This is a genomic window from Criibacterium bergeronii, assembly GCF_001693775.2.
GTDB classification, from domain to species: domain Bacteria; phylum Bacillota; class Clostridia; order Peptostreptococcales; family Filifactoraceae; genus Peptoanaerobacter; species Peptoanaerobacter bergeronii.
The window spans coordinates 57,672-115,342 of record NZ_MBEW02000003.1 but is presented as its reverse complement, the minus strand read 5'-3'; the positions used below and the strand labels follow the sequence as shown (position 1 = coordinate 115,342).

Below are 57,671 nucleotides of genomic sequence, written 5' to 3'. Positions count from 1 at the left end.
TATCTAGAAAAGTGGCAGTAGATAAAGAGGAATTACTGGAGATAATAAAAGACATAAAAATCGGTTTGCCTAACCAGTTCAAACAGGCTGAATGGGTAAACAATGAAAAGCAGAAAATACTTGACGATGCACAAAAAGATGCTGACTCCTTGTTAGCGAGAACCCAAACATTTGTTGATGAAAAAGTGAAAGAAAGTGAAATCACTAAATTAGCTCAAGAAAATGCAAATAAAACCTTGCAATTGGCTAATGCAACAGCAGAAGAAATAAAAATAGGTGCAAAAGCTTATGCTATAGAAATGCTTGGTAAATTGCATTCAAATATAGAAAAGATTAACAAGGTAATAGAAGAAAATATTAAAGAACTGGAAGAGTATAACGGATAATAAAAAATTTAAAAAAATACTTAAAAATTTTTAAAATATTCCGATGTATGGAATGAATATTTGTATTTATTGTGCAAATTTTTACAAGGAGGTGGAATATGAAAATACAAGACGTATTGGAACGAAACGGCAATAATGATACTGCTGAACAAGCTGCTGTTATGCAAAGACATAATGAATTACTCAAAGAAATCAAAGAAAAGCAGATGCTAAAGGTAAGAAAAAAAGAGGCAGATGCTAAATCAGAAGAAAAACGTAATTTATTAGAAGAAGATGTAAACACATACACTCAGTCAGTCGAAAGAATTAAGGCGGCAGCCATAGCGGCTGCAGTTGCAAGAGGTCAAGATATCGCAAAGGCTCAAGAAGATTTTTTGATGAGTAAATACCCTGATATGCTAAGTGATGCCACCATAATTAAAAACAGACTTAATAACATCATAAAGCAAATTCAAGGCACTACTACAAAGGAAGATGCTGAAAAGCTATTACAAAATGTTGACGATAAAATCTTAAATATGCCTTATAAAGATGAGGCTCATACACTTTTCGATGAGGCAATAAAAATAATTAATGAAAAATAATTAAAAATAAAAGACGTTTTATGAATTATAGATACTCTACAATTCATAAAACGTCTTTTATTTTTGAGGTTTAAATTACACATAGATTGATATAATTTTTTCAGCTATTTTTAATCCATCAATAGCACTGCTTACTATACCACCGGCATAGCCACTGCCTTCACCTATTGGGTACATATTTTGAAGTGTTACAGAATTATAATTTTCAGGGTCTCTTACTATTCTAACCGGTGCTGAAGTTCTAGTTTCAGGTGCAGTAAGTATTGCATCACCATTAGCAAATATAGGAGCAACTTTTCCAAGTGAGTGCAAAGCTGCTTTCAATGACTCAGTAAGATTTTTTGGATATAGAATTGATAAATTTGTAAGTGTATATCCGATAGGGTAGGTAGGAGAAACTTTACCAAGCTCAGTTGACACATTGTCATTTAAAAAATCTGATAATTTTTGTACTGGAGCTTTGTATCCACCTCCGCCAAGTCTAAAAGCGTCACGCTCTATTTTTCTTTGGAAAGCAATTCCATCAAAAAGATTTGCGCCAAAATCTTTATCGTTTACATTGACAAGTAAGGCGGAATTTGAATTTTTACCGGCTCTTTTACTAAAACTCATACCATTTACTACTAGATGCTCTTTTATAGAAGAAGATGGCAAGACAAACCCACCCGGGCACATACAAAAGGTGTAGACGCTTTTATTTGTTTTTTCTACAGCATTTGTGAAAAAGTATTCTGCCGCCGGCAAATATTTATTATCAGCAGCGTTTTTGTATTGCATTAAATTTATATCGCTTTGTAGATGCTCAATCCTAAATCCTACAGCAAAAGGCTTTTGAGTAAGGGCTACATCGTGAGAGTGTAGCATTTTATAAATCTGTTCGCTACTATGTCCTGTCGCGAATACGACTATAGATACGTCAACTTTTTTGCCATTTAATACTACAGCTCTAATTTTTGAGTTTTCTACGATTATATCTTCAAGTTTTGTATTAAAGTAAACTTTTGCACCGTTTTCAATCATTTTCAGTCTCATATTTTTGACAATCTTAGTCAAAATGTCAGTGCCTATATGAGGTTTTTGGCTATATAATATTTCTTCTTTTGCACCAAATTTGTGAAATATTTCCAAAACCTCAAATCCTCTAGGGTCTTTGCTCCTGCTGGTTAGCTTGCCATCTGAAAATGTACCTGCTCCACCTTCACCAAATTGCACATTGGAGTTTTCATTTAATATGCCTGTTTTTATAAAAGTTTTTACATCAACAGCTCTTTTATCTACATCAGAGCCTTGCTCACATAAAATCACATCATATCCATAGCTAATAAGTTTATAAGCACAAAATAAACCTGCTGGACCCATTCCTACAACTAATATGGGGTTTTCTAATTTTTTGTCGCCTTTTTTTAGAGGGATTTTTGGTTCTTCATTAAAAACACTTATATCTTTGTCAGACAAAAGTTTTTTTGATAGGCTTTTTTCATCGACATTTACCAACAACTTATATACATAATGTATTTGTTCTTTTTTTCTTGCGTCTAAGGATTTTTTTAGGATTTTATATTCAAAATCCTTATTGGATTTTCTTAGCTTGTCATGTATTTTTTGTTGTAATACACTTTCGTCATCAGAAATTGGTAGTTTTATGTTATTTATTGTAATCATATTTTCTCGTTTCAATTTTTATATACTTTATACATGAAAAATGTTTGTTTTATCTTGTCATTCTTACTTATTATTACCTTATATTTATAAGTTAATTCATCAAAATTTTTATCTATTTGAATTTTAATGTCATATCCATCTTTTTTATAATAGGTTTCAAGGTCTGAAAATGTATTAGCGGTTTTTATTTTTTCAGATGCAAATGTCATTATTTTATAAATTTCGTCTTTTTCTACTACTGCTTGTGAATTGTTGTTTATTAGATTGAAGGTTTTAAATATCGGTACAGATAGTATAAGCAAGCAACTAAATGCGATTACTATATCTATTAAAATGTATCCTTTTTTCATATTCTACCTTAATAAGTAGGTAATACTGGTATTACCTTTGTTGTCTATAAATGCTGAATTTATGCTGACATTATTAATTTTTTTAGCTAAATCGTCAGTAAATAAACTGGACTCAAAAACGGTATTTGAACAAGTAAGCTGTACTAGCAATAAGTCGTCTTCGATGCTGGCAGTTTTTGAGATAACGGATATTTGATTTTTTAATATGGTATCATTAAAAATTTTATAGTTTTTTAATGGGTCTGATTTTACAGACACAACTTTTTTGTTACTAGTTGCATTGTTGATATCTTTTTGTAGCATCATATTTTTATATGTATACGGCAGGGTAATAAACAAAATATTTGCTAAAAATATGATTATTAGCAGGAATTCTTTTTTATCTATAGGTTTCATGGCAAACTCCATGTGTAGTAAAAATTTAATCTATGTATTCTAATGTCAAATATTTATCATCATATATATTTATTTTGTTTGGAGATGTTTTTAGTGTATTTGAAATTTCGGCTTGTATTTTTTTAATGTCATCAGATGGCACGATATTTATTTTAATGAGCATTTTATTTTCTTGTATGCTGACCTCTTCTACGTTAGATATATTTTTAAGAGCTTTGAGCCTATTAAAATATGAAAAGCCATTTTTTGTATCTTCTTTAGGCTCTTGAACCTGAGAGATTATTTTTTCATAGCTTTTTTCCATGGAAGAATTTTTTAGTAAAAGTGAGATATTATAAACCAATAATATAATTAAAATTAATATTATGTAAGTTTTTTTCATCTTTGCTCCAAAAATTTAAGAATAATATTTAGTTTATTTTATAAACCCCCAAAGGTAAATGTTCTTTGGGGGTTTATATTTTTTGTTTATTTATTCAAATCATAATTAGAAAATATATAGAACCCTTTTTTAAATGTATGGTTTATAGTACCCTCTCCAACTTTTAATTGGCAGTCATTCATCACATCAAATATAGTGCCATATTTAAGGTCTATGGTTAATATGGTTGTTTTTCTAACGATTAATACTGACACTTTTTTGTCTATATTATTTTCATCGTCAAAATATCTTGTAAAGAAGAAAACATCATCATTTAGATATTTGAATTTAATCTCTCCATCTACAAAAATTCGATTATTTTTTCTTAGTGAAATCAATTTTTTGTATAATTTTAAAATATCTTGGTTTATATTATTCCAAGGGAAGGCTCTCCTACTGTCAGGTGTCATTGCTCCTTGCTGACCTACCTCGTCTGCATAGTAAATGTGAGGTACACCGGCAAAGGTCATTTGCAATGCTAGAGCCGACTTAAAATTATCCATATCAAAATTAAGCATATTTATCAGTCTTGGCACATCGTGAGTGGAAAGAAGGTTCATATTTGCATAAAAAGCCTCTCTAGGATAATTTTCTTTTAACAATTTAAAGTTATCAGTTATCTGTTTGCCACTTATACTACAGTTTAAAAAGTCAATGACATTTGTCCTGAAAGGGTAACCCATTACAGAGTCAAGCTGTTTGCCCATAAAGTATTTTTTTCTTTGAGAATAGGCAATTTTATTTGAGGCATCTTCCCAAACCTCGCCGATTAGCACGCTGTCTTTATTGAAATATTTCATTGAGGATTTAAACTCTTCTACAAATTCTCCATCAAGCTCATCGACTACATCTAATCTCCAGCCATCTACACCAAGTTTCATCCAGTGTGATAATATTGAGTTTTCTTTGCCCATTACAAAATCTCTAAATGTTGGGTTCATGCTGTTTACTTTTGGTAAGGTGGTAAATCCCCACCAGCTTTCGTAGGTCTTTGGATAATCTTTAAAATAGTACCAAGAATAATACATAGAATTTTTATCATTTTGAGCAATTTTGAAATATTCGCTATCGTCACCGGTGTGATTAAAAACGCCATCAAGAATAACGTGCATATTTCTTTTTTTACATTCATCTAATAATCTTTTGAATGTAGGCTCATCCCCGAGCATAGTGTCTATTTTATGGTAATCTTGAGTATTATATTTATGATTAGATGTAGACTGAAAAATAGGGTTGAAATAGATTATATTTACTCCCAACAGCTCTAAATAATCCAATTTTTCTATGACACCTTGAAGATTTCCGCCGTAAAAATCATGTCTTACCAGCTCTTTTTCTTCATTAATTATATTCATAGGGAGGTCATCCCAAGTAGCATAAATAAAGCTATTTGGTTTGTAGTCGATAGGGTGCTTGTATGGATTATAAAATCTGTCAGGAAAAATTTGGTAAACTATGCCATTTTTGTACCAATCAGGTACTTTGTAGTCATCGTATACAGTTAGCTGAAAATCTTGTTCATAGCTGTTTTTCAGTAAATTGTGTTTACTTTTTACATTTATTTGAAAATGATAAAAATATAGAATTGCTCTGTCAGGGATAAATGTAATTTCATATCCTATTTTGTCATTTTTTTGTATACGGTTCATCCATATATACTTATAATCTCCATCATCCGACTTAATTACAAGATAAACCTCTGTGGCATCAGTCACTTCTACAAAGAAATACACCTCAGTATTGGTTTTAACAGCTCCGAAAGGATTTTTGTAGGTTAAATCATAAGAATTATAATACATTATTAATAGATGCCTTTCACATTCCAAATATCCTGTGCATATCTTTTGATAGTTTCATCAGAAGAAAATACACCAGCATTTGCTGTATTGATAAGAGATTTTTTATTCCAAGCTTTTCTTTCTCTATACATAGATTGAATTTGTAGAGATGCCTCGTGATAAGATTCAAAATCTCTTAGTACAAAAAATCTGTCGTTTTCTTTTAGTAAGGAGTCATATAAGTCTATACCGTCATATCCAAGCTTAGGTAAAAATCCATTTACAAGAGAGTCTACTACCATTTTTATATCAGGATTATTTTCATATAGCTCAGATGCGTTGTAGTTATGATTTTTTTGATAATCAAGCACTTCTTGCTTGTTAAGTCCGAAAATAACTATGTTATCATCGCCGACTTGGTCTCTTATTTCAATATTTGCACCATCAAGTGTGGCAAGGGTAATAGCACCATTTAGCATAAGTTTCATATTTGATGTACCTGATGCCTCCATTGTAGCGGTAGAAATCTGCTCACTTACATTTGCTGCCGGAATAATTTTTTCGGCTAAAGAAACATTGTAGTTTGGTACAAAAACTATTTTAATTCTATTTTTAACTCTTGGGTCAGAGTTGATATGAAAAGCTAGTGAATTAATTAATTTTATGACTTTTTTAGCTCTGTAATATGAAGATGCAGCTTTGCCACCGAATATATATGTGGTTGGGTGCATTTTGAAATTAGGGTCTGATATCACTTTGTGGTACATATACAAAATATTTAGAGCATTTAATAATTGTCTCTTGTACTCGTGAAATCTCTTTATTTGGACATCAAAAATAGATTTTGGGTCAATTATTATATTATATTTTTGTCTTACAAAATTAGCAAAGGCCTCTTTTTTGATATTTTTTACCACTTCGATTTTATCAAGCATTATGGGGTCATCAGTGTAATCGTTTAATTTTGCTAAATCAAGTGGATTTTTTCTCCAAGATTCCCCGATAGTATTATCTATCAATGACGCCAGCTCAGGATTTGCCGATTCAATCCATCTTCTATAGGAAACACCGTTTGTTTTATTGTTAAATCTTTCAGGATAGATATTGTATAAATCTTTCATTACTTCTGTTTTAAGTAACTCTGTGTGTAATTTGGCAACGCCATTTGTGGAATAGGACATAATTACAGCAAGGTTTGCCATTCTGACATAGCCTTCACTTATAATAGTTGTATTTTTAAGTGTTTCATGGTCTAAGTTGCTATATTTTTCTAAAAATCTTCTATCTAATTCTTCTATAATCATATAGATTCTAGGGAGGAGGTTCTTTAAAAAGTGAGCAGGCCATTTTTCTAAAGCCTCTTGCATTATTGTATGGTTTGTATAACTTATAGTGTGTTTAGTGATTTCAATTGCTTCATCCCATTCAAGATATTCTTCGTCCATAAGGATTCTCATTAATTCAGGTATACAAAGAGTCGGATGTGTATCGTTGATGTGGATAGCAACTTTATTAGGTATTTCCGATAGAGAAAGTTTAGTTTTCTTAAATTCAGAAATAATGCTTTGCAAACCGGCAGATACAAAGAAATACTCTTGTTTTAATCTTAATAGTTTACCTTCATCGGTTGAGTCATCAGGATATAGCACGTTTGTTATTTTTTTGGTTTCAGTTCTTTTCTCTTCCATTTTTGAGTATTCAATGGAATTGAGTTCACTGTCGTCCAAACTAAGCTCTGCTGACCAAAGTCTTAAAGTATTAACGGTCTTTGCGTCATTACCTATAAGTGGGATATCATATGGTACAGCGTGCACCATATCGTAATTTTCATGAATTGCTCTAGAGTCTTCGTCAAATCTCACAGTACCGCCATATTTTACAATCTGAGTACGATTTTCTTTACGGATTTCCCATGGATTGTCACCTCTTAGCCAGTCATCAGGCCATTCTATTTGATTGCCTTCGCTAAATCTTTGCTCGAACATACCATAATTATATCTAATGCCATTACCATTTACCGGCAAGCCTAGGCACGCACAAGAGTCCATAAAGCAAGCGGCTAATCTACCAAGCCCGCCATTTCCTAGACCCGGCTCTCTTTCAGACTCTATGACTTCGTCTATAGAAAAGTCAAAGTCTTTCAAAATAGACTCTACCATATCATATATATCCAATTTTATAAGGTTTTCTTTAAGTAATCTGCCTGTCATAAATTCCAAAGAAAAATAAAAAACCTGTTTACTCAATTCATTTCTTACGGTGTCCTTATGCTCAACCCATCTATCAGAAATAAGGTGTCTTATAGTTTTTGCTAGAGAGATGTAAACTTCTGTAGCGGAAACAGATTGTATAGATTGAGAATAGTCATTTTTAACTTGTTTGATTAGTTCTTCTTTAAATTGTTCTCTGTCAACTAACATAGAGTCCTCCAATTTATGATGAAATTATTAAACAATAAATACATATACTACATATTCTATTAGAAATAAGTAAAAAAATCAATTTATTTTTGCAATAATGACGAATAATAACATTTTCAAAAAAATTTTTCTTATTGTGATAATAAATTTACATGATATAACTAGATAAATTGGGGGTATAAAGTCTAAAAATTAAACAATAATCATTTGGAGGTTCTATGATAGAAATAAAAAGAGACGACAAGTTTATATATGGATGGGCACAGGCACAGGACGTAATTAAAGTCCATGAATTTATTACCAAAGAATACGAAAAACTCCATAATAAAGATGTTTTTTCAATAGATACTTATAATGAAATGTTTGATGCAGCTTGTAAAAGCGGCTCAATGCTTATGGCATTATCCGGTGATGAAATAGCTGCCATATGGTATGCACAAAAACCAAGTGATGAAAAAAATTATGCAAATGATGTAGATAAATTTGAGATTGATAAAAGTAAGGTAATTCATAACAACGCATCTTTTGTTGCAGAAAAATATAGAGGAAATAAACTGCAAAATAAAATGAGAGCCATGGTTACTGGATACTTAGAAGAACAGGGCTTTACTGTTTTTATGGGTACGGTATCACCACATAATATACATTCGTACAAAAATATTTTAGACTCAGGATATTATTTAGTAGCGTTCAAAATGAAATATAAATCTGCAGAAAATCCAAACGGTTTAGAAAGATATATAACATATAAGTCGATAGACAAACAACTTGAATTTAATGATAATGAAATAAAAATTAAAGGTGAAGATGTAATAAAAGCACAGGAGCTTTTTAATAACGGGTATATCGGCACATATGTTACTGATGATGATATGATTATATTCAAGCAATTAGCTTAATTTCTTTTATAAAAAGGTTTTGCACAATCTATATATTTATAGAAGTTGCAAAACTTTTTATTTGATATAAAAAATGAATTCAACTTATAGATAAATATTTTGTAAAAATACATCGAATTTGTATCAATTATTTTTAAATGGTATAATATAAACAAAACAAATTAAAAATCGGTTATTTATATATTGAGGTTAAAATGGATTTTAAAGTAGTATCGCCTTACAGTATGGCAGGAGACCAAGAGCAGGCTGTAAATGTAATGGCTGAGTCAATTAAATCAGGAAATAAATTTCAAACTCTACTAGGTGTTACAGGCTCAGGTAAAACTTTTACTATGGCAAATGTAATACAAAAAGTTAAAAAGCCTACTTTAGTTATCACACATAACAAGACATTAGCCGCTCAGCTTTACAGTGAATTTAAAGAATTTTTCCCTGAAAATGCTGTAGAATATTTTGTAAGCTATTACGATTATTATCAACCTGAGGCGTATGTACCGCACAGTGACACCTATATAGAAAAAGACTCTGCAATAAATGATGAGATAGATAAATTAAGACATAGTGCCACAGCGGCAATATTAGAAAGAAAAGATACAGTTATAATTGCATCAGTTTCATGTATATACGGTTTAGGTGACCCTGATGAATATTTTGGTATGATGGTTAGCCTTAGACCGAGGCAAAATAAAGACAGAGACGAAGTTATCAAGCAATTAATTGAAATACAATATGAAAGAAATGATGTAAACTATACTAGAGGCACATTTAGAGTAAGAGGGGATATTGTAGAAATTTTACCTGCCAACACTGATGAAAGAGGTATAAGGGTAGAATTTTTTGGTGATGAAATAGAACAGATTTCAGAAATAAATTATCTAACCGGTGATACAATCGGCATTAGAGACCATGTATCTATTTTCCCAGCATCTCACTATGTAACCAGCAAAGACAAGCTGGAAAGAGCCATAGCAGGCATTGAGCAGGAATTAAAAGACAGAATTAAATATTTTGAAGAGAACAATATGCTTTTAGAGGCTCAAAGAATAACTCAAAGGACAAAATATGATATAGAAATGCTAAAAGAAATTGGCACTTGTAAGGGTATAGAAAACTACTCAAGACATTTGACAGACAGGTTGCCCGGACAAAGACCATTTACATTGATTGACTTCTTTAAAAAGGATTTTTTAATCATAATGGACGAGTCTCACGTAATGTTACCACAATTGCACGCAATGTACGAAGGTGACAGGTCAAGAAAACAAACTCTAATAGACTATGGCTTTAGATTACCATCGGCTTATGACAACAGACCACTAAAATTTGAAGAGTTTGAAGATATAATAAATCAGGTGATGTTTGTTTCCGCAACCCCAGGTAAATATGAAATGGAGCATACCCAGCAGTTTGCAGAGCAAATTATAAGACCTACAGGATTGCTTGACCCAATAATTGAAATTAAACCAGTTGAAGGTCAGATTGATGATTTGATATCTCAAATAAATATTAGAGCAGAAAAAAATGAGAGAGTATTAGTCACTACATTAACCAAAAAAATGGCGGAAAAGCTCACGGATTATTTGGAAAATGCAGGTATTAAAGTAGCTTATCTTCACTCAGATGTAGAAACCTTGGATAGAATAAAAATTATAAGAGACCTACGAATGAAAAAGTACGATGTTTTAGTAGGTATAAATTTATTAAGAGAAGGGCTTGATTTACCTGAGGTTTCATTAGTAGCAATCATAGATGCGGATAAAGAAGGATTTTTGCGTTCACAGACTTCATTGATACAAACAATAGGTAGAGCCGCAAGAAATGAAAACGGCAGGGTAATAATGTACGCAGACAGAATTACAGACTCAATGAGAGCAGCTATAGATGAAACTAATAGACGTAGAGCTATCCAAGCTGAATTTAATAAACAGCATAACATTACACCTAAGACCGTTTACAAAGAAGTGAGAGACTTAATTGTAGCCACAAAGGTAGCTGAGGACTCTCCAAAATATCAGGTCAGAGACCTAATGAAAATAGAAGAACTGAAAAAGACTGTTATAGAGCTTACAGAAAAAATGTACGAATATTCAGAAAATCTTGAGTTTGAAAAAGCTGCTGATTTAAGAGACAAGATTAGAGAAATAGAGGCAAAAATTAAATAATTACGTTTAAAGCGAAATATGTTATAATATTATTCATTGTTATTTTAAATAATAATTATTTCATTATTAAGTGAATGTTTTATAAATGTAGATATTTTCTACGAAAGGGAAAAATGAACGACAAGATAATTATTAAGGGAGCTAGGGAAAATAATCTAAAAAATATTGACCTAGAAATACCTAGAGATAAATTCGTTGTATTTACAGGATTGTCAGGCTCAGGCAAATCCTCTTTAGCCTTTGATACAATTTATTCTGAAGGTCAAAGAAGATATGTGGAAAGCATTTCTGCTTATGCTAGACAATTTTTAGATAAAGTAGATAAACCGGATGTGGAATATATTGAAGGCTTGTCACCTGCAATCGCCATTGACCAAAAAACAACCTCAAACAATCCAAGGTCTACAGTAGGCACAGTCACAGAGATATATGATTATATGAGATTGCTATTTGCAAATGTAGGCACGCCACATTGTCCGATATGCGGCAAAGAAATATCAAAGCTAACAGTACAAGAAATAGTAGGTAAAATTTTAGACTATGAATTAGGCACAAAAATACAAGTTATTGCACCGGTGATTAGAGGTAAAAAAGGTAGCCATCAAAAAATTTTAGAAGGAATAAAAAAAGATGGCTACATGAGAATGAAAATAGATGGTGAGCAACATACTGTAGAAGAAAAAATAGAGCTTGAAAAGACAAAGAAACATGATATTTCAGTAATAATTGATAGGTTAGTCATAAAAGAAGGCTTGGAAAAAAGGCTTACCGACTCTGTAGAGACTGCTCTAAAATTAGGAGACGGACTTGTTGTAATAGATATTATTGGAGATAAAGAAATAACTTATTCAACAAAGCTGGCTTGTATTTACCATGATGTGGCTATACCTGATTTATCTGCGGCGATGTTTTCGTTTAACAATCCACTTGGAGCGTGCCCACATTGTAGTGGACTAGGTAGCGTTTATAAGGTTGAACCATCTCTAGTAGTTCCGAATGAAGATAAGACTTTGCGTGAAGGAGCCATAGAGGCGTGGGATACATCTGACTCTGATAAAGAAAGTGGCTATTATTTCAAATTATTACAAGCTTTTGCAAAGAAAAATAAAATATCTATGGATATACCATACAAGGATTTACCGGAGGATTTTAAAGACAAATTAATGAATGGCTCACAAGAGATTTTAGAATTCGACTTTGACAGCAGATTTGGCGGTAAAAGACAGCATAAGTCTAATTTTGAAGGCATATTGCCAAACCTTGAAAGAAGATATCGTAATTCATCATCAAACTTAGTCAAAGAAAAAATAGAAAAATATATAGTACAAATGCCTTGCCCATCTTGTCATGGAGCTAGATTAAATGATTTAATACTTGCCGTAACAGTGGGCGGTCAAAATATTTATCAAGTTACGCAAAAATCTATCGAAGATTTGCTTGACTATATGAAAAATTTAACTTTAACAAATAAACAACAAATCATAAGCAAAGAAATATTAAAAGAAATAAAAAATAGGGCGACCTTTTTGTCTAATGTAGGACTAGATTATCTAACTCTTTCTAGGACAGCGGGCACTTTATCCGGTGGTGAGTCACAAAGGATTAGATTAGCTAATCAAATAGGCTCAGCTTTAGTTGGAGTTTTGTATGTACTTGATGAGCCATCAATAGGCTTGCATCAAAAAGACAATGATATGTTGCTCCAAGCTCTTAGAAATTTAACAGATGCCGGGAATACTTTGATAGTAGTGGAGCATGACGAGGATACCATAAAGTCTGCCGATTATGTAGTAGATATTGGTCCTGGAGCAGGTGTTTACGGAGGAGAGATTGTTGCACAAGGCTCAGTTGAGGATTTAAAAAAATCACAAAGGTCAATTACAGGAGATTATTTAGCAGGAAGAAAAACTATAGAAGTACCTAAAAAAAGAAGAAAAATTGAAAATGGATTTATTTCTATAAAAAAAGCCTCAGAAAATAATTTAAAAGATATTGATGTAGATATACCTTTAGGCGTATTTACTTGTGTAACTGGGGTATCAGGTTCAGGTAAAAGTACCTTAGTAAATGAAGTATTATTTAAAGCAGCATCGAAAAAAATCTACAAGAGTAGAACAATACCCGGTAAGCATGAGCATATACTTGGTTTGGAAAAAATAGATAAGGTTGTAGACATCGACCAATCTCCAATAGGCAGAACACCAAGGTCAAATCCAGCCACATACACAGGAGTATTTGACAGCATAAGAGATGTATTTGCTACTATGCCGGAGGCAAAGGAAAGAGGATATAGTAAAGGACGATTTTCCTTTAATGTTAAAGGTGGAAGATGCGAAGCTTGCAAAGGTGACGGAATAATAAAGATTGAAATGCACTTTTTGCCTGATGTTTATGTGCCATGTGAAGTATGTAACGGTACAAGATTTAACAGCGAGACTTTAAAAGTAACTTACAAGGGTAAAAATATTTCAGATGTACTAAATATGGATGTCAAAACTGCTGTAGAATTTTTTGATGTGCATACAAAAATAAAAAGAAGACTTCAAAGATTAATGGACGTTGGACTATCCTACATCAAATTAGGTCAACCATCTACAGAATTATCAGGTGGAGAGGCACAAAGGGTAAAATTAGCCACTGAACTTTCCAAGGTTTCAACAGGCAATACTCTATATATACTTGATGAGCCAACTACAGGTCTGCATATGCACGATGTAAAGATGCTTATAAAAGTATTGCAAGAATTGACTGACTTAGGCAATACTGTTGTAGTTATAGAGCATAACCTTGATATGATAAAATCTTGTGATTATATAATAGACTTAGGACCTGAAGGAGGAGTAGGAGGAGGAGAAATTGTAGCAACAGGCACTCCTGAGGATGTAGCAAAGTCTAAAAAATCTTATACCGGAAAATATTTAAAACCTTTATTAAAAAAATAATGGAGAAAAAAATGAAAAGAAAATTATTAATTGCATTAACTTCAATTGCATTGATTTTTACTTTTGGATGCTCTAACAATGATAAAAAAACACAAACCTCCGATGAAAAAAGTAAAACAGAGGCAACTACTGAAAACAAAGAAACAGACGACAAGTCACAACAATCTGAAACTGAAAAAAATCAAGCTAAAGTAGAAAAATCTCCAATTTTTCAAGAAAACAACAATATAACAAACGAAAAGCAGAGTTTGGCTGGAATTTACTATAAGGAGGCTAATCCTATAGTTTTTTCTGATACAATTACAAATGATGATGTTAAAAGCTATTTACAAAAAAATAATAGTCCTATCATAAATCAAGTGACACAACCATTGACAATTTTTACAGAAAATGGGAAAATTGTTGATGTTAAAATTGCCCCAAGTATTACAGTAGATGGAAAATATGTGGGATTAGTAGATAATACTACAGCAGAATTTGAAACGGGACAAAAAACATTTAGATTAAATATAACCGATGAACAAATGAATACCTTGGAGAGTCTAAACGAAAATCAATTATTATCATTAAATATAGTAAGCCCTAAGGATAACTCCAACGCATTACTATATTCATTCACACAAAAATAAGAGGTAATAAATGTTTGAATTAGCTGAAATAGAATATTTACAAAGTTATATGATAAGGCTCTCAAGCTACGAAAATGAGCCAGTAATATCAAATTTTGACATAGACTCTGATGATGATATAACCTTGTCATTTATAGAAAAAACTATAACTAACTTAATGCTGTCTGATGAAATGAAATCAGGCTCATTTATCACTGATGATGAAAGATGCAGTAAAGCATACAAGCTTTTATTAGAATTATCAACAGATTTGCCAAAACTAAAAACTTGTGCTAATGAAATTGCCCAAGAATACTATACTTTAGTTGTAAATAACGACAAAGTAGCCTCAGGAGATTTGATAATTACTCTTTTTCAAATGGAAAGGAGTAATTATCTAGGTTTCTTTAAATACAACCACAAGAATATGTATGTGACAAATTTAATAAAAAACAAGGGAGCAAATAATATCAACATAGTAGAACTCACCTCCCTTATAACCAGTGAACGACACAAGGCTGACGAAGGCTTTATATTAAATCTGAACAACTTTGAAATGGCAATAATCGACAAAAAATATGAGATAAATTCTGAAAATCAGTGGATTTATAAAGACGTGCTTTTACTCCTAGAAACAGAGCATTCTCAAAAAGAAAAATTTGATATTTTTAACAAGGTTACAAAAAATATAGAAAAAAAATATCTTTTAGGCGATGTAGAAAAAACTGCCAGCTTGAAAAAGGCTGTAAAGGACGTAGTTGATGACGGTACAATCCTTATAGAAGAAGTAGTAAATCAAGCTTTTGACAAAACATCAGAAATGAATGAGCTATATAAAGATGCCCTAGGTAGAAGTGGCATAGAAATGACAGATAAAATTGAAGTAAAAGAAACAGTCTTAAAAAGTAAATTTGAAAGACAAAAAATAAAAACTGAAACGGGAATAGAAATAAATATACCTATCGACTATTATTCTGACGCATCTAAGGTAGAATTTTTACCAGATGAAGATGGAACAGTTTCAATATTAATAAAAAATATAAAAAATTTATCAATATAAAATAATAAATTTGAGCAGGAGTAAATCTTTGAGTAAGATAAAAAATACAAGAAATTTCAGCATAATTGCTCATATAGACCATGGCAAATCCACTTTAGCAGATAGACTTATTGAGCAAACAGGTACAGTGCAAAAACGTGACATGAAAGACCAACTTTTAGACAACATGGACTTAGAACGAGAAAGAGGAATAACAATAAAGCTCCAAACCATACATCTTACATACACCGCAAGAGATGGAGAAAAATATTTTTTAAACCTTATAGATACCCCAGGTCATGTCGATTTTAATTATGAAGTGTCTAGGAGTTTAGCGGCTTGTGAGGGTGCAGTTTTGGTAGTAGACGCATCTCAAGGCGTAGAGGCTCAGACTTTGGCAAATGTTTATTTAGCATTAGACCAAAATCTTGAAATATTACCGGTAATAAATAAAATTGACCTTCCAAGTGCAAATCCTCAAATGGTAAAAAAAGAAATTGAAGACGTAATAGGATTGGATACATCAGATGCACCATTGATTTCAGCAAAGAGTGGACTAAATATAGAGGATGTATTAGAAGGTATAGTTAAAAACGTACCAGCACCTAATGGTGATAGCAAAAAACCATTAAAAGCATTAATTTTCGACTCATACTATGACGCATACAAAGGCGTAATCTCCTATGTGAGAGTATTTGATGGTACAGTCAAAAAAGGCGACACCATTTTGATGATGAATACTAAGGCTAGCTTTGAAGTAACAGAGGTGGGTATAATATCTCCAACACACATAAGCGTAGATACTCTTGAGGCTGGGGACGTTGGATACATTGCAGCCTCAATAAAAGACATCAGGTCATCAAGGGTAGGAGATACAATAACTCTGCTTGAAAATCCTACTGACAATCCATTCCCCGGATATAAAAAGGTAACTCCAATGGTTTATTGCGGGGTTTATCCTGCTGAGGGTGAAAAATATGAGAACGTAAGAGATGCACTGGATAAACTTCAGGTAAATGATGCCTCTTTAGAATTTGAACCTGAGTCATCTATTGCCTTAGGCTTTGGGTTCAGATGTGGTTTCTTAGGTCTTTTACACATGGAAATTATCCAAGAAAGATTAGAAAGGGAGTTTGACCTAGATATTATTACTACAGCACCATCTGTAACATATAAGGTAAATAAAGTAGACGGAACGACTATTTATATACAAAATCCGGATAATCTACCACAACAAACAGAAATTTCCAGCATAGAAGAGCCTATAGTAAATGGTGATATAATTGTGCCAAAAGATTATGTAGGACAAGTAATGGAGCTTTGCCAAAATAAAAGAGGTACAATGAAAAATATGGAATATCTTGATGAAACAAGGGTGATTTTACATTATGATTTACCATTAAACGAAGTGATATATGACTTTTTTGATGCACTAAAATCCAGAACTAGAGGGTACGGGTCTATAGATTATGAGTTTAAAGAATTTGTAAAATCCGATTTAGTTAAGCTGGATATCTTAATCAATAAAGAAAAAGTTGATGCCCTTTCATTTATAGTACATGAGTCTGTAGCTGCCAGCAGAGGTAGACAAATGTGCGAAAAATTAAAAGGCGAAATCCCAAAACACCAGTTCCCGGTACCAATACAAGCTGCAGTAGGTGCGAAAATTGTTGCAAGAGAAACAATATCAGCCTATAGGAAAGATGTGCTTGCAAAATGCTATGGCGGTGACATCAGCAGAAAGAGAAAATTGCTTGAAAAGCAAAAAGAAGGAAAAAAACGTATGAGACAGATTGGGAATGTTGATATTCCGCAAAAAGCATTTATGTCAGTATTAAAATTAGACTCTGATTAAATAGATTAAAATGTTGAAAATTATTAGTTTTATTCAAATGGATTTAAGTTAAAAGTTTTATTTTCTTTACAAAGTATAAAAGGAATGGTATAATAACTTTGAATTTAAAAAAACTGAATTATTTAGGAGGATATTATGGCTTATAAAATTGATGATACTTGCATCAGCTGTGGACAATGTGAACCTGAATGCCCTGTAAACTGCATATCTGCTGGGGACTCTCAATACGTTATTGATGCTTCTGCATGTATAGATTGCGGTTCATGTTCAAGTGTCTGTCCAGTAGACGCACCTAAACCAGAATAATAATACTTATAATAAAAACCGATGTTAAAACGCATCGGTTTTTATTTTGTGTAAAAAATTTTTAATTAAAAAATTAGCTTTTGTAAATCATTGATATTAATTTTATATATGCTTTGTTTAAATTTTAGCAAATTTTCGATTTTTATTTTATAATTTTCAAAAATGTGATATAATAATCCATCATTATGTGAATTTGTGATTTATAGAGGTTTGATATGAATATAAAAATTGATACACAATTTCATAACTTCCAAGGTCCATCTAGCAATTATTATAATGCAATGGATAGGTTTGAAGATATTTTAAAATATAAAATGAATGGGCTAGATATCCCTCAGATAGAAACACAAACAAATGAAAACCCTGTGATTTTTGGTAGTAATGACTACAGTTCAAATAATCAAAGTCCAATTTTTGAAAATGATAGCTTAAATACTTATAATACTGAATTATCTACAAATAATTTGGCAGCCGCATCGCCATACGCCAATGTTTTTGGCAATTCACATATTTCATCATTTGATACTAACGATATTAGAAAAAAATCAAATGTTACAGCTGCACAAATTGATGAAAAATTACAAGGCACTCCATTAAATGGATTAGGCTCATATTTTAAAAGAGCTGAAGAAATTTATGGTGTTAACGCATTGATTTTGACTGCGATTGCTAAGCTTGAGTCCGGCAATGGCAATAGTGCTATTGCAAGAAACAAAAATAATTTATTTGGATTTGGTGCGTATGACAGGTCGCCATATGAAAGTGCAAGAAGTTATGCAACAAAGCAAGATAGTATTTATGACGTTGCAAAGCACCTTTCGACCAATTACCTTAGAGCAGGCGGGATGTATTTTAATGGGTACTCCTTAGATGGAGTAAATGTTAGATATTCAACTAATAAGAATTGGGCAAATTCAGTTTCTAGGATTGCAAATGAATTAGTAAATTAGAGATAAAATATTATTAAATAATTCATTTGTTTATGAATAGGAGTAGTGCCTTGAGAAAAACCAGGTCGCAGAGAATAAAAGAACATAGAGCTCAAAGAATACAAAGAGCCATAGATGTAATTGAAGGAAGAGATTATTTTAAGCCAAAAATGTCTAGGACATTTAAAATAATGTTTTTTATGCTTTCTGCAATTCTGATTTATATATTTATGAAATCTAGGTTTATAAATATCCCAAATATGGGTTTTAGTTTAAATGAGTATGAGACTAGATATGAACAATTTTTGATTGAAGAGTCTTATAATTTTATCTATGATAAAAATATAAGAGAGATTATACGAAACAATGATGAATATTCCATAGTACAAAACAGCACTAAGGAGTCCTCATCATTGATAGCGATGTATGGAAATAAAAAAATGGTTAGTAGACTTGCAGTAGTGGGTAAATTGACCAATAATAAAGCGGTTTTTTTTAAAGCTTTTGGAGAAAATGTTATATTTACTTATGCTACTGTTGGAAATATATCTTATGACAAAGCTTTACAAGACCTCCAAAAGATAGGGTTTATAGACGAGGATAAAAACTTTATTGATAAAAATCGTAATGTCAAGGTGAATTTTGACGATTTAACGATGATGTATTTTAAAAATAATGAAAATTATGTTTTGAACATTGAAAATAAAAATTAAGAAGGAGCTATAGAATTTGCCTGAATTATCAGTAAAACAAAGCGGTAGGCTTACTGGAGAGGTTCAGATTAGCGGAGCAAAAAATGCTGTTCTTCCTATAATTGCTGCTACACTTTTGGTTGACGGTATTAGTGTAATAAAGGGTGTTCCTAGGCTAAAGGATGTAGATGTAATATGTGAGTTGTTGACTTACCTAGGAGCTAAAATAAAATTTACAGACGATACACTTGAGATAGATGCTACTGAAATAACAACAATAGAAGCACCATATGAGCTGGTAAGTAAGATGAGAGCCTCATTTGTAGTAATGGGGCCACTGCTAGCAAGATTTAAAAGAACTACAATTTCAATGCCTGGGGGGTGTCCTATAGGTGCAAGACCGATTGATTTACACTTAAAAGGATTTAGAGCTCTAAATGCCAATGTAGACGTGGACCATGGATATATAGATGCCTCAGCTCTGAAATTGATTGGAGGAAAAGTTTATTTAGACTTTCCATCAGTTGGAGCAACAGAAAATATAATGATGGCTGCTGTACTTGCTGAAGGAAATACAGTTATAGAAAATGCTGCAGAAGAGCCTGAAATAGTTGACCTAGCAAATTTCTTAAACGAAATTGGCGGCAAGGTAAGAGGTGCTGGTACTAATACAATTAAAATTTCAGGAGTCGCATCTCTACATCCTGCAGAACATACTGTTATACCGGATAGGATAGAGGCTGGTACTTTTATGGTTGCCTCCGCTATGACTAGAGGAGATATAATAATTTCAAATGTAATTAGCGATCACTTGCGACCTGTAATAGCTAAGCTTTATGAGGTTGGCTGTAAAATTGACGAACAAAGTGATTTTATTAGGGTTGTTGGACCTGATGTAATAAGTGCTACTGATATAAAAACAATGCCACATCCAGGTTTTCCGACTGATATGCAGTCCATATTTATGGCTATGTTATGCAAAGCCAATGGGAGCTCAGTAGTTACAGAAACAGTTTTTGAAAATAGATTTATGCACGTTGCCGAACTTAAAAGAATGGGTGCTGACATAAAAATAGAAGGAAAATCTGCGGTTGTAACTGGTGTAGACCGAATGGAAGGTGCAAAAGTCAAGGCAACAGACTTGAGAGCAGGTGCATCTTTAATATTAGCAGGTCTTGTATCTAAGGGTGAGACTAGAATATCTGATATATATCATATCGAAAGAGGATATGTTGATGTAGTTCAAAAAATCACTTCCTTAGGAGGAATTATAGAGAAGATTGATTAATCTTTAATAGTTTTTATTTGCATTTATTTTGATTTAATTAAAAAGGGAGATTTAATAATGGGTATTTCACCTGATATAGGTATAGATTTAGGTACGTCATCAGTTTTAGTATATGTAAAAGGAAAGGGAATAGTTCTTCAAGAACCATCTGTAGTTGCCTTGGATACAAATACAGGAAAGGTGCTAAAAGTTGGCGAAGAAGCACAAAAAATGATAGGTAGAACCCCTGACCACATAAAGGCTGTCAGACCTTTAAAAGATGGAGTAATATCTGACTATGACATGACCGAAAAAATGTTAAAAAGCTTTTTACAAAAGGTTACCGGAGGAGTAGGGCTATTTAAGTTTTTTAAGCCTAAGATAATAGTTTGTGTACCATCAGGGGTAACAGAGGTAGAAAAAAGAGCTGTAAAAGATGCTACAAGTGTTGCCGGAGCAAGAGAAGTGTATTTAATAGAAGAACCTATTGCCGCAGCCATAGGAGCAGGCATAGATATATCACAACCTAGTGGTTCGATGATAGTAGATATAGGAGGAGGAACTGCTGATGTTGCTGTAATTTCATTAGGCAGTATAGTAGAAAGCACTTCTATAAAAATGGCTGGTGACAAATTTGATGAAGCTATTGGCAAATATATGAAAAAACAACATAATCTGTTAATAGGTGAGAGAACAGCCGAAGAAATAAAAATAAATATAGGCTCTGCATTTGAAAGAGAAAAAGATGTATTTATGGATGTTAGAGGCAGAAATCAGATAAATGGTTTACCTGAAACTGTAAAAATTTCTTCTGCAGAATCATTTGAGGCACTTAAAGAAAGTGTAATTCAAATTGCAGATGCAGTTCACTCTGTATTAGAAAGAACCCCACCTGAGCTTTCTGCCGACATATCCGATAAAGGTATACTAATGACAGGTGGAGGCTCTTTGCTATGGGGACTAGATAGACTAATTGAGGCTAGAACCGGTATAAAAGTATATATAGCAGAGGATGCAGTCTCTTGTGTTGCAAAGGGCACTGGAGAGTCTTTAAAAGAACTGGATACTCTTTCTAAAGCAGCAAGAAAAGAATAATTAAATAATAAATTATATTTGTCTAAATATACTATGGACTTGTGTTTTAAAATCTATAGTATATTTTGGCTTATATAAATCATTATTTAAAAAAATATAAAATAAATACACTTTTTACTAAAAAAACGTTGTATTTTGCCGATAAAATTACAAGGACAAATTTTATCTTGGAGGGGTAATGTTAAGAGGTATATATACTGCAGCCAATGCTATGAGCACAAAGCAAGATACTATTGAAACAATAACAAACAACATAGCTAATACTGATACAACTGCATATAAAAAGGATGAACATATAACTGAAGCCTTTTCTGAGAAATTACTTTATAAAAGGCAAGACAGCTTAGGATACATAAGAAACGTACCAAATAGAGTTAAAGTTAACAATACTAAGCTAAAGAGCGGTCAAACTCAAGTGAATATAGATATCACAAGAGGATATTTACAACTTGAAGATAGGAATGGTAAAGGATACTATAGGAGTGCGACCTTAGTTAAGGATGAACAAGGCTACTTGAGAACAGCATATAGAGAGTATAATTCTGACACTATTACAAAATTTGGTGCATATTTGTTGGATGAAAATGGAGAGAAAATCCAATTAAAGCAAGGTTCAGATGGCGAAATAGCAATTGATACAGCTGGCAATTTGACAGTTGGGAACAGAGCAATAGCAAAGGTTATTGTTCCGGAGGCTCGTAAATCAATTGGTACTATAAACTCCGGTACTATTACAGATAGAGTTATGACTAATTACAACCAAGGTGCACAAGAACTTACAGAAAATCCTATGCACATCTCTCTTGAGGGAGAAGGCTTTTTTAAAGTAAAATTAGCCGATACAGGACAGGTTAAGTATTCTCGTAGTGGTGCTTTCACAATGGATAAAGACAGAAATCTTACCGATTTTCTTGGAAACTATGTACTTTCTGTCTCCGGTAGACCAATACAACTTCCGGAGTACACAAAAGAAGTTGAGTTTAAGAAAAATGGTGGAGTATTTATTAAAAATGACCAAGGCTATTTGGAAGAAGTTGACATGATGGATATAGTAGACATCAGTAACAAAGAAGATATGCAAAAATATGGTCATTCTTATCTTCAAATGATTTCAGGCACTAAAGCGGATGAACTACCATTTCAAGGTAAAGTATTGCAAGGCTATTTAGAAAGGTCAAATGTAAACCCAATTGATGAAATGGTAAATATGATTGCGATGTATAGAGGGTTTGAAACAGACCAAAAGGTTATTAACACATATGACCAAATACTAGATAAGGCAGTTAATAATCTGGGACAGATACAGTAAAATATATTTTTAAATAAAAATGCTTTATATAATAAAAATCCAATATATTTCGGAGGTTTAAATGAGAGCTCTTTGGACGGCTGCTAGTGGAATGAAAGCACAACAAATGAACATGGATGTAGTAGCCAATAATATTTCAAACGTAAGTACAACAGGTTTTAAGGCTCAGAAAGCAGAGTTTAAGGATTTATTATATACTTATTCTCAGCCGGTAAGCAATAAAGTTGAAGAAGGTCAGCCGGTAAATCTTCAGGTTGGACATGGTGTAATGCCTGTTGCCACATCTAGAAAATTTATGACAGGTAATGCTGAAAATACTGGTAACCCTACAGATTTAGCAATTTCATATGGTATGGGATTTTTTGTAATAGAAAATCCTAATGACCCCGGCAATGCTGATAAAAGATTTTATACAAGAGATGGAAATTTTAAATTTTCAGTAGAAGACGACCTGCTTACTCTTGTGACTTCTCAAGGTGAAAGAGTGCTTACTACTGATGATGGATACATTCAGATGCCATCAAATGCAAAGGATTTTTCAGTTAGTCAAAGTGGCGTCGTAACAGCAAAAAGTGTTGAAGGGGAAACTTTACAGCTTGGGCAATTACAGACAGTAACATTTGCAAATCCGGAAGGCTTAAAGGCACTAGGAGACAACTTTTTTGTTACAACAGAAAATTCAGGTGCTCCAATAATGGAAGAAGATGGTACTAGAGAGACTACAATATTACAAAATTATTTGGAAAATTCTAACGTTCAGCTTGTCGATGAAATGGTTAGAATGATTGTGGCTCAAAGAGCATATGAAATAAATTCTAAATCAGTACAGACAGCAGACGATATGCTTAATACAGTTAATCAGTTAAAAAGATAGATATTGATACATTTTTTGTTATAAGGTGATTTATGGATATTTCTTCTACACAATATACACCAAATACAAATTCAAAAATTGAAAACCTTAAAGGCAGCGACTTGTCTGCAATGGACAAAAAGAAATTAAAAGAGGCAGCTGAGGGACTTGAGGCAGAATTTTTGAAAGTATTTTTAAAACAAAGTAAAAGTATAATAGAAAAACAAAGTGACGATAAGAATAAAGCTCCCGGCAAGGATATTATGACGGATTTTATGTTAGAAAGAATTGCTGAGGATATGGCAAAAAAATCTCCGCTTGGAATATCTAAAATGATAATCGAAGATGTTGAAAAAAAATACCAAAGTAAACAAGAAAAGTCCGATAATTCTTCTAAAACTTTATAAAAAAGGGGCTTTGTCAACTGTTGGGGGATAAAATCCTCAGCAAATATTTTAAAAAAACATTGCACATATACAAAAAATGTCCTAAAAATATTAATTTCCACAACTAACGAAAGGATATTGTATAGGTGCAAAATAATATTATAACAAAATTAATAGGAATAAAAGACATAAAAATAAAAAACGTAAAGGAAGAAGAGACAACACTACAAATATATATAGAATAATAAGGGATTTTAACATTTAAGCTACTTAAATGTTAAAATCCCTTTTTTTCTTATATAAATTGATTTTACAATATTTCAAATACTTGACATATTATTTGATTAAATATATTATACTTTATATACAGATTTAAAACTTGAGTCATTACATGGAGAACAGATGCAGTTATTCGGAGAATTTACATTATTTTTATCAATCATATTTATATATATAGGCTCTACTCGTTTAGAAAAGCTAAAAAGCCTGGTTAATTTTTTATTTTTTTTAGCTAATGCTTTTTTAGCTACTCTATCTATTAAGGTTTCTCTGGACTATTTATCTAATAATGTGGAAAAGATTATATCTAAAAATGTACTTATTACTTTAGTATATTTTGTTGTGGATATATTGTTAATCTATATTCTAATACTTTTATTTAAAAAATATAGAATTAAAGAAAAATTATACTATTTTAAAAGATTTGTACCTATAATTTTAGTTTCGCTGACTCTAATAGACATTTTTGCTGTAGCTTATGATAGAAACCTAGTAAAAATCTGGGATGTTTTTTATATTCATATAAGCTTATTTTTCTTTCTATTACCGATTTACTTAGTAATGAAATTAGTAGACGGCATTTTTGTATCTGATAAACTGAGAAATGATGTTTCGTTTGAGGTGTTTAATAAAATTGAAAGAGCTTTAGTAGCGGTTGATAAAGAGGACAATATAATTACAGCAAATAACCAATCAAAACATATTTTTCATGTAAATATAGGTGATAATTTAGATAAAGTATTTGAAAAAACAGAGTTTATTATGCCTGACTCAAAGAAAAATTATTTTGAAGTTAAAACTAAATTTGGAGATAAAAGCATACAAAACTTGATTATTTGTAGTAATCTTTTAGATACCTTCAATGAGCATATAGGAAAGGTTATAATCTATCCTTATCTAAACGAATACTACGAATTAAAAATTGAACAAAAAAATATGACTAAAAGGCTAGAAAAACTTATTAAAAAGAAATCTAGAAAATTATCTGATGCTAAGGTAAAATTAAAAAAGGAAATAGATACAACCGCAAATCTAGAGTATCAGATTCTTGATATATTTTGTTATGACGCACTAACAGGCTTATATAATAGGTCATACTTTCATCAAAAGGTTGAAAATATACTAAAGTACCGGCCTTATGACTATCATGCTGTATTTTTTATGGATTTGGATTCGTTTAAGGACATAAATGATTCTTTAGGATATGAGTATGGTGATGTGGTATTAAATGAAGTATCCAGTAGATTAATAAATCTTTTAAAAGATAAAGAGCCTACTATATCACGCTTTGGAGGTGATGATTTTGCTATACTGATTAGTGATTTAGATGGATTAGAAGTTGAAAATTTAGCTAACAAAATATTGAATAAACTGAAAGAACCAATTTTTATAGATAAGATTAAAATTTTTATAACAGTTTCAATTGGTATATCTTTATATCCGAATAATGGCAATGTATGTGAGGAATTATTTAAAAGTGCTGATATTGCATTATTTAAGGCAAAAGAGGCAGGTAAAAATAATTACAAATTTTTTGAAAATAGATTTAAACAGGAAAAATTACAAGAATATAATATTACAACGAATTTGTTAAATGCAATATCTAACAATGAATTGACACTGTTTTATCAACCACAAGTATCGCTAATATCTAATACTGTCAAGGTAACAGGCTTTGAGTCATTGATGAGGTGGAAAAAAGAGGGCTATTTTATAATGCCAAAAGATTTTATACCTGTTGCGGAGAAATCAAATTTGATAGTCCAAATGGGTAGCTGGGCGATAGCTGAGGCGTGTAAAAGGTGTGCTCAGTGGAATAGAGATTACGATGAAAATATTAGTGTATCCATTAATCTATCTTCTAATCAGCTTACTAATGCAATGCTTTATGATGAGGTATCAACTGCGCTTATAATTTCAGGAGTAAATCCTCAAAATATTGAATTTGAAATTACAGAAACGACCATAATAAAAAATATAAAAAATAGTATAAATACATTAAACTTACTTAAAGAATTAGGGGTTAAAATTTCTATTGATGATTTTGGTACAAAATACTCTACATTTAATTATATAAAACACTTGCCTATAGATAAAATAAAGATAGATATAAGCTTTGTACATGGTATAGGAATAAATAAAATGGATGAGGCAATAATTTTATCATTAATAAGATTAAGTGAAGGCTTAAATATTCAAATTATTGCTGAGGGAGTAGAAACACATGAACAATTGGAATTTTTGACGAAAAATGGTTGTGAAAATATACAAGGTAATTATTACTATAAACCTATGACGGAGCATGAAATTATAGTGCAAAACCTAATATAATAAAAATACTTGAAAAATATATAAAATTAATGTATTATTAGTGTTTGAATTAGATAAAATAAAAGGGGATATACATGGGATTTTTAGAAAATGTGTTTGCAAAAAAAGAAATCGGGAAACTTCAAAAAATTGTCAATTCAATAAATTCATTAGAAGATAGTATGATTAAGCTTTCTGATAAGGAATTAGTTGGCAAAACTGACGAATTCAAAAAAAGATTATCAGAAGGTCAAACTCTTGATGATTTACTCCCTGAGGCATTTGCAGTTTGTAGGGAAGCATCCAAGAGAGTGCTAAACATGAGACACTTTGACGTGCAATTAATGGGTGGTATCGTTTTACACCAAGGCAGAATAGCGGAAATGAAAACTGGGGAAGGTAAAACTTTAGTTGCAACTCTGCCTGTTTATTTGAATGCCTTGACAGGTAAAGGAGTTCACGTTATCACAGTAAATGACTACCTTGCAACAAGAGACATGGAGTGGATGTCAAGACTATATAATTTCTTAGGATTGACTACAGGCGTAATAGTTCATGATTTAAAAGACGAAGAGAGAAGACAAAACTATCTAGCAGATATAACTTACGGTACTAACAACGAATTTGGCTTTGACTACCTAAGAGATAACATGGTTACTTATAAAGAAAAAATGGTTCAAAGACCATTAAACTATGCCATAGTCGATGAGGTAGACTCAATATTAATAGACGAAGCAAGAACTCCGCTTATAATTTCAGGGCAAGGAGACAAGTCAACAACTCTTTATACTCAGGCAGATACATTTATAAAGACTTTAAAAGAAGAAGTCGACTATACAGTAGACGAAAAAGAAAACGCATCAGTTTTAACTGATGAAGGTCTAGAAAAAGCACAAAAATTCTTTGGTGTTGAAAATATGACAGACCTAGAAAACATGGAACTATACCACAACGTAAACCAAGCATTGAGAGCTAATACTCTTATGAAGTTGGATGTTGATTACGTTGTAAAAGATGGAGAAATAGTAATAGTTGACGAATTTACAGGAAGATTGATGTTTGGTAGAAGATACTCTGAGGGTCTACACCAAGCAATAGAGGCAAAGGAAGGCTTAGAAGTACAAAGAGAGTCTAAGACACTTGCTACTATTACATTCCAAAACTATTTTAGAATGTATAATAAAATCTCAGGTATGACAGGTACAGCAAAAACAGAAGAAGAAGAATTTAGAGCTATATATAAGATGGATGTTGTGCAGATACCTACAAACAGACCAATACAAAGAAAAGATTTAAATGACGTTGTGTATAAGACAGAAGAAGGGAAATTTGTAGCAGTAGTCAATGAAATAAAAGAAAGACACGCAACAGGTCAGCCAGTCTTAGTAGGTACGATTTCTATTGAAAACTCTGAAAAACTTTCTGACATTCTTAGACGCCAAGGCATCAAGCATGAGGTATTAAATGCTAAAAACCATAAAAAGGAAGCAGAAATAGTAGCTCAGGCAGGTAGATTTGGGCAAGTAACTATAGCAACAAACATGGCAGGACGTGGAACAGATATAATTCTTGGAGGGAATCCGGACTTTTTAGCAGATAAAGAAATGGCTAAGCTTGAGTACACACCGGAAATGATAAATAATGCAAAAAGCTTTGCACAAACTGACGACCCAGAGATATTAGATGCAAGAAAAAAATATCAAGAAATCCTAGCTCAAAAGAAAGAAGAACTTAAAGACGAAAATCAAAAGGTACTTGATGCAGGTGGTTTATGTATACTTGGTACGGAAAGACACGAGTCAAGACGTATAGACAACCAGCTTAGAGGTCGTGCAGGTAGACAAGGTGACCCAGGTGCATCTAAATTCTATATATCATTAGAAGACGACCTTATGAGATTATTTGGCTCTGAAAGAATGCAGGCAATGGTTGAAAAATTGGGTATGGATGACAGCGTACCAATTGAGGCTGGAATGCTAAGTAAATCTATTGAGTCAGCTCAAAAGAAAGTAGAAGGAAAGAACTTCTCCATAAGAAAAAGTGTCTTAGAATACGATGACGTAATGAACAAGCAAAGAGAAATCATTTACGGCGAAAGAAGAAGAGTATTAGAGGGCGAAAATATAAGAGACGAAATCATTCACATGACAGAAACTCAAATCAAGAAAATTCTTGATAACAACATAGGAGAAGGTCAGTCCTCTGAAGAATGGAACTTTGAAGAAATAAACGATAGAATAAAGAGATTATTAAAACTGGAAGACTACTATGTCTTTGCATCAGAAAAAGACATGGAAAAAGAAGATTTATATAATATTATAATAAAATATGCAAAAGAAAAATATCATGCCAAAGAGGAAAAAATTGGCGATGAAACTATGCGTGAAATTGAACGCATGATTATGCTACAAGTAGTTGATGCTAAGTGGATGGACCATATAGATGCAATGGACCAATTAAGAAAGGGTATAGGTCTAAGAGCTATAGGACAGGAAAATCCGGTTAGAGCATATCAAATTGAAGGCTTTGATATGTTTGATGCTATGGTAGACTCTATACAAGAAGATACAGTAACTTATGTATATGGTTTCGAAATACGTCCAATGGATGGTAATCAAATAGTAAGAAAATCTGTAGTGGACACAGACCATCTTAAATCAAATGTTACAGACGTTGATGTAGAAAAAGTAAAAACACCAATAAAAAAAGACGAAAAAGTGGGAAGAAATGACCCATGCCCATGTGGCAGCGGTAAAAAATATAAAAACTGTTGTGGGAGGTAAAATTGTTAGATATACAAAAACACACTAATGACATAAAAAGCATACAAGACACTATAAAAGAAATTAGTGTTTCTCTTTGACCCAGATAAACTAGAGCAAGAAGATAAAAATTATAAAAATAAAATTTCTGAGCCTGATTTTTGGAATAATTCTCAAAAGGCTCAGGAAATCTTAAAAGCATCAAAGCTGATAGAAAATAAACTTAACAAGTACAAAGAACTAAAAGCTGATTTAGAAGATGTGCAGGCACTTTTTGAACTGGCTGAAGAAGAAGACAGCCTTGAAAATGATTTAATTTTAGAAATAAAAAAATTAAAAACGAAGGCGGATGAATTTTCGGTAGAACTTCTTTTAAGTGAAAAATATGACTCCTATAATGCTATAATTTCTGTTCATGCTGGTACAGGTGGTATGGATGCTCAGGATTGGGCAGGAATTCTTCTTAGAATGTATACAAGATTTGCCTCTAGCATGAATTACAAAATGTATCAGCTAGACCTACAGCAAGACGATGAGTCCGGCATTAAATCGGCAACATTTCAAGTTGTAGGTGAAAATGCTTATGGCTACCTAAAATGTGAAAAAGGAGTTCATAGGTTAGTTAGAATATCTCCGTTTGACTCCTCAGGGAAAAGACATACTTCTTTTGCTTCTGTCGACGTTTTACCTGAGCTTGAAGAAGAAGACGACATCGTTATAAATCCAAAGGATTTAAAAATCGATACCTACAGAGCGTCCGGTGCAGGAGGACAACACGTCAATAAAACTGACTCCGCCATAAGGATAACACATCTTCCAACCGGAATAGTAGTTCAATGTCAAAATGAGCGTTCACAGTTTTCTAACAAAGATACGGCAATGAAAATGCTGAAAGCCAAACTTATAGAGCTTAAAGAGCTTGAGCATAAAGATAAAATAGAAGATTTACAAGGTGAATACTCTCAAATTGCATGGGGTTCTCAGATAAGGTCATATGTTTTTCAGCCGTATACTTTGGTAAAAGACCACCGGACTAATTATGAGGTTGGAAATATTACATCAGTTTTAGATGGAGATATAATGCCGTTTATAAACGCATACCTAGTTTTTACACACAAGTAGTTTGTAATTAGCTTGTTTTAAAGTTTTATTTTTGGTATAATTATAAAAAATAATTCAATAAGGATAAATTTTTATTTTTAGTCTCAGAGAGAGGGCGTATGGTGAAAGTCCTTACAAAAATATAAATTTTGCTACCTTATTTATTCTTATTCTAATAAAATAAGACGGTTATTACGTTATAATATTTTGAGGCTCTTTTGAGCGAATAAGGGTGGTACCACGATATATTCGTCCCTGATGTTTTATGACATCGGGGATTATTTTTATTTTAAGGAGTAATATTATATGTATATGAAGGCAAATGATATTAGAAAAAAATATTTGGAATTTTTCAAAAGTAAAGACCACTATGTCCAAGAAAGTTTTTCACTAGTGCCTAAGAATGACAAAAGCTTGCTATTAATTAATGCAGGTATGGCACCATTAAAAAATTACTTCTTGGGACTAGAAGAACCTCCGGCACACAGAATGACAACTTGTCAAAAATGTGTTCGTACAGGAGATATAGATAACATCGGTCATACTTTAAGACACGCTACATTTTTTGAAATGCTTGGAAACTTTTCGTTTGGTAATTATTTCAAAAAAGATGCAATAACATTTGCATGGGAATTTGTAACTGAAGTATTAAAGCTAGACAAAGATAAACTTTGGGTTACAGTTTACGAAGAAGACGATGAGGCTTACAACCTATGGAAAGACATGATAGGTGTAGAAGAAAGAAAAATTGTTCGTCTAGGTAAGGAAGATAACTTTTGGGAAATAGGTAATGGACAAGGTCCATGTGGTCCATGCTCTGAAATATATATTGACAGAGGAGAAAATTTCTCATGTGAGGGTGAATGTAAGCCGGGCAGTGAGGGCGACAGATTTTTAGAGTTTTGGAATTTAGTATTCACACAGTTTGATAAACAAGCAGACGGTAGCCTAAAAAAATTGGAACATCCAAATATAGATACAGGTATGGGTCTTGAAAGAATGGCTTGCATCATGCAAGGAGTTGACTCAATATTTGACATAGATACAATGGTTGCAATAAGAAATAAAATATCTGAAATATCAAACAAAAAATACAACGAAAACGCAAAAAATGACGTTTCAATAAGAATAATTGCAGACCATCTAAGAGCTATTACATTCATGGTGAGCGATGGAATAATACCATCAAACGAAGGCAGAGGCTATGTATTAAGAAGACTGGCTAGACGTGCATTAAGGCACGGAAAATTACTTGGAATACAAGGTAAATTTATCAGCGATATAGCAAATATTGTCATTAATGAATATAAAGATGGTTATCCTGAACTAGAACAAAACCATGACCATATAATAAAAATACTTTCCGTTGAAGAAGAAAAATTTAATGAAACACTTGAAAGTGGACTTGAAATATTAAATGGATATATAGACCAAGCTGTTAGTAATGGGAATTCAATCATTACAGGTGAGGACGCATTCAAATTATATGACACATTCGGTTTCCCACTAGAGCTTACAATAGAAATTGCTGAAGAAAAAAATTGTAAGGTAGATACAAAAGGCTTTGAGCAACAAATGGAAATCCAAAAAGAAACTGCAAGAAACTCAAGAAAATCAGGAAGTGATGTTGGCTGGAAGGATGAAATAACTAACCTTGACCTAAGCGTTTCAAAAACAGAATTTTTAGGATATGATACACTTGAGTCTGATAACAAAATCCAAGATATAGTTTTAAATGGCAATCTTGTAGATTTAGCCAATGAAGGCGACGAAATCATGCTGATTTTTGACAAGACACCATTTTATGCTGAGTCAGGAGGTCAAGTCGGAGACAAGGGTGTAATTTTATCTGCCAATGATAAATTTGATATAAAAATTAATGACGTAACAAAATCAACCGGTGGATTATTCGTACATCATGCAAAGGTTGAAAGAGGAAGCGTTAAAAAAGGAGATTTGGCTCATTTGCAAGTAAACAGAATGAATAGACTTGCAACTATGAGAAATCATACAGCTACTCACTTACTCCACAAGGCTTTAAAAATGGTTCTGGGCGACCATGTAAACCAATCAGGTTCATTTGTATCTCCTACAGGACTAAGATTTGACTTTAACCACTATGAACAACTTACAAAACAGCAAATTAAAGATGTAGAAAGAATAGTAAATTTAAAAATATTTGAGTCAATAGATGTTCATACAGATGTTATGGGTATAAACGACGCCAAAGAAACCGGAGCAATGTCATTGTTTGATGAAAAGTATGGTGACATTGTAAGAGTAGTAAGCATAGGAGACTTTTCTAAGGAATTTTGCGGCGGTACTCATGTAGTAAATACAAATCAAATAGGTATGTTTAAAATAGTTTCTGAAGGAGCAGTTTCTTCAGGAGTTAGAAGATTAGAGGCTATAACGGGGCTTACAGTTTATGACTATCTGTTAGAAAATGAACACATAATTGAAGAAGTAAGTATGGCAGTTAAATCTAATAAGCAAGCATTGACAAAGAGAATTGAAACCTTAGTTGATGAAAACAAAACTTTATCAAAACAGTTAAAAGCTATGCAAAATGACTCTGCAAAGGGCAGCTTAGAGGACATAATTAATAATGCTATTTCAATCGGAGATGTTAAGCTTATGACAACAAAATATGAAGATGTGCAAGATGATGTACTTCGTAATATAATGCAAGACATCATAGATAAAGCACCGTCTTCAATCGTTGTTTTTTCAAATTTAGATACAACAGAAAACAAATTAAAGTTCATTTGTATGGTAGATAAAAAGCTTAACCCACGATATCACGCAGGCAATATAGTTAGAGAGGTTGCAGCAGTTACAGGCGGTAAGGGTGGCGGTAAGCCGAACCTTGCTCAAGCAGGTGGAGTAGACATATCTAAGGTTGATGAGGCATTATCTAAAGCAAAGGCTATTATTGAAAATATGTAGGAATGATTTGTCATGTCAAAAAATCTATTAATTAGTAAATTTTTAAATAAACACAACGAAGATGTTTCTGAAAACGCCTTGTTTGTAATATTTATTACGTTATGTGGCGGTTTACAAGACTCATACAGCTATATAGTAAGGGGAAAAGTGTTCGCAAACGCTCAAACTGGGAATATAGTGCTTATGAGTCAAAAAATAATACAAGCTAATTTTAGCGGTAGCATATCCTATTTAATTCCACTACTTTCCTTTTGTATTGGTGTATTTATAGCTCAAACCATAAATCTAAAGGTACAAGCGAAGAATAAAAATGTATGGAAATTATTGGTGCTTGCATTAGAAATATTTATATTATTTGTAGTGGGATTTATTCCGCAAAAATTTAATATAATAGCGAATTCTTTGGTTTCACTGAGCTGTTCAATGCAAATACAAGCATTTAAAAAAATAAATGGGTATAATTATGCAAGTACAATGTGCATAGGTAATATGAGAAGTGGTGTAGAGGCACTCACTTCTTATGTTCATACAAATGATAAATTAGAAAGACATAGAGCTATACATTATTTTTTAGTAATATTAGTTTTTGCACTTGGTGCAGCAATTGGTGCATTATTTGCTCCGATTTTACAAGAAAAGTTAATTATAATTTGCTGTATATTTTTGACAGTAAGTTTAATTTTATTTATCAAAGAATTGTAGAATTTGATAAACAACTTTATTGGAATTTATAAGTGTGCTATAATAAGTATTGTAAAAATGGCTGGAGTATCGTATGAAAAACATATGTATTGTAGGACTTGGGATATCAGGATTATCTATTTTAGACTATTTTGCTGATAAAAATGCAAAAATAATAGCCTTTGATAGTAATGAAAATATTGATAAGTCCAAGTTTGAAAAATATGACAAATTTGAAAATATAGATATAAATATAGGAAAAAATCCTACAGGTGAGGAGGACGTAGACATAATTTATGTTAGCCCGGGCATTTCCTTGTATACAGATTATTTAGTAAAGTTCAAAAATAGAAATGTACCTATAACAGGTGAAGTTGAACTTGCTTATGAAATATTAAAAGATGCAAAATATATCGGTATAACAGGTACAAATGGAAAGACTACTACAACCTCTATGCTTGGTGAAATATATAAAAGCTACGAAAGCAACACTTATGTAGCAGGAAATATAGGGATTTCTTTGCTTAATTTTACTAAGACTGCGAAAGAAAACTCAATTTTCATAACTGAGTTATCAAGCTTTCAATTAGAAAGTATTATAGATTTTAAACCCCATATCGCAGTTATTTTAAACATCACTCCAGACCATATAGAACGTCATAAAACAATGCAGGAATATAAAAATGCAAAATTTAATATTACAAAAAATCAGACAAGTGAAGATTTTTTAGTTTTAAATAAGGATGACAGCGAAATAGATTTAGATTTAAGCAAAGTTAAGGCTCAGGTCGTTTATTTTTCTCAAAAAGAAAAAATACAAAACGGTGTGTATTATGATAGTTGTCAAAGAGCAATAATAAACAACTTGTATGGGAAAAATGAGTTGGTAATAAAAAGAGAAGATATCCATCTTTTAGGCAATCACAACATAGAAAACACTTTAGCCTCTGTTACAGTTGCATTATTAGACGGCATTCCAACAGAGCTGATTAAAAAATCTATAGCTGAGTTTAAATCGGTTAAACATAGAATGCAAGAAATTAGGACTTTGAATGGAGTTAAATATATAAACGACTCCAAGGGTACTAATGTTATGTCTACTGTTAAAGCACTAGAGGCTATTAATTCAGACATAATATTGATAGCCGGCGGATATGATAAGCATATAGAGTTTGATGAGCTTATCAAGCACTTTGACAACAAAGTCAAAAAATTGGTGCTTTTTGGTACAACTAAATATCAAATCTTGGATACTGCTATAAAATATGGATTTAAGGATATAATTGTTTTAGAAAATTTAAGTCAAGCTGTTAAAATATGTAATATTTTAGCCAAAGAGGGTGATTATGTCTTGCTTTCACCGGCTTGTGCTAGCTGGGATATGTATAAGAGCTATGAGCATAGAGGCGACGATTTTATCAGTTTAGTTAATGAATTAAAAGAATAAGGTAAATTATGCAACAAACAGAACCTATTAGAAAAAATAATGCGAGTTTAAAACAAAAAAAGGGCAAGGCGGATTGGATAATTTTCTTTTTGACCTATATGCTGGTCTTAATAGGACTACTTATGGTTTATTCATCAAGTAGCATTCAGGCTCAATTTGACCGCAATTCCAATTACGACTCAATGTTTTTCCTAAAAAAACAATTTAAATTTGTTATTTTAGGAACAATTGCACTATTTATTGGCTATAAAATAAATTATAGATTATATAAAAAATTCGCATGGTATATTTATGGATTAAACATTTTTCTGCTAGTAATAACTAGATTTACTCCACTTGGAACTATATCAAGTGGTGGAAAAAGATGGCTAAATTTAGGATTTATGTCATTTCAAACATCTGAGTTTTCAAAATTTGCTATTATCATCATTATTGCATATTTTATCAGTCAAAATAAAAATCGTATGAATAGAACAAGCTCCATAATTATTCCGTTGGTTTTAGCTGGAATTACATTCTTACTAATTCTTATACAGCCATCACTTTCAGCTGGACTAATTTTGATGATTACTGCTATAGCAATGCTTTTTATTGGTGGTATGAGTTACTTTCATACATTTGTACTATTCGTAACAGGGGTTTTGGGAACTTATATAATGTCAAAATCCGCAGCATATAGACAAGATAGGATTAACTCTTACCTTGACCCGTTTAATGACGTAACAGGTAAAGGCTATCAAATTGTAAACTCAATCCTTGCAATTGCCTCAGGAAATCTAATGGGAGTGGGTTACGGGAAAAGCACTCAAAAGTATTTTTATATACCTCAACCGCAAAATGATTTTATTTTTTCAATTTATGCGGAGGAATTTGGATTTATAGGTTGTATTTTATTAATAGCATTGTTTTTAGTATTAATATACAGGATTTTCAGCTTGTTTATATCAGTTGAAGACGTTTTTGCCAAGATGATTGTATCAGGTATTGGACTACTAATAGGAATTCAGATGTTTTTGCATATTGCAGTAGTATCTGGCTTAGTACCAAATACAGGCATAGGTTTACCATTTATTAGCTACGGCGGAACTTCTATCATGATGTTCTTATTTATGATAGGAATATTACTTAATATTTCAAAAAATAGAAAGGCACTGCAAAAAATCAAATGAACCTAATAATTACTGGAGGAGGAACTGGAGGACACATCTATCCAGCTCTTGCAATTGCGGACTATTTTAAAAAGCAAAATCCTGATACCAAGATTTTGTATGTTGGTGGAAAATATGGTATAGAAAATGAAATATTATTAAATTACGATTATGAATACACCGCTATTGATGTGCTTGGTTTTAAAAGACAAATTTCCCTTGAAAATGGAAAAAGGGTATTAAAAAGCTTAAAATCTATAGTCAAAATGAGAAACCTGATGAAAAAGTTTAAACCTGATATAGTAATAGGTACAGGAGGATATGTTACAGGCCCTGTAGTTTATGCAGCCACAACACTACGGATAAAAACAGCTATATTAGAGGCTAATGTATTCATGGGTATGACAAATAAAATTCTGTCTAGTAAAGTTGATTATATTTTTTACGGCTTTGATGAAGCAAAAAAAAGATATCCTAAAAAAAATTCTGTTGTTTCAGGAAATCCGGTTAGAACTAAAGAATTTAAAAACGATAAACTAACTGCAAAAAATAATCTTGGCATTGTTGATGATAGAAAAATAATCCTATCCATTGGAGGTTCTGGAGGCTCTGACAGTCTTAACAACTGTATACCAAACTTTGTCGAATTTTGTAAAAATAATAACCTAAGGCTAATACACGTTTGCGGAAAAGGCAATAAAGAAGATTTAATGTCAAAAATTGAAGCCGACTATCCTTACTTTGAAATTTATGAGTATATAAATGGTATTGGTGATTACATGATGGCTAGTGACTTGATTATCTGCTCAGCAGGAGCAAGCACCTTATCAGAGGTAACCTATCTTGGAAAGCCAATTATAGCCATACCAAAAGCATATACCGCTGAAAACCATCAAGAATATAATGCGATGATGATACAACATTCTCAAGCCGGGTATTGTATATTAGAAAAAATGCTTACCCCCGAGCTTTTGAGTGAAAAAGTAGGAAACATAATTTTTGATGAAAATGCGCTAAATACGATGTCTCAAAACTCTTCAAAATTATATAAAGGTGATGCTTGTAAAATCATTTTTGATACAATGACACAAGCGAATTTAAAATGAAAAATAGATTTAAAAAGCTTTTAAAGATACTTGGTATATCTTTTGTACTACTAATAGCTTTGATACTTATTTACCTGTTTTCCGGATTATTTCCAGTAAAGAAAGTCACTATTATTGGACAAAATGATATAAAAAAAGATAACATTCTAAAATTAGCCAATATAGATATGAGTAAAAATATCTATTTGTTGGATAAAAATCTAATTGAAAAAAATATCAGCACTGACAAATATATAAAATCCGCAGATGTAAAAAGGCGTTTCCCATCAGAAATAGTTATTAGTGTCCAGCAATATACTCCTGTAGCAAGTATACCTGTAACTGGAGGGTATGTGATTATAGACGAGGATGCGTTAGCACTAAATATTGTGCAAAAAGAAGAGCAAATTATAAAACCTTTGATTAGTGGGATAAAGATTGAAAATGTAAAATTAAAACAATTAATTCCTGTTAAAAATCAAGACGAATTGGAAAATATTTTAGAAATAATTAAATCAACTTCATCATTAAATTTATTGGAAAATATTTCATACATCAATCTTGCAAAATACGATGACATTACAATGATGACAAATATTGGAATAAAAGTTCAATTTGGAAATTTGAATAATTTGCAGTACAAAATGAAATTATTAAATCAAATTCTCTTAGATTTGTCTAAAAAGGGAAAAACAAAGGGAACAATTGATATGAGATTTGATACTGACCCGGTATATTTTGAGTAAAAAATAAAAAATCGTAAAAATTTTCAATTTAATATAGACGAAATCTTGATTTGTTGGTATTATTAATATGTGTAACTTTGAATAGAATTTTCGATATAATTTTTTAATTATATCTGATATAGCAAATTTTGGAGGTAAAGATGGAGCTTGCACAAGATATAAAAGATGAAAGTGCTAAAATTCTGATAATTGGTGTAGGCGGTGGCGGTGGGAATGCCGTTAACCGAATGATTGAAGACGACATAAAGGGAGTAGAGTATATTGTAGCTAACACAGATAATCAAGCTCTACATAATTCCAAGTGTGACAATGTACTACAACTTGGTGAAAAATTAACTAGAGGTCTAGGTGCTGGTTCTAAACCGGAGGTTGGTAAAAAGGCTGCTGAAGAAACAGCTGAATTAATAAAAGAACAAGTAAGTAAGTTTGACATGGTCTTTGTTACAGCAGGTATGGGTGGAGGAACAGGTACAGGTGCAGCTCCGGTAGTAGCCTCAATAGCTAAGGAGGCCGGTGCACTAACTGTAGGTGTCATCACTTTACCATTCCAATTTGAAGGTAGAAATAAACATAAAGTTGCTATTGAAGGTCTAGAAGAATTAAAGAAAAATGTAGACTCTATAATGGTAATACCAAATGATAAAATCTTAGAAATTTGTCCAAAAGGTACTTCACTAGCAGATGCCTTTAAAAAAGGGAACGAAGTTCTAGCGAAAACTGTAAAAAGTATTACAGATTTAATTACTTCTAATGGCTTAATTAATTTAGACTTTGCCGACATTAGAACTGTTATGGAAAATAAGGGTGTATGTCATGTAGGCTTTGGTACGGCTAAAGGTGAAAACAGAGCCATTGAGGCTGCTAAACAAGCTATAACATCTCCATTACTGGAAACATCTATAGAAAGAGCTACAGATATTCTTGTGAATGTAGCAGCTACAAAGGACTCCTTTACCATTGAAGAATTTGGCTTGATTGGTGACTTCATTAGAGATGCTATGGGAGAAAATGACGAACACGAGTCAGACCATGTTATTACAGGTAGTTCCTATTCTGATGAGTTGGGTGATGAGCTTTCACTTGTCATCATTGCTACTGGGATAGACTCTGTTATAAAGAGAAAAACAGTTAATGTTGATGATATCGAAACAGGTGTTGTAAATCGAATTACTAGACCTAGCTTGGACGATTTGGACATTGACTTAGATTTAAACGATGATAATTCTAAAAATACGATACAAAATATTGACGAAGTAAAAGAAAAGAATGCGAAAGTCAGCTTGGAAATTCCTGACTTTTTGAAAAAAAACAGAAGAAAATAAGGTGAGCTATGCACTGTCCATATTGTGGAAGTAGTCAATTAAAGGTTATAGACTCTAGGCATATTTATCAGGACAACTCAATAAAAAGAAGAAGAGAATGTGAGAAATGTGGCAAAAGATTCAGCACATTTGAAGTCATTCAAGAGGCTAGCATTATTGTAATAAAAAAGGATAATACTAGAGAATTTTTTGACAAGAAAAAAATCCTCCAAGGTATTATGCGTTCATGCAGAAAAAGACCTGTAACGGCTAAACAAATGGAAGATATAGTTAATGAAATCGAAAGAGAATTACTCACAAAATATGATAAAGAAGTACCCAGTAAGGAAATTGGTGAATTAGTAATACAAAAACTAAGGAACTTAGATGTAGTTAGCTATGTTCGTTTTGCCTCTGTATATCGTGAGTTTAAGGACATTAACAGTTTTTTTGAAGAATTAGACAATCTAAAAAAAGAAGAAAACGAAAAATCTAGAGATAATTAAAAACTAAGAAAACCTATGGGAAAACTGTAGGTTTTTTAGATTTTATAAAAATTACAGATTTAAATGCTAGTTGTAAAAAAATTATTATTTTATAAAAGGTAAATTTATGAAAAATACTGTAGCTATAGTTGGAAGACCAAATGTCGGAAAATCCACTCTGTTTAATAGACTTGTAGGAGAGAGAATTTCTATTGTAGAAGATACTCCGGGTGTAACTAGAGATAGGATATACCAAAAGGCAACTTGGCTTGACAATGATTTTATTTTGATAGACACAGGCGGTATCGACTCAACATCTAATGAATTAATACCGTCAATGATGTTGGAACAGGCTAAAATAGCTATTGAAGTTGCAGATGTAATACTTTTTGTGGTAGACGGTAGGACAGGACCGCTAGACCAAGATTTTGATGTAGCAAATATACTTAGGAAATCTCAAAAAAAAGTTGTTGTTGCAGTAAATAAGGTTGATAATTCCAATCTACCGGATGATTATTATGACTTCTATAAGCTTGGGTTTGATGATATGTACGCCATTTCGTCAGTTCAAGGTTTGGGATTGGGCGATATGCTTGACAAAATAGTTGAACTTTTCCCTGAAACAAATGAAGTGGAAATTGATGATAATTCTATAAAAGTTGCAATAATTGGTAAACCAAATGTTGGTAAATCATCAATATTAAATGCCATGGTAGGGCAAAATAGAAGTATTGTTTCTCCAATTGCCGGCACTACAAGAGATGCCATAGACGAAAAATGTGAGATTGATGGAGTGGAGTACACATTCATTGATACATCAGGACTTAGAAAAAAAAGTAAAATCTATGAAAACATCGAAAAATATTCAATGTTAAGAGCTTTCAGCTCAGTTGAAAGAGCTGATGTAGTGCTAATTGTTATAGATGCCGAAACTAGAATTACAGACCAAGACACAAAGATTGCAGGCGTTGCTCATGACAATGGAAAATGTGCAATTATTGTAGTTAATAAGTGGGATACCATAGAAAAAGATAACAACTCCATTAATGAATATACCAAAGAAATTAGAAATAAATTAGCCTATATGCAATATGCTCCAATAGAATTTATATCTGCAAAAACAGGCAAAAGACTTTCTAATATAACACAAAGAATTAATGAAGTTTACGAACAGGGCAACAAGAGATTGACTACAGGGGTATTAAATGACGTAGTCGGTGAGGCTGTAATGCTAAATCAGCCACCATCTGACAAGGGTAAAAGGCTTAAAATTTATTATGCTACGCAGGTTGGAACTTTGCCGCCTACCTTTGTGTTCTTTATCAATGATTTAGAATTATTTCATTTTTCTTATAAGAGGTATTTAGAAAATAAAATTAGAGAAAGCTTTGGTTTTGTTGGTACACCAATTAAAGTAATTGGAAGAGAAAAGAGTCAAGGCAAATGACCTACGAAATAAAAAAAATTACAAAAAAGAGAAATGGAAATTTTAATCTTTACTTAAAAAATTATAAAGAAGAAAAAATCCAAATCCATAAAGAGGCTCTTTATAAATCTGGAATATACAAGCTGGATGAAATAGACAGCGAAGAATTATCCAAAGTTTTGTTAGAAAATGAGAACCTTCTTGCCAAGGATTACGCACTAAAAAGCCTTGGATATAGTGCAAAAACTTTGACAGAGCTAAGAAGAAAACTTTTTGAAAAAAGATTTTCAAAAGACTCAATTGAATTTGCACTGGATTTTATTAAAGAAAAAAATTTAATAAATGAAGAATTAGTAGCAAAAAGCTTGATGGAAGGTAAATTTAGAAAAAATAAATATTCCAAAAGACATATTAAAAATACTCTTAGGCAAAAGGGTATAAGCAGTGAGATTATTTCTGATTTAACTTCAGATATAGACAACGATGAAGAGCTTGAAAAAGCACTTTTTTACGCTGAAAAAAAATTAAGAAGTCTTAGAAATGCTGACACTGAGGAAATAAAAAGAAAGCTACGCTCCACATTATCTTATAGGGGTTTTGATTATGAGATAATAAACAAGGCAATTAGGAAAACACTTAAAAATATTGACGAGGATTAATAGTATGAAAAAAGGTTTTGATGAAAAAAAATATCTTGAGTTACAGTCTAAACATATATTAGAAAGAGTTAATCAGTTTGATAAGTTATATTTGGAGTTTGGCGGTAAACTTTTACATGACACCCATGCCATGAGAGTTTTGCCGGGATATAGTGAAAACACCAAAATAAAACTATTACAAGGCTTAAAAGACAAATTAGAAGTAATAATTTGTGTTTATAGCGGACACATTGAAAACAGTAAAGTAATTGGAGATTCCGGCATAAGTTACGAGCTTGGCGTCTTTAGGTTAATTGATGATTTAAGGGCATTCCATCTTCAGGTAAATTCTGTAGTTATCACAAGATATGAAGAAAGACCTACAACTGATACATTTATAAAAAAATTGGAAAGAAGAAACATAAAAACCTATAAACACAAATCCACAGCAGGCTACCCAACAGATGTAGAAACTGTTGTAAGTGAACAAGGCTACGGTAAAAATGAGTACATCAAGACCGAAAAACCTATAGTTGTAGTTACTGCACCAGGTCCGGGCAGTGGTAAACTTGGTACCTGTTTATCTCAGGTATATCATGAATTTGCTATGGGTAACAGTGCAGGCTATGCAAAGTTTGAAACATTCCCGGTATGGAATTTACCACTTAAACATCCTATAAATGTAGCATATGAGGCTGCTACATCAGATTTAAAGGACGTCAATGTAATAGATTCATTCCACATGGATGCCTATAATATAGTTTCTGTAAATTACAACAGAGATATGGAGAGTTTCCCACTGTTAAGGACAATGCTTAACAAAATAACAGGAGAAGATAAGGCTTATAAATCCCCTACAGATATGGGCGTAAATAGAATTAAAGACGGTATAGTCGATGATGAAGTAGTCCGAGAGGCAAGCAAACAAGAGGTAATTAGGAGATATTTACTGGCAAAAGTAGATTATGTTAAGGGCAGCTGCGATTCAGATATGGTGGACAGATTAAAAATACTGATGCAAAGCCTTGATATAAATGAAGAATATAGAAAGTCTTTAGTTGCTGCTAGAAAAAAAGCTGAACTTATAAATGCCGGTACAGACGACAATTCAAAACACGCAATGGCTATTGAGCTTACAGATGGCACAATTTTGACAGGAAAGTCCTCAAATATTATGGAGGCATCAGCAGCACTTATATTAAATGCTCTAAAATATTTTGCAAATATTGATGATGATATGCTGCTACTTGCCCCTTTGGTTTTAACTCCTATTACAGAATTAAAAAAAGTAACTGACTTAATGGGAAACAAGACCTTGAATATGGAAGAAGTTTTGATAGCTTTAAGTATATGTGCAGCAACAAATACAATGGCAGAAAAAGCACTTTCAAAGATAAAGAACTTACGTTTCTGTAAAGCTCACTCAACCTGTATAATCAGCTCCAGCGATGAACAGATGTTTTCAAAATTAGGTGTAGATGTGACGTGCGACCCAGTCTTTGCAGATAATAATTTGTTTTATAATCTATAATTATACTTAATCAAAAAAATCGAAAATTATCTGATTGAAGAATTTTGGCTGAAATGCTATTTTCTTTGATTAGATTATTTTCGATTTTTTGTATTTTACTTAATTATTATACATAAGCCTTAATAAATATAGACTTTTTTCCGATAAATATCTTGTAAAGCTTAATATTTAACAATGAGGAAAAATATGATAAATATATTATCTCCAAAACAGAATATAAAACAAGACTCTAATATTGACCTATTAAAGGCTTATCAGGATAACTCTGCCTCTAATTTTTCTTTTAGTGGCACAATTTTGGATAAAAATGGTAAAAAAATCCGAATGCAAACATCTGATAAAAGTATCTATGATATCACAACTAAGATAAACTTAGATGTAAGTAGTGGACAAACCTTGCAAATTAAAAAATCTCAAATTGAAACAATAGTAAAAATTAGCGATGACCAAATAAAAGCTCAAAAGGAGCATAAAGAGGAATTAGAAAAAAAGCTTGAGGAAATGGACGTAGAAAAGTCAAAAGAAAATCTAGAAGGGGCAGAGGCACTAAAAAAATATGATGTACCTTTGACTAAAGAAAATCTTTTGAAATTTGTCACGCTTAAAAACAGTATTAATGATGTGAAATCTGAGCTAAATATGGATATATTAGCTAAGCTTTTAGCTGATAATTCCATATCAAATTTGTCAATCTTTGATTTATCTAAAAAAATGAAAAATGAGACCATAGAATTTCATGCAAGGGTATCAGAAAAGGATTCAACTAAAAAATACGATGAAGCTAGAAAAATTGCAAACGACATTTATAATAGTAAAATGGGCAAGGACGTCTACGATATCATCATAGCATTGAAAAATAATGGAGTAGAAATTACAAGGGAAAATATAGACTCAATGTATGATTCCTTTTCTAAGCTCAATGATATTAAAGGTATTGATGATAAAAATGTAATAGATGCAATGAATTCGGGAACCAATACAATTTCAATTGATTTATTATACAAGGTAAAAAACTTCATTAGTTGTTCAAAGCTAGATGCAGTGACAATATCTGAAAATTCAAATTTATCTAAATTATCTATATCAAAGACACCAACTGATGATGAAATAGAGACTCTAACACCTCAAATAGAAAAGCTATTGAAAGAGCTTGGATTTGATAAAAAAGACATAGATACTGCAAAATTACTAATTAAAAATTCAATGGACGTATCAAAAGAAAATCTTGATATGGTTTATGATATAAAAGCTACAATAAGTGAAATCGCTGAAAAATTGGATAAAAATATTGCAGCAATTCTTATAGGGCAAGATATGGATATGTCCTCAATGGACTTAAAACAGTTACTTGCCCAAATCAACGCAATTATGCAAAACCTAAACGCTTCAGAAAATTTAGATTTTTCTCAAGACGAGCTTGATTCAGCCGGAATATTGATTGATGCAATAAAACAAATTCAGCAAGATAACAGCCTGATCACAAATTACAAAGTTAAATCAGTCTTGTCATCAAAGCTTATTGGGCAGGACTTATATGATAAATTATTCGGTAGCCATTATTCCACCAAGGTTTTAGATTATAAGTCAGCAGTCATTACAAAATCGGCATTGGTGTTAAGTTCTGTTGACAAGATAGACTTTGACCAAATAAATCCATTAAATAGCAAAATATCACTACATTCGTTAAGCAGATTGGTTAATACCAGTTTCAAAATGAATGAGCTCCAAAATGAAGATACTTACAAACAATTAGAATATGATTTCCAATATCAAGAAATATCTTTTGCAAAAAAAGATATACAAAATCATTATGACTACTTGAAACAAAATATGAGAGCTAGCCATATTAGACTTATGATGCAAGACGGAGTAGACCCATATAATTCTGATATAAGGGTAGTTAGCGAAATAGTCAGTACACAAAATCAAATATTTAGACAAACAGAAAGAATTATAGGAAATAATGTAGATACCTACAGTGAAAACGAGTCAATCTCAAGACTTGTAGTTTCAAACTCAGAGTTTACCTTTTCTAACTTTAAAAAATCAATGGAGATTTCAACCAACACATATAGTTATTTTGACAAATTAAGTGAGTTGGAAAAATTAAATCCTGATTCATTTACTCAAAATATTATTACTAGACTAAAAAAAGTTATTGAAAAATTTAACGTAAACGACACACATGAATTTAGACACGAACTTCAAAATAACATTTTGGCAATAAACAACGAAATAAAAAATATACAAAAATCATTGGAGACATCAGATAGTCCAAATAAACCGCAAATTAATGAATATCTAAAAAATTTAACAGACGAAATAAGACAAACAAGAATGCTCACAAAGCAAGACGAAATGTTACAAATACCTTTCTACATGAATGGAGACCAATCAAATGCCAATGTGTATGCAAAAACTAAAAAAAATGCCAAAGGCAAGATTGACCCTGATGATATGAGCGTACTTATAGATTTAAATACAAAAAATCTTGGTAAAGTTGGATTTTATATAAAAGCCAATGGTAAAAAGCTGTCACTTAAAATATCAGCAGAAAATACATCTATTTCAAAGCTAAGACAAAGCATAAATATGCTAGATACTTCTTTATCCGATGGCGGATATGAGCTAAATTTAGTAGACTTAATATCACCTGACAACAAAGCTAAATTAGCCTTTATAGAAGAAAATGTAAAAGAGTCCAACACAATGATAGATTTTACAATTTAATTTAAAGTTTTAGGTTTATATAACGATATATAACATAGTTATTTAAAGAGAGAGAACATTGGCTAATTATAAAAACAACATTAAAAAAGCTGTAGCCCTAGAATATAACGAAAAAATGAGTGCTCCTATAGTAAATGCTAAAGGGCAGGGCTATGTAGCTGAAAATATGCTTGAAAAAGCTAGACAATCAGGCATAAAAGAATATATAGACGAAGATTTGCTCAAAGATTTGATGGCTCTTAGCATTGGTGATGAAATACCAGTCGAGCTATACGAGATAGTAGCAAAGGTACTAAAATATGTTGAGACAGTTGATAAAAATAATGGGAGGAAGTAAATGAGACTAGGTACAAATATATCATCATTAACATCAATAGTGAATTTGAATGAGACCTCTAGAGCACAAACAACAGCTTTAAGAAGACTTTCATCAGGTAGAAAGCTTAATTCATCAGCAGATAATGCAGCAGGATATGCCATATCCAAAAAAATGGCACTGCAAATACAAGGGCTAAAGACAGCATCAAAAAACGTACTAGACGGAGTATCATTGATACAAACAGCAGACGGAGCTATGAACCAAATCCACGATATGCTCCAAAGAATGAGAGAATTAGCAGTAAAAGCAGCAAATGGAACAAACCAATTGGAAGATAAAGAGGCAATACAAAAAGAAATCGACCAGCTTACCTCAGAAGTAAATAAAATGAGAGAGACCACAGAGTTTAACAAAAATAAAATATTTAAAAATATAGACGAAGATGGCAATTATAAGCCAACAATGAATTTAGATTTACAATCCGGAGCAAATGAAAATCAGCTAATGGGTATACCACTTGAAGAAATATCAGCCTTTAATTTAGGGATTTCAGGCAAAAAAGGTACTGACGGAAGTGACAGGACAAACAACCCTAATGCAATTAATAACTCAAAATTAAAATTTACAAAAAAGAGTGGACTAACAGATTTTTACAATCCAAAAGATATCGATACCACCGTAACACCAAATGAAGCAAACGAAGCTGCCATAGACGTAACAGACCAAGAAAGTGCCGGTCTTGCTATAAGTGCTTATGACGCTGCTATAGCAAAAGTATCCGAAATCAGGTCACAGTTAGGAGCAGTGCAAAACAGATTTGAAAAAACTATTGCTACATTAGACAGCACCAACGAAAATATCACACAAGCTATGTCTAGAATAGAAGATGCCGACCTTGCAGAGGAAATGACAGAATTTACTAAATTTAACATTCTACAGCAAGCCGGTACATCAATGCTTGCCCAAGCAAATCAAATACCACAATCAGTATTAAAATTACTAGATAATTAATTTTTGCTTTAAATTATAAAAATAAATCAGTAATGCCAAGATAAATGCACAAGAACGTGCATCTACCTTGGCATTAAATATATTTTGAATATTATGCACAAATATATTTAATTTACTTTCTTAATAATTTGTGATAAAATCAATAAGTTATGATATAATATAAATAAAACTAAAAGAATTTATTAAGGAGGAATTATAGTGGGACGTTTACACACTATAGAAAACAGAAAAGGAAAACAAGATGCTAAAAGAGCTCAGATTTTCACAAAATATGCAAGATTAATAACAGTAGCCGCAAAAGAGGGTGGAGCTGACCCTGAATACAATCCATCTCTTAAAAATGCTATAGATAAGGCTAAAGCAGAAAATATGCCTAATGATAACATAGAAAGAGCTATAAAAAAAGGTGCAGGCGGGGATGACTCTGAAAACTATGAGTCCATTACTTATGAAGGATATGGTCCTGGCGGAGTTGCTATGATAGTAGAAACTTTAACAGATAACAAGAACAGAACAGCCGGCAATGTAAGACACTATTTTGATAGACATAGTGGCAATTTGGGAACTACAGGTTCAGTTTCTTTCATGTTTGATAGAAAAGGTGAAATTTTAGTAGAAAAAAAAGACAGCGTAGTTGAGGATGAATTGATGGAAGTAGCCTTAGACGCTGGAGCTATGGATTTTATAACTGAAGACGATTGTTATGTTATTTATACCGAGGCAAAGGATTTTCCAAAAGTAAAAGATGCATTAACAAACGCTAACTATGAATTATTGTCCGCAGATGTCAAACTAATCCCTGCAACTTATGCTCAAATTGATGAAAGTCAGGAAAAAATGCTTGAAAAACTTTTAGACGAATTAGAAGAAGATGACGATGTGCAAAATGTTTACTATAATATAAAATAAATAAAATTGGAGAACCGTTTGTTATTTTATGGATGTAGATAGTCATATAAATTTAAGAGGTGGTATATATGTGGCTAATCCTATTTATTATTGGTTTAATATTAATTGGTATTGAAATATTTATACCCGGCTTTGGTGTTTTTGGCATCTCCGGAGCTGCATTGATGCTAGTATCTTCTGTAGCATTACTTAATACGCCATATGGTGTAGTATTTTTAGTGATTTCGGTTTTCATGGCATTGTTTATATTCTTTATCCTATTTATATTGATTTATAAGGCTATAAACAAAGTACCTCCGAAATTTATGGAAAATACTTTATTTTTAAGTAAGTCTCTAAAATCTAACGAAGGCTTTACTTCTTCAAAGGAAAATAATAATCATTTGGGTGAAATTATGACAGTAGATACTTTTTTGAGACCGTCCGGTAAAGTTATAAAGGATGGGATTGTTTATGATGCAATGAGCAACAATAAATTCATTGAAAAGGGCAAAAATGTAGAGGTTATAGGCAATAAAGGATATATTTTAATTGTAAGAGAAGTTTAAACTTATTTACATTAATATGGAGGGAACATGGCACCTTTAATAACTTTAGGCGTAACTTTAATAATAATATTTTTTATACTTATTGTATTTTTAAATTTTTTCCCATTTGGTTTATGGATTACAGCTTTATTTTCAGGTGTTAGAGTTTCAATACTAACACTTGTAGGTATGAGATTTCGTAGAGTTAGACCATCAAAAATTGTTGACCCTATGATAAAGGCGACTAAAGCAGGCTTGGATTTATCAATAGACAAGCTTGAGGCACATTACCTTGCCGGTGGTAATATTGACTCTGTTGTAGATGCACTAATTGCTGCACAAAGGGCGAACATTACACTAGAATTCGAACAGGCAGCAGCTATAGACTTAGCAGGTAGAGATGTTTTAGAGGCTGTACAGGTATCAGTCAACCCTAAGGTTATAGAAACTCCACTTATATCTGCTGTAGCAAAAGATGGTATAGAATTAAGAGTAAAAGCAAGAGTTACTGTCAGAGCGAACATAGAAAGATTAGTAGGTGGTGCTGGTGAAGAAACTATCATTGCAAGAGTAGGTGAGGGTATAGTAACTACAGTAGGTAGCTCAGAAAGCCACAAGGAAGTGCTGGAAAACCCTGACAAAATATCTAAAACTGTACTTGATAAAGGACTTGACTCCGGTACTGCATTTGAAATCTTGTCTATAGATATTGCTGACGTAGATGTAGGTAGAAACATCGGAGCTCAACTACAAACTGACCAAGCTGAGGCAGATAAGAAAATAGCTCAGGCAAAAGCCGAAGAAAGAAGAGCTATGGCGATAGCAGCAGAGCAGGAAATGAGGTCAAGAGTAGTAGAAATGAAAGCCAAGGTTGTAGAGGCTGAGTCAAAAGTACCTCTAGCAATTGCAACTGCATTTGAAAATGGTAAACTAGGAGTAATGGATTACTATAATATGAAAAATGTTATGGCGGATACTGATATGAGAAATGCTATTTCACAAAATTCTGTAAATTCAAATAAAAAAGAGTGATAATATGGACTTTTTTGAAGGTATTTACGTTTTAATAATTATAGTCAGTATTATTTCAAGCATAAATTCAAGTATTAAAAAGAAAAATAAGAAAAAAACTAAGCCGACAAGGACTGTAAAAAATACTCCTGTCAACAAAAAATCTTCTCAATATGATTTTAAAAAACAGCAACCTAGTAAAAAGTCTAAAGACATATTTACTAGAGCCAAAGAGGAAATAGAAAAAAAATCTAAAGAGGTTAAAGATATTTCTGAAAAATTTTTGCAAGAGAAAAGCATCGAAAATAATTCAAAAAATAAACAGCATAACAAAAATATTACTAAAAATGATACTGATAAAACAAAAACTGTAGTATATGAATTTCAGACATCCCCTAATATAGATGAAGTTAAAAAAATTTCTGATTTACATCAGGAAAATGGACAGCTTGACTTAGATAATATTGGTAACTTAGGTGATTTAAATTTTATTGGGTATTATGACGCTGATGACAGGGATATAAAAAGTTCAAATTTGAATTTATTAAATGACTTAGAACCGGCGAAAATGTTTATATTTTCTGAAATTATACAAAAACCTCTTGCACTTAGAAAATAAATTTATAAAGATTAGCCTATTTACGGCTAGTCTTTATTTTTTGAAAAATTATCAGAAAATATTTAAAAATGCTTAACTTTATTAAAATTTATTGTTGACAGAATGACATATTTATAATAAAATATACGGGTGTCAAGTAATTATACTTTACATCATGGTGATATAATGGATATAACAAGAGTATTTGAAATGAACGAATTACTCGACATCTATGGTGGATTACTTACAGAAAAACAAATTTCTATCATGAATTTATATTATCAAGAGGACTTGTCTTTAGCAGAAATCAGTGAAATGATGGATATATCAAGACAAGCAGTGTATGATAGTATAAAAAAATCTGAGAAACAGCTTTCTAATTATGATGAAGTATTGCATTTTAAAGAATTAACTGAAAATACTGAAAAGATTAAAGAAAGATTGGAAGAATTTTTAGACTCTGATACTACAAATCTAAATGAAACGCAGTTGTCACAGTTAAATGATATTTTAAAGTTATTTGAGAAAGGGGACTAACCTATGGTTTTTGAAGGATTGTCAAGTAAACTTCAATCTGCTCTTTCTGGACTAAAAGGTAAGGGTGTACTTACCGAAAAAGATGTCGATAATGCAATGAGGCAAGTAAAGCTTTCTCTACTTGAGGCGGATGTAAATTACAAGGTTGTAAAAGATTTTGTAAAGACTGTAAAAGAAAAGTCAATAGGAGAAGATGTTGCCAAGAGCCTTACTCCCGGTCAGCAGGTTATTAAAATAGTAAATGACGAATTGAAAGATTTGATGGGCACTGTCCAAAATAAAATCAACATTTCATCAAATCCGCCAACTGTTGTGTTGATGGTAGGCTTGCAAGGTGCAGGTAAAACAACAACTTCTGCAAAGCTGGCATATAATCTTAAAAGTATTGGTAAAAATCCAATGCTGGTGGCCTGTGATGTATATAGACCGGCAGCCATTAAACAGCTTGAGGTTTTGTCAAAGCAGGCTGGAGTTAGATTTTATTCTGACGAAAGCTCCAATGACCCGGTGCAAATTGCATCTGATGCGATTAAATCTGCTAAGACATTGGGATATGATTTAGTTATCATAGATACAGCCGGTAGACTACAGATTGACGAAACACTTATGAATGAGCTTAAAAACATCAAAGCAAGTGTTAAGCCTCACGAAATAATGCTTGTAGTAGACTCTATGACCGGTCAAGAGGCAGTAAATATTGTACAAGCCTTTGATGAGGCATTAGGCATAGATGGTGTCACACTCACCAAGCTTGATGGTGATACCCGTGGTGGTGCTGCCTTATCCATAAAAGCTGTCACAGGTAAGCCTATAAAGTATTCTGCAATTGGTGAAAAATTAGGCGATTTAGAGCCGTTTTATCCGGATAGAATGGCAAACAGAATACTTGGAATGGGCGATGTCTTATCACTAATTGAAAAGGTAAGTTCTTCAGTAGATGCCCAGTCAGCAGATGAAATGGAAAAGAAGTTCAGAAAAATGGATTTCAATTTTGATGATTTTCTATCTCAGATGCAGCAAATTAAAAAAATGGGACCGTTAAAAAATATTTTGGAAATGATACCAGGTATATCAAATCAAATCAAGAATATTGACATCGATGACAAGGAACTACTGAAAATAGAGGCTATTATACAATCTATGACAAAAAAAGAAAGGTTTGACCCAAGCATTATAGATGCAAGCAGAAAGAAAAGAATAGCAAAAGGTGCTGGAACTGAAGTAAGTCAAGTTAATAGACTTCTAAAACAATTCCAAGAAACCAAAAAAATGATGAAACAGTTTAATAATCTTGCTAAACCCGGCAAGAACAAATTTAAATTTCCTTTCATGGGAATGTAAAAAATATATAATTATAGAAAGAGGTAAAGATTATGGTTAAAATTAGATTAAAAAGAATGGGAGCTAAAAAATCTCCATTTTACAGAATAGTAGTAGCAGACGTTAGAGCTCCAAGAGATGGTAAATTTATCGAAGAAATAGGATATTACAATCCTATGCAATCTAAGGAAATAAAAATAGACGAAGAAAGAGCTAAAAAATGGCTTTCAACTGGTGCTCAGCCTACTCAAGTTGTAAAGACTTTACTAAAAAGAACTGGCATAATTGAAAAATAAAGGCTTTTTACTTTAGGAGGAAAACTAATGGTTGAACTTGTTAATGTAATAGTCAAAGAATTAGTTGATGAACCGCAATCAGTAGAAATTGAGACACTGCAAGAAGATAACACTACAGTAATAAAGTTAAAAGTTGCTAAATCTGATATGGGTAAGGTTCTTGGTAAACAAGGTAGGATTGCAAAATCAATTAGAAAGATACTAAAAGCCGCATCTGCTAAAGAAGATAAAGCTTACGTTTTACAAATTGTAGAATAAACCACCCTTGAGGTGGTTTTCTTTTTAGGAGGATTTCTTGAGCTATAAGAAGATAAGAATAGGTAAAATTACCAAGGCACATGGTCTAAAGGGCGAATTTAAAGTCTATCCATACACTGACGATGAACAAACCTTTGTTGGATATAAAAAAATATACATTGAAGGAATTAATGAGCCTTTTAACGTAAAAAATTCAAGACGTGCAAACGGAATGTATATTTGTAAGCTAGCAGGCTATGATAAAATAGAGGATATAGAAAAATTTTTAAATAAATTTATTTTCATAGATTATGAAGATAAAAGAAAAATGGCTAAGGACGAATTTTTAATCGGAGATTTAATTGGACTGGAAGTATTCAATGGAGATAAATATATCGGCAAAGTTGATGATGTATTATCATATCCTGTAAATGACGTTATAAAAGTTTTAGACTATGATACAAAAGAAATACTTATTCCAAATGTCAAAGAATTTGTAATAAGTATTGATTTGGAAAAAAATATAATGCAAGTTAAACTTATTGAGGGTATGTAAATGATTTTCAATGTAATGACATTATTCCCTGAGGTTATTTATTCTTATGTTGGCTCAAGTATTATTTTTAATGCTATAAAAAATGGCATAATAAAAGTAAATGTTTACAATATAAGAGACTATTCCAAGAATAAGCATAAAAAAGTAGACGACTATCCATTTGGGGGCGGGAAGGGTATGCTTATGACACCTCAGCCTATATATGACAGCTATATGGATATAAAGAGAAAAAATCCAACTACCAAATTGATATATTTTTCTCCAAAGGGAAAAGTTTTGGATAATAATATGTGTATAAAATATTCCAAAATGGATAATATAACATTTTTGTGCGGTCATTATGAGGGCATAGACCAGCGAATAATCGATTTAATTGTTGACTATGAGGTTTCTATAGGAGATTATGTATTAACCGGCGGAGAACTCCCTGCACTAGTCATGCTTGACTCAATATCAAGAAAAGTTGATGGAGTATTATCATCAAAGGAGAGTGTAGAAACCGAAAGCTTTGAAAATAATTTACTGGAGTATCCTCAGTATACAAGACCTCAAGAATTTAACGGAGTAAAAGTGCCTGATGTATTAGTCGGTGGTAATCATCAGGAGATAGATAAATGGAGAAAGCAACAGTCTATTATTTTAACTAAAAAATTAAGACCGGATATAATAAAATAATATAAATTGTATAAAAATATAGAATTTATTGACAAATTGCTAAAAAGTGTTAAAATATTATTAGCAATTAAATAAATTGAGTGCTAATAAAAGGAGATAAATATGGCTAAAAAACAATTTAAAGCAGAGTCTAAAAGACTTCTAAATTTAATGATAAATTCTATTTATACAAATAAAGATATATTTCTTAGAGAATTAATATCTAATTCCAGTGATGCGATAGATAAGCTTTACTACAAAAATTTATCTGATGAAAATCAAACCTTTAACAAGGATGACTATTATATCCAAGTTTCATTTGACAAAGATAATAGAACTATAACTATTGAAGATACCGGTATAGGTATGACTAAAGAGGAGCTTGAAAACAACTTGGGTATTATTGCTAACAGTGGTTCATTCAAGTTCAAGCAAGAAAATGAAATAAAAGAGGATTATGACATTATAGGTCAATTTGGTGTCGGTTTTTATTCGGCATTTATAGTGGCTAAAAAAGTAACTGTCCTATCCAAATCTGTAGTTGAGGATAGTGCCCATATGTGGATTAGTGAAGGAGAAGATGGTTTTGAGGTTAAAGATGCTCAAAAAGATACTCCAGGAACTATAATTACACTATATCTAAAAGATAACACAGAGGACGACAATTTTGATGAATATCTTCAAGAATATAAGTTACGTTCGTTGATTAAAAAATATTCTGATTTTATAAGATATCCTATTAAAATGGAAATATCTAAGTCAAGACCAAAGGAAGACAATAAAGAGGAATACGAAGATTACACAGAAATAGATACAATCAACTCCATGGTACCTATTTGGAGAAAAAATAAAAATGAACTGGAAGATAAAGACTACATTAATTTTTACAACGAAAAACACTTCGGTTTCGATACGCCATTAAAATATATACATTTAGTAGCCGATGGGGCAGTTAGATTTACCGCAATACTATATATTCCATCGATGATGCCATTTAACTATTACAGCAAGGACTACAAAAAAGGCTTACAGCTTTATGCAAACAATGTGTTGATAATGGATAAATGTGAAGAACTTTTACCTGACTACTACGGATTTATAAGTGGGGTAGTTTCATCAGACGATTTATCACTTAATATTTCAAGAGAAACCCTACAGCACAACAGACAGCTTATGCTTATAGCTAAGAGAATAAAATCCAAGATTAAATCTGAGCTTGAAACAATGCTTAAAAACGATAGAGAAAACTACGATAAATTTTATCAGACGTTCTCCCGTAGCTTAAAATTTGGCGTATATGACTCTTACGGCAAAGACAAAGACGAAATAAAAGACCTTGTAATGTTTAAGTCTTCATTGGACGACAGCAAATATACTACACTTCAAGAATATGTGTCAAGAATGAAACAAGACCAAAAAGAAATCTACTACGCAACTGGCGAAAGCATAGAAAAAATCAAAAAAATACCTCAAATTGAGCTATTATTAGAAAAAGGCTATGAGGTATTATACTTCGATGAGGAAGTGGACGAATTTGCTATACAGACTCTACACGAATATGATGGTAAGCACTTTAAGTCTGCCTCAGACTCAGATATACAGGCTCTTGATGAAGAAAATAAAGAAAGCGAAGAAAAGACAAAAGACTCTAAATCAATGCTTGATGAAATGAAAACTCTATTAAAGGACAATGTAAGTGACGTAGTTGTATCTACAAGACTTAAAAATTATCCTGTATGTTTCTCTACCAAGGGTCCTATAAGTATTGAAATGGAAAAGACTTTAAATGCTATGCCTCAAAGTGCCGGTGTAAAAGCAGAAAAAGTGCTTGAAATAAATGCTGAAAATAAAGCGTTTGATAAACTAAAAGAGTTCTATGAAAACGATAAAGAAAAATTTAAAAAACTTACAGAGGTATTATATAACCAAGCCTTATTAATAGAAGGTTTGCCGGTTGCAGATACTATTAAGTTTACAAATGACATTTCAGATTTGTTGTTTAGCTAGTAAATAAAGCATAGAATTGTTCAATTAATTTGAGCGACTCTATGCTTTTTATTTTATAAATCAAGTTTCATCAATATGTAATCATATCTATCTACTATAAGATTTTTGTAATATGAGCCTGATTTATTTTCGTGTATTAAAGCTCCGATACCGGTGCAATTATGCTCTTGCAGATACTCTTTTGATAATTGTGCAAAGGCTCCTCCAATACCTAGATGTTTTTCTCCTGTTCCTAAATAGAGTATGATAAATTCTTTAGGCCTTTTTTTGTATATAAATATTTTTAATAAATTTATTAAAGAAATGCTATTTGTTAAATCTGATAGATTAGGTACAGATATCAAAAATCCAGCTAATTTGTTATCCTTGTATGCTAAAAATACCATATCCCATACAAGTATATGTCTTAACTTGTAAAATATCGCAAAAAACTGTTCTTCTGATACAAATTTATATTCCGAAAATTTTGAATATAGCTCTATTAGTAATCTATAGACGTCATTAATAGCTTGCTTGAAGGTTTTTAATGAAGAATTTCTAATTTTATAGCCATTATTCTGTATCATTTTTAGGCGACCTATACATTTAACACTGTCGTCTGTTGTGGTAGGGGCTATTAATTGATTTGAATAGTATCTGTCAGATATAATCAATAAAAATAATATCTAGCTAACAAATATTATTTTACAAGATTTCCCAACATTTTACAATAATTTTATACCGAAACAAAA

At 31.9% G+C, this 57,671-nt stretch carries 51 protein-coding genes (1 of these 51 only partly in view); 44 read left to right on the top strand and 7 right to left on the bottom strand.

The features are described 5' to 3' along the window. Positions 1 to 386, top strand: partial view of an ATPase gene (locus BBG48_RS02500; RefSeq protein WP_068914136.1) — the 3' portion only. It extends 79 nt beyond the left edge of the window; 386 of the gene's 465 nt are visible here — the last part of the coding sequence; its start codon lies beyond the left edge, outside the window; its stop codon occupies positions 384 to 386. A 98-nt stretch (positions 387 to 484) separates the two neighbouring features. Beyond that, the gene (locus BBG48_RS02495; protein ID WP_068914137.1) at positions 485 to 970 is read left to right on the top strand and encodes a hypothetical protein; all 486 of its coding nucleotides are present in this window, start codon (positions 485 to 487) and stop codon (positions 968 to 970) included. Positions 971 to 1,045: 75 nt separating this feature from the next. Here the strand turns inward: BBG48_RS02495 and BBG48_RS02490 are convergent, their stop codons facing one another. The 6 genes from BBG48_RS02490 to BBG48_RS02465 form a co-directional block, all read right to left on the bottom strand. After that, positions 1,046 to 2,632 carry an NAD(P)/FAD-dependent oxidoreductase gene (locus BBG48_RS02490; RefSeq protein ID WP_068914138.1) on the bottom strand — a complete coding sequence of 529 codons (1,587 nt, stop codon included), beginning with the start codon at positions 2,630 to 2,632 and terminating at the stop codon, positions 1,046 to 1,048. 11 nt (positions 2,633 to 2,643) lie between these two features. Next, positions 2,644 to 2,982, bottom strand: coding sequence for a hypothetical protein (locus BBG48_RS02485; RefSeq protein WP_068914139.1), 339 nt, complete (start codon positions 2,980 to 2,982; stop codon positions 2,644 to 2,646). A 3-nt stretch (positions 2,983 to 2,985) separates the two neighbouring features. Then, a complete protein-coding gene (locus BBG48_RS02480; protein ID WP_068914140.1) occupies positions 2,986 to 3,378 on the bottom strand; it encodes a hypothetical protein in 393 nt (130 codons plus the stop codon). Between the two features lie 25 nt (positions 3,379 to 3,403). Further along, the gene (locus BBG48_RS02475) at positions 3,404 to 3,760 is read right to left on the bottom strand and encodes a hypothetical protein (protein ID WP_068914141.1); all 357 of its coding nucleotides are present in this window, start codon (positions 3,758 to 3,760) and stop codon (positions 3,404 to 3,406) included. A gap of 86 nt (positions 3,761 to 3,846) precedes the next feature. Next, positions 3,847 to 5,598: a glycoside hydrolase family 13 protein gene (locus tag BBG48_RS02470; RefSeq protein WP_068914142.1), complete on the bottom strand. Its 1,752-nt coding sequence runs from the start codon at positions 5,596 to 5,598 to the stop codon at positions 3,847 to 3,849. Positions 5,599 to 5,600: 2 nt separating this feature from the next. Next, positions 5,601 to 7,997: a glycogen/starch/alpha-glucan phosphorylase gene (locus tag BBG48_RS02465; protein WP_068914143.1), complete on the bottom strand. Its 2,397-nt coding sequence runs from the start codon at positions 7,995 to 7,997 to the stop codon at positions 5,601 to 5,603. Positions 7,998 to 8,215: 218 nt separating this feature from the next. Between BBG48_RS02465 and BBG48_RS02460 the strand changes: the two genes are divergently transcribed. From BBG48_RS02460 to htpG, 42 genes are all read left to right on the top strand, one after another. After that, the gene (locus BBG48_RS02460) at positions 8,216 to 8,896 is read left to right on the top strand and encodes a hypothetical protein (RefSeq protein ID WP_068914144.1); all 681 of its coding nucleotides are present in this window, start codon (positions 8,216 to 8,218) and stop codon (positions 8,894 to 8,896) included. Between the two features lie 194 nt (positions 8,897 to 9,090). Further along, positions 9,091 to 11,058 (top strand): excinuclease ABC subunit UvrB, encoded by a 1,968-nt coding sequence (gene uvrB, locus BBG48_RS02455; RefSeq protein ID WP_068914145.1) that lies wholly within the window; start codon positions 9,091 to 9,093, stop codon positions 11,056 to 11,058. A 113-nt stretch (positions 11,059 to 11,171) separates the two neighbouring features. Continuing rightward, entirely contained in the window at positions 11,172 to 14,000 is a 2,829-nt protein-coding gene (gene uvrA / locus BBG48_RS02450; protein WP_068914146.1) for an excinuclease ABC subunit UvrA, read from the top strand. A gap of 11 nt (positions 14,001 to 14,011) precedes the next feature. After that, on the top strand, positions 14,012 to 14,629 hold the full coding sequence (locus BBG48_RS02445; RefSeq protein ID WP_068914147.1) for a hypothetical protein: 618 nt from the start codon (positions 14,012 to 14,014) through the stop codon (positions 14,627 to 14,629). A 10-nt stretch (positions 14,630 to 14,639) separates the two neighbouring features. Beyond that, a complete protein-coding gene (locus tag BBG48_RS02440) occupies positions 14,640 to 15,668 on the top strand; it encodes a nucleoid-associated protein (RefSeq protein ID WP_068914148.1) in 1,029 nt (342 codons plus the stop codon). 28 nt (positions 15,669 to 15,696) lie between these two features. Continuing rightward, positions 15,697 to 17,502, top strand: coding sequence for a translation elongation factor 4 (gene lepA, locus BBG48_RS02435; RefSeq protein ID WP_068914149.1), 1,806 nt, complete (start codon positions 15,697 to 15,699; stop codon positions 17,500 to 17,502). A 135-nt stretch (positions 17,503 to 17,637) separates the two neighbouring features. Continuing rightward, positions 17,638 to 17,808: a DUF362 domain-containing protein gene (locus tag BBG48_RS02430; protein ID WP_068914150.1), complete on the top strand. Its 171-nt coding sequence runs from the start codon at positions 17,638 to 17,640 to the stop codon at positions 17,806 to 17,808. Positions 17,809 to 18,023: 215 nt separating this feature from the next. After that, entirely contained in the window at positions 18,024 to 18,758 is a 735-nt protein-coding gene (locus tag BBG48_RS02425) for a glucosaminidase domain-containing protein (protein WP_068914151.1), read from the top strand. A 50-nt stretch (positions 18,759 to 18,808) separates the two neighbouring features. Further along, positions 18,809 to 19,450 carry a hypothetical protein gene (locus BBG48_RS02420; protein WP_068914152.1) on the top strand — a complete coding sequence of 214 codons (642 nt, stop codon included), beginning with the start codon at positions 18,809 to 18,811 and terminating at the stop codon, positions 19,448 to 19,450. 16 nt (positions 19,451 to 19,466) lie between these two features. Continuing rightward, on the top strand, positions 19,467 to 20,717 hold the full coding sequence (gene murA / locus BBG48_RS02415) for a UDP-N-acetylglucosamine 1-carboxyvinyltransferase (protein WP_068914153.1): 1,251 nt from the start codon (positions 19,467 to 19,469) through the stop codon (positions 20,715 to 20,717). A 57-nt stretch (positions 20,718 to 20,774) separates the two neighbouring features. Next, a complete protein-coding gene (gene mreB, locus BBG48_RS02410; RefSeq protein ID WP_068914154.1) occupies positions 20,775 to 21,791 on the top strand; it encodes a rod shape-determining protein MreB in 1,017 nt (338 codons plus the stop codon). A gap of 178 nt (positions 21,792 to 21,969) precedes the next feature. Next, a complete protein-coding gene (locus tag BBG48_RS02405; RefSeq protein ID WP_068914155.1) occupies positions 21,970 to 23,100 on the top strand; it encodes a flagellar basal body rod C-terminal domain-containing protein in 1,131 nt (376 codons plus the stop codon). A gap of 61 nt (positions 23,101 to 23,161) precedes the next feature. Then, positions 23,162 to 23,974: a flagellar basal-body rod protein FlgG gene (gene flgG / locus BBG48_RS02400; RefSeq protein WP_068914156.1), complete on the top strand. Its 813-nt coding sequence runs from the start codon at positions 23,162 to 23,164 to the stop codon at positions 23,972 to 23,974. A gap of 32 nt (positions 23,975 to 24,006) precedes the next feature. Further along, positions 24,007 to 24,360 (top strand): rod-binding protein, encoded by a 354-nt coding sequence (locus BBG48_RS02395; protein WP_068914157.1) that lies wholly within the window; start codon positions 24,007 to 24,009, stop codon positions 24,358 to 24,360. Positions 24,361 to 24,741: 381 nt separating this feature from the next. Further along, positions 24,742 to 26,949, top strand: a complete 2,208-nt coding sequence (locus tag BBG48_RS02390) for a putative bifunctional diguanylate cyclase/phosphodiesterase (RefSeq protein ID WP_094754507.1) — start codon at positions 24,742 to 24,744, stop codon at positions 26,947 to 26,949. Positions 26,950 to 27,023: 74 nt separating this feature from the next. Beyond that, positions 27,024 to 29,711, top strand: a complete 2,688-nt coding sequence (secA, locus tag BBG48_RS02385; RefSeq protein WP_068914158.1) for a preprotein translocase subunit SecA — start codon at positions 27,024 to 27,026, stop codon at positions 29,709 to 29,711. Between the two features lie 2 nt (positions 29,712 to 29,713). After that, positions 29,714 to 30,812 (top strand): peptide chain release factor 2 gene (gene prfB, locus BBG48_RS02380; protein WP_243446731.1). Its coding sequence is split into 2 segments (ribosomal slippage): positions 29,714 to 29,788 and positions 29,790 to 30,812, totalling 1,098 coding nucleotides; the frame shifts between segments, so codons are not numbered across the junction. A gap of 285 nt (positions 30,813 to 31,097) precedes the next feature. Next, positions 31,098 to 33,740, top strand: a complete 2,643-nt coding sequence (gene alaS, locus BBG48_RS02375) for an alanine--tRNA ligase (RefSeq protein ID WP_068914160.1) — start codon at positions 31,098 to 31,100, stop codon at positions 33,738 to 33,740. A 12-nt stretch (positions 33,741 to 33,752) separates the two neighbouring features. Continuing rightward, a complete protein-coding gene (locus tag BBG48_RS02370; protein WP_068914161.1) occupies positions 33,753 to 34,442 on the top strand; it encodes a YoaK family protein in 690 nt (229 codons plus the stop codon). A 73-nt stretch (positions 34,443 to 34,515) separates the two neighbouring features. After that, positions 34,516 to 35,868, top strand: coding sequence for a UDP-N-acetylmuramoyl-L-alanine--D-glutamate ligase (gene murD / locus BBG48_RS02365; RefSeq protein WP_068914162.1), 1,353 nt, complete (start codon positions 34,516 to 34,518; stop codon positions 35,866 to 35,868). A gap of 8 nt (positions 35,869 to 35,876) precedes the next feature. Beyond that, positions 35,877 to 37,037: a putative lipid II flippase FtsW gene (ftsW, locus tag BBG48_RS02360; protein ID WP_068914163.1), complete on the top strand. Its 1,161-nt coding sequence runs from the start codon at positions 35,877 to 35,879 to the stop codon at positions 37,035 to 37,037. Next, a complete protein-coding gene (gene murG / locus BBG48_RS02355) occupies positions 37,034 to 38,122 on the top strand; it encodes an undecaprenyldiphospho-muramoylpentapeptide beta-N-acetylglucosaminyltransferase (protein WP_068914164.1) in 1,089 nt (362 codons plus the stop codon). The genes ftsW and murG overlap by 4 nt, the downstream gene beginning before the upstream one ends. Beyond that, positions 38,119 to 38,847: a cell division protein FtsQ/DivIB gene (locus tag BBG48_RS02350; protein WP_068914165.1), complete on the top strand. Its 729-nt coding sequence runs from the start codon at positions 38,119 to 38,121 to the stop codon at positions 38,845 to 38,847. Before murG ends, BBG48_RS02350 begins: the two co-directional genes overlap by 4 nt. A 140-nt stretch (positions 38,848 to 38,987) precedes the next feature. Then, positions 38,988 to 40,169 carry a cell division protein FtsZ gene (gene ftsZ, locus BBG48_RS02345; RefSeq protein ID WP_068914166.1) on the top strand — a complete coding sequence of 394 codons (1,182 nt, stop codon included), beginning with the start codon at positions 38,988 to 38,990 and terminating at the stop codon, positions 40,167 to 40,169. Between the two features lie 8 nt (positions 40,170 to 40,177). Beyond that, positions 40,178 to 40,654: a transcriptional regulator NrdR gene (gene nrdR, locus BBG48_RS02340; RefSeq protein WP_068914167.1), complete on the top strand. Its 477-nt coding sequence runs from the start codon at positions 40,178 to 40,180 to the stop codon at positions 40,652 to 40,654. Positions 40,655 to 40,760: 106 nt separating this feature from the next. After that, positions 40,761 to 42,080 carry a ribosome biogenesis GTPase Der gene (gene der, locus BBG48_RS02335; RefSeq protein ID WP_068914168.1) on the top strand — a complete coding sequence of 440 codons (1,320 nt, stop codon included), beginning with the start codon at positions 40,761 to 40,763 and terminating at the stop codon, positions 42,078 to 42,080. Continuing rightward, the gene (locus BBG48_RS02330) at positions 42,077 to 42,718 is read left to right on the top strand and encodes a regulatory protein RecX (protein ID WP_068914169.1); all 642 of its coding nucleotides are present in this window, start codon (positions 42,077 to 42,079) and stop codon (positions 42,716 to 42,718) included. The genes der and BBG48_RS02330 overlap by 4 nt, the downstream gene beginning before the upstream one ends. Before the next feature lie 4 nt (positions 42,719 to 42,722). Next, complete coding sequence (locus BBG48_RS02325) at positions 42,723 to 44,228, top strand: DUF1846 domain-containing protein (protein WP_068914170.1); 1,506 nt, start codon at positions 42,723 to 42,725, stop codon at positions 44,226 to 44,228. A gap of 186 nt (positions 44,229 to 44,414) precedes the next feature. Next, complete coding sequence (locus BBG48_RS02320) at positions 44,415 to 46,958, top strand: DUF6240 domain-containing protein (RefSeq protein ID WP_068914171.1); 2,544 nt, start codon at positions 44,415 to 44,417, stop codon at positions 46,956 to 46,958. Positions 46,959 to 47,016: 58 nt separating this feature from the next. Beyond that, positions 47,017 to 47,295, top strand: coding sequence for an EscU/YscU/HrcU family type III secretion system export apparatus switch protein (locus tag BBG48_RS02315; protein WP_274541822.1), 279 nt, complete (start codon positions 47,017 to 47,019; stop codon positions 47,293 to 47,295). After that, on the top strand, positions 47,296 to 48,288 hold the full coding sequence (locus BBG48_RS02310) for a flagellin N-terminal helical domain-containing protein (protein WP_068914172.1): 993 nt from the start codon (positions 47,296 to 47,298) through the stop codon (positions 48,286 to 48,288). Positions 48,289 to 48,486: 198 nt separating this feature from the next. Continuing rightward, the gene (locus BBG48_RS02305) at positions 48,487 to 49,197 is read left to right on the top strand and encodes a YebC/PmpR family DNA-binding transcriptional regulator (protein WP_068914173.1); all 711 of its coding nucleotides are present in this window, start codon (positions 48,487 to 48,489) and stop codon (positions 49,195 to 49,197) included. 68 nt (positions 49,198 to 49,265) lie between these two features. After that, the gene (locus BBG48_RS02300; protein ID WP_068914174.1) at positions 49,266 to 49,745 is read left to right on the top strand and encodes an NfeD family protein; all 480 of its coding nucleotides are present in this window, start codon (positions 49,266 to 49,268) and stop codon (positions 49,743 to 49,745) included. 27 nt (positions 49,746 to 49,772) lie between these two features. Then, the gene (gene floA, locus BBG48_RS02295) at positions 49,773 to 50,756 is read left to right on the top strand and encodes a flotillin-like protein FloA (protein WP_068914175.1); all 984 of its coding nucleotides are present in this window, start codon (positions 49,773 to 49,775) and stop codon (positions 50,754 to 50,756) included. Positions 50,757 to 50,760: 4 nt separating this feature from the next. After that, positions 50,761 to 51,354 carry a hypothetical protein gene (locus BBG48_RS02290; RefSeq protein WP_068914176.1) on the top strand — a complete coding sequence of 198 codons (594 nt, stop codon included), beginning with the start codon at positions 50,761 to 50,763 and terminating at the stop codon, positions 51,352 to 51,354. Between the two features lie 165 nt (positions 51,355 to 51,519). Further along, a complete protein-coding gene (locus BBG48_RS02285) occupies positions 51,520 to 51,870 on the top strand; it encodes a putative DNA-binding protein (RefSeq protein ID WP_068914177.1) in 351 nt (116 codons plus the stop codon). 3 nt (positions 51,871 to 51,873) lie between these two features. Then, complete coding sequence (gene ffh, locus BBG48_RS02280; RefSeq protein ID WP_068914178.1) at positions 51,874 to 53,211, top strand: signal recognition particle protein; 1,338 nt, start codon at positions 51,874 to 51,876, stop codon at positions 53,209 to 53,211. 29 nt (positions 53,212 to 53,240) lie between these two features. Further along, positions 53,241 to 53,486 carry a 30S ribosomal protein S16 gene (gene rpsP / locus BBG48_RS02275; RefSeq protein ID WP_185959855.1) on the top strand — a complete coding sequence of 82 codons (246 nt, stop codon included), beginning with the start codon at positions 53,241 to 53,243 and terminating at the stop codon, positions 53,484 to 53,486. 27 nt (positions 53,487 to 53,513) lie between these two features. Next, entirely contained in the window at positions 53,514 to 53,744 is a 231-nt protein-coding gene (locus BBG48_RS02270; RefSeq protein ID WP_068914180.1) for a KH domain-containing protein, read from the top strand. A 37-nt stretch (positions 53,745 to 53,781) separates the two neighbouring features. Next, entirely contained in the window at positions 53,782 to 54,279 is a 498-nt protein-coding gene (rimM, locus tag BBG48_RS02265) for a ribosome maturation factor RimM (RefSeq protein WP_068914181.1), read from the top strand. Further along, a complete protein-coding gene (gene trmD / locus BBG48_RS02260) occupies positions 54,280 to 54,954 on the top strand; it encodes a tRNA (guanosine(37)-N1)-methyltransferase TrmD (protein WP_068914182.1) in 675 nt (224 codons plus the stop codon). It abuts the gene before it with no gap. A 102-nt stretch (positions 54,955 to 55,056) separates the two neighbouring features. Next, a complete protein-coding gene (gene htpG / locus BBG48_RS02255) occupies positions 55,057 to 56,940 on the top strand; it encodes a molecular chaperone HtpG (protein ID WP_068914183.1) in 1,884 nt (627 codons plus the stop codon). A 53-nt stretch (positions 56,941 to 56,993) separates the two neighbouring features. Here htpG and BBG48_RS02250 read toward each other — a convergent pair whose 3' ends face one another. Continuing rightward, positions 56,994 to 57,506 carry a hypothetical protein gene (locus BBG48_RS02250; protein ID WP_068914184.1) on the bottom strand — a complete coding sequence of 171 codons (513 nt, stop codon included), beginning with the start codon at positions 57,504 to 57,506 and terminating at the stop codon, positions 56,994 to 56,996. Positions 57,507 to 57,671: the final 165 nt, after the last annotated feature.

Excerpts from the sequence above, each read along its gene's own strand:
- alaS (WP_068914160.1), top strand. The coding sequence starts at position 31,098 with ATGTATATGAAGGCAAATGATATTAGAAAAAAATATTTGGAATTTTTC.
- BBG48_RS02475 (WP_068914141.1), bottom strand. The coding sequence starts at position 3,760 with ATGAAAAAAACTTACATAATATTAATTTTAATTATATTATTGGTTTAT.
- BBG48_RS02250 (WP_068914184.1), bottom strand. The coding sequence starts at position 57,506 with ATGATACAGAATAATGGCTATAAAATTAGAAATTCTTCATTAAAAACC.
- BBG48_RS02350 (WP_068914165.1), top strand. The coding sequence starts at position 38,119 with ATGAAAAATAGATTTAAAAAGCTTTTAAAGATACTTGGTATATCTTTT.
- BBG48_RS02465 (WP_068914143.1), bottom strand. The coding sequence starts at position 7,997 with ATGTTAGTTGACAGAGAACAATTTAAAGAAGAACTAATCAAACAAGTT.
- BBG48_RS02445 (WP_068914147.1), top strand. The coding sequence starts at position 14,012 with ATGAAAAGAAAATTATTAATTGCATTAACTTCAATTGCATTGATTTTT.
- ftsW (WP_068914163.1), top strand. The coding sequence starts at position 35,877 with ATGCAACAAACAGAACCTATTAGAAAAAATAATGCGAGTTTAAAACAA.
- uvrA (WP_068914146.1), top strand. The coding sequence starts at position 11,172 with ATGAACGACAAGATAATTATTAAGGGAGCTAGGGAAAATAATCTAAAA.
- flgG (WP_068914156.1), top strand. The coding sequence starts at position 23,162 with ATGAGAGCTCTTTGGACGGCTGCTAGTGGAATGAAAGCACAACAAATG.
- BBG48_RS02270 (WP_068914180.1), top strand. The coding sequence starts at position 53,514 with ATGGTTGAACTTGTTAATGTAATAGTCAAAGAATTAGTTGATGAACCG.
- BBG48_RS02460 (WP_068914144.1), top strand. The coding sequence starts at position 8,216 with ATGATAGAAATAAAAAGAGACGACAAGTTTATATATGGATGGGCACAG.
- BBG48_RS02285 (WP_068914177.1), top strand. The coding sequence starts at position 51,520 with ATGGATATAACAAGAGTATTTGAAATGAACGAATTACTCGACATCTAT.
- BBG48_RS02390 (WP_094754507.1), top strand. The coding sequence starts at position 24,742 with ATGCAGTTATTCGGAGAATTTACATTATTTTTATCAATCATATTTATA.
- BBG48_RS02440 (WP_068914148.1), top strand. The coding sequence starts at position 14,640 with ATGTTTGAATTAGCTGAAATAGAATATTTACAAAGTTATATGATAAGG.
- mreB (WP_068914154.1), top strand. The coding sequence starts at position 20,775 with ATGGGTATTTCACCTGATATAGGTATAGATTTAGGTACGTCATCAGTT.
- BBG48_RS02330 (WP_068914169.1), top strand. The coding sequence starts at position 42,077 with ATGACCTACGAAATAAAAAAAATTACAAAAAAGAGAAATGGAAATTTT.
- BBG48_RS02495 (WP_068914137.1), top strand. The coding sequence starts at position 485 with ATGAAAATACAAGACGTATTGGAACGAAACGGCAATAATGATACTGCT.
- BBG48_RS02470 (WP_068914142.1), bottom strand. The coding sequence starts at position 5,598 with ATGTATTATAATTCTTATGATTTAACCTACAAAAATCCTTTCGGAGCT.
- BBG48_RS02395 (WP_068914157.1), top strand. The coding sequence starts at position 24,007 with ATGGATATTTCTTCTACACAATATACACCAAATACAAATTCAAAAATT.
- BBG48_RS02300 (WP_068914174.1), top strand. The coding sequence starts at position 49,266 with ATGTGGCTAATCCTATTTATTATTGGTTTAATATTAATTGGTATTGAA.
- secA (WP_068914158.1), top strand. The coding sequence starts at position 27,024 with ATGGGATTTTTAGAAAATGTGTTTGCAAAAAAAGAAATCGGGAAACTT.
- BBG48_RS02290 (WP_068914176.1), top strand. The coding sequence starts at position 50,761 with ATGGACTTTTTTGAAGGTATTTACGTTTTAATAATTATAGTCAGTATT.
- BBG48_RS02425 (WP_068914151.1), top strand. The coding sequence starts at position 18,024 with ATGAATATAAAAATTGATACACAATTTCATAACTTCCAAGGTCCATCT.
- BBG48_RS02370 (WP_068914161.1), top strand. The coding sequence starts at position 33,753 with ATGTCAAAAAATCTATTAATTAGTAAATTTTTAAATAAACACAACGAA.
- murD (WP_068914162.1), top strand. The coding sequence starts at position 34,516 with ATGAAAAACATATGTATTGTAGGACTTGGGATATCAGGATTATCTATT.
- ffh (WP_068914178.1), top strand. The coding sequence starts at position 51,874 with ATGGTTTTTGAAGGATTGTCAAGTAAACTTCAATCTGCTCTTTCTGGA.
- uvrB (WP_068914145.1), top strand. The coding sequence starts at position 9,091 with ATGGATTTTAAAGTAGTATCGCCTTACAGTATGGCAGGAGACCAAGAG.
- BBG48_RS02405 (WP_068914155.1), top strand. The coding sequence starts at position 21,970 with ATGTTAAGAGGTATATATACTGCAGCCAATGCTATGAGCACAAAGCAA.
- BBG48_RS02485 (WP_068914139.1), bottom strand. The coding sequence starts at position 2,982 with ATGAAAAAAGGATACATTTTAATAGATATAGTAATCGCATTTAGTTGC.
- BBG48_RS02320 (WP_068914171.1), top strand. The coding sequence starts at position 44,415 with ATGATAAATATATTATCTCCAAAACAGAATATAAAACAAGACTCTAAT.
- der (WP_068914168.1), top strand. The coding sequence starts at position 40,761 with ATGAAAAATACTGTAGCTATAGTTGGAAGACCAAATGTCGGAAAATCC.
- BBG48_RS02490 (WP_068914138.1), bottom strand. The coding sequence starts at position 2,632 with ATGATTACAATAAATAACATAAAACTACCAATTTCTGATGACGAAAGT.
- BBG48_RS02430 (WP_068914150.1), top strand. The coding sequence starts at position 17,638 with ATGGCTTATAAAATTGATGATACTTGCATCAGCTGTGGACAATGTGAA.
- BBG48_RS02325 (WP_068914170.1), top strand. The coding sequence starts at position 42,723 with ATGAAAAAAGGTTTTGATGAAAAAAAATATCTTGAGTTACAGTCTAAA.
- floA (WP_068914175.1), top strand. The coding sequence starts at position 49,773 with ATGGCACCTTTAATAACTTTAGGCGTAACTTTAATAATAATATTTTTT.
- ftsZ (WP_068914166.1), top strand. The coding sequence starts at position 38,988 with ATGGAGCTTGCACAAGATATAAAAGATGAAAGTGCTAAAATTCTGATA.
- BBG48_RS02480 (WP_068914140.1), bottom strand. The coding sequence starts at position 3,378 with ATGAAACCTATAGATAAAAAAGAATTCCTGCTAATAATCATATTTTTA.
- htpG (WP_068914183.1), top strand. The coding sequence starts at position 55,057 with ATGGCTAAAAAACAATTTAAAGCAGAGTCTAAAAGACTTCTAAATTTA.
- trmD (WP_068914182.1), top strand. The coding sequence starts at position 54,280 with ATGATTTTCAATGTAATGACATTATTCCCTGAGGTTATTTATTCTTAT.
- murG (WP_068914164.1), top strand. The coding sequence starts at position 37,034 with ATGAACCTAATAATTACTGGAGGAGGAACTGGAGGACACATCTATCCA.
- BBG48_RS02310 (WP_068914172.1), top strand. The coding sequence starts at position 47,296 with ATGAGACTAGGTACAAATATATCATCATTAACATCAATAGTGAATTTG.
- nrdR (WP_068914167.1), top strand. The coding sequence starts at position 40,178 with ATGCACTGTCCATATTGTGGAAGTAGTCAATTAAAGGTTATAGACTCT.